Genomic DNA, 57,671 nt, shown 5'->3' with positions numbered 1-57,671 from the left:
CTTTGGGGAGCGCTTGTAATAAGTCGTTTAAGAGTTCGTGTTTATCTTCAATACCGGCGGATAAGCGCAACAAATCAGGCGGGCAGGGTGTGCCTTGACCTTCAACGCTCGCACGGTGCTCGATTAAACTCTCAACGCCGCCGAGCGAGGTGGCGCGTTTCCATAACTTGGTGTTGGCGGCTAAATGAACCGCTGCTTTCTCGCCGCCTTTAACGCGAATGGAGAGCATGCCGCCATAACCGCCGTGCATTTGTTTTCTGGCCGTTTCATGGCCGCTAAAGCTCGGTAAACCGGGGTAAAGAACCTCGACGATTTGTGGGTGCTGCTGCAGTTGTTCAGCTAAGAACATGGCATTGGTGCACGCTTCGCGTACCCGTAAATGCATAGTGCGCATACCACGCAGCAGTTGCGCCGCGTCATGGGGGCTGGGTACCGCACCGCCTTGGGCTCGCACTGCGCGAATCCGTTGCCAATAGTCGTTGTCCGTTTTACAAATCAGGGTGCCGGCGATCACGTCTGAATGGCCATTTAGATATTTGGTGGCCGAGTGCATCACAATATCAGCACCTAAGGTGAGTGGTTGCGTCAGCAGTGGCGTTGCGCAGGTTGAGTCTACGGCGAGATATGCACCCGCTTGATGGGCAAGTTCACTGATAGCGGCAATATCACTGATGGTCCACATTGGATTGCCCGGAGTCTCCAACCAAACCAATTTGGTTTTATTGGTTTGAATTGCTTTTGACACCTGCTGTAAGTCGGTCATATCAACAAACTCAACATTCAAGCCCCAGTCCGTTGCAAAGTTAAGCAACCAATTACGCAATGACCAATACATGACAACGGGCGCAAGTACATGGTCACCAGGTTTTAAACCTAAGAATACGGCTGTCGCTGCAGCCATGCCTGAACCAAACAATAAAGCCTGGTCACCTTGCTCGAGTTGACATAAAAGCTGCTCTACGGGCTTATAGGTTGGGTTGTCGGCACGCGAGTACACGTTGCCACTTGGGTAGGTGTTGTCGGCACCGCGAATATACGTGGTGGCAACATGAATGGGTAGTACGACACCTTGCGTTTCGTGATCAATTTTACCCAACGCTTGGGCAAGGGCAGTTTGCTGGCTGTAATTGTAGGTTTTATTGGCCATATTGAGCTCTAAATGTGGTTAATAATGCTGATAGTATACGCCGAATTAGAAACAAAAAACGCACCCGAAGGTGCGTTTTTTTTATGCATTCTTGCATGCATTCATAGAACCATTAGTCGTGGTTATGATTGCCATCTGTATGCACGTGGCCGTGGTCTAATTCAGCCGGATCAGCATCACGAACTTCTACAACTTCTACGTCAAAGTTCAGAGTAGTGCCTGCTAATGGGTGATTACCGTCTACGGTTACTTCGTCGTCGCTCACGTCAACGATCATCACAGACTGTTCACCAGCGTCAGTACTTGCACGGAACTGCATGCCAACGGCTACTTCGTTGTCGCCGAACAGCGTACGTGGAACGGTTTGAATAAGGCCGTCATGACGATCGCCATAGGCGTCAGCTGGTTGAATTTCAGCTTCAAATTTGTCGCCAGTTGCTTTTCCATCAAGTGCGTTTTCCAAGCCTTTGATCAACATGCCACGACCAAAAATGAACTGTAGTGGTTGACCTTCTTTTGATTGATCCAGTACTTGGCCTTCAGTGGTTTTCACGGTGTAGTGAATTCCAACGACTTTGTCCTGGCTAATAGTTTGACTCATGATTCATCCAAGTTATAAGGCAGTGGGTAAATTTCCAAAAGACTCGCGTCATCATTCTTGATTCGTAGCTTCGTGTCTGCCTCTATGTCGCTCGGCAGCACCGCCAGTAAATCAAGTTGATTGTCAGTACGGCTCACTGCGTTAATTACCGTACCGGCACGTCGCCAGTTTTCACCAAGTTGCTGTTCAACGGTAGCACCCGCATCAACAGCTTTACCTTGGCCAACCAAACGAAACATTGCCCGCTTCTGCTTGCCCAGATATTTCATCCGAGCGATGGTCTCTTGGCCGATATAACACCCCTTGGTAAAACTGATGCCATGGAACGCCTGAACGTTCAGCATCTGGGGCACATACTCCAATAGTGTACCTGAAACTAAGGTGGGGCGACCACGCTCAATTTCAAGGGCATTCCAGTAATCCATATCAGAATTAGTCGGAAAGTTATCACGTTTCGTGACCAGAATGTACTGATCAGGATGGTTTCCCAAGGTTAGCACCACGCCGTCACTGATTGATGTAACCGCTTGTTGGTGTTCAACATCAAGCGGCTGGTCAATCCATTCGGCAAGGCGCGCTGGGGCCGCGGTACCAAATATTCCAAACAGCGAATATATGTTTGTCGCATCAATGATTTCAGTTTGGCTAAATACGCCGTATTTTTGTAACTGGGCTAAGCTAGCCGCTATCGCGTCTTTGTGGGTAATCAATAACACACTGTCAGCACAGCGAGTAACGAACAAGGTACTCATAGCCTTGCCTTTGTTGTCACAGTGCGCACCATACTGCCACTGGTTATCCGCAAGCTGCTTGAGGTCGCAGGTCAGTTGCCCCTGCAAAAAATCATCAGTTTGTGGGCCAGTTAGGCTGATTACACCGTAATCCTTTAAGGAAACCGTTACGTATTCTGGCGGAGCTTTGGTAAACTCTGTATCTAACACAATAAACCTCGTTTTCTCATCGATATCGAAATAGATGGGGATGATATTTCATTATACAAGCCGTTTTGTCTTGTACTCGCTATTTTTGTTAAGAAAAAAGGATTCGCATGGAAAAGTTGCAACAAGATGCCGATACGCTAAAAAACAAGAACCGTTTGCGTTGGGCTTGCCGCCGCGGCATGTTAGAGCTTGATGTTTTGTTCATGCCGTTCGTAGAAGAGGCGTACGATGACCTTGATGCTCAGCAACAAGAAGCCTTTCGCCGCTTGTTAACCTGTGACGACCCGGATTTGTTTGCTTGGTTTATGGGGCATCAGAAGTGCGAAGACCCTGAGTTAGCAGCAATGGTGGCGTACATTTTAAGTCGCGTTAAGGTTTAAATGCTCTGGCAATTGGCTGTCACGCCATGGCGTTGGCTGCCTATGCCAACGTGCGTGTGGGGTATCGACTGTGACACTGGCGAATGGTTGCAACTTGCCGACTTAGATCAACAACGTTGGTATGTGCAGCCACTCAGTTGGGTCACCCCTTGGGGCGCTTTGATTATTCTGCATGCCCCCAACAAGCCAAGGCGTTGGGTATGGTTACAACGCAGTTGGCTTGGTGATGCTGCTTTTCGAAGGTTAGCTCGGTTTTTGTTGCGCTGGCGCCAGTATGGTCGGCTGCGCCTCAGGGAGTAAATCAGGGTGGTCGAGATTGTAGTGCAGCCCACGGCTCTCTTTGCGTTCCATGGCGCTGCGAACAATTAACTCCGCTACTTGCACCAAATTACGCAGCTCCAGTAAATTATTGCTGACCTTGAAATTGCTGTAATAGTCGTGAATTTCTTGCTGTAACAGCTCTATACGGCGCAATGCACGCTGTAACCGTTTGTCAGTACGCACAATTCCTACATAATCCCACATAAATAAGCGCAGCTCGTGCCAATTGTGCTGAATAATGACTTCTTCATCCGAATCGTTCACCTGACTTTCATCCCAAGCGGGCAGGTCAGTGCGCAGTGGTTTGTCGTGCAACTGTTCAATAATGTCTTTTGCGGCAGAACGTGCAAACACCAAACACTCAAGTAGTGAATTGCTCGCCATTCGGTTTGCGCCATGCAGACCCGTGTAGGCCACTTCACCGATGGCATAGAGGTTGGCGATATCGGTGCGCGCCTGCAAATCAGTTTTCACCCCGCCACAGGTGTAGTGCGCTGCAGGCACCACAGGCATTGGCTCACGGCTGATATCAATACCTAAACTTAAGCACTTATCATAAATATTTGGAAAATGTTCTTGAATGAAAGCTTTCGGTTTATGAGAAATATCCAAGAACATACAGTCTGCGCCAAGCCGTTTCATTTCATAGTCGATAGCGCGGGCAACCACGTCGCGCGGGGCAAGCTCCGCCGCAGGGTGAAAGTCAGGCATAAAACGCGAGCCATCAGGGCGGCGTAAATAGGCACCTTCACCGCGTAAAGCTTCGGTTAGCAGAAATGATTGTGCGTTAGGGTGAAACAAGCAAGTTGGATGAAACTGATTGAATTCCATGTTGGCAACGCGGCAGCCAGCGCGCCATGCCATGGCGATACCGTCACCGCTGGCAACGTCGGGATTGCTGGTGTATTGATAAACCTTGCTGGCACCGCCTGTACACAGTGCAACGAAGCGTGCAGCAACCGTTTCAACCTGCTGCGTAACACGATTCCAAATATACGCGCCGTAACAATGTCGATCACCACCTAAGTGTTTGTTGGTAATTAAATCAACAGCATTGACACGTTCGATGATGGTAATATTTGGATGCAATTTGGTTTGTTCAACTAATGTTGTTTGCACAGCGCGCCCGGTGGCATCCGCTGCATGCAGAATGCGACGGTGACTGTGGCCACCTTCCTGGTTGAGGTGAAACTGGCCATCGTCAACGCGATCGAAGCCCACGCCAATATCAATAAGCCATTGTAGACTCTCTTTGGCATGCCCTGTAGTGAATTCCACAGCGGCTAAGTCACATAATCCCGCACCGGCAACTAAAGTGTCCTCAACATGGCTTTCAATGCTATCATTCTCATCGAAAACAGCCGCAATGCCACCTTGCGCATAATAGGTCGAACCTTCTGTAAGGGGACCTTTAGAAAGCACGGTGACTTGTGCGTGGTCAGCCAATTGCAAAGCTAGGGTTAAACCTGCTGCACCGCTGCCGATAATTAAAACATCGCATTGATAATGAGACATATGTTCCATAAAGTATGTGGGATAAATTTGCGTGACAACACGTTACTACAGGGTGTTATCCCGCTGAATTGCCAAAGGAATAGAAGCGATTTTACTCTTTTGAATTTTTTTTGCGAACTTTTTACGAACACTTAGGTCATACTTTGCAAGTACGCAACGGGCCTAAAATCTGGCGTAGCTAGGGGTTGAGGAGAACGGGCTCGGATGAGCGAACACGAAACAGATAAAGCCCTGGTGGAAAGAGTACAACAGGGAGATCAGCGAGCCTTTGACTTGTTGGTGAAAAAACATCAACACAAAGTGATGAGTCTGATATCGCGCTACGTTAAACAACAAGCAGATGTGCCGGACGTAGCCCAGGAAACATTTATAAAAGCTTATCGCGCGTTGGCAAATTTTCGCGGCGATAGCGCGTTTTACACATGGTTGTACCGTATCGCAGTAAACACTGCAAAGAACTACTTAGTGGCACAAGGGCGTAAGCCTCCAGCCAATGATGTAGATGCGGATGAGGCAGAATACTATGAAGGCAGCGGCGCACTAAAAGACAGTGCTTCTCCAGAGAGTATGCTGTTAACGGATGAGATTCGTGACGTTGTTATGCGAACCATCGAAGATTTACCCGAAGATTTACGCCGTGCAATAACACTGCGAGAAATGGACGGGTTGGGCTATGAAGAAATAGCCATCGAAATGGATTGCCCTATTGGTACAGTGCGCTCACGTATTTTTCGGGCTCGCGAAGCGATAGATCAACAATTACGACCGTTATTAGAGCGCTAAACTGAATTTGAGGAAGCTATATGTCTGATCGTTGCAAACAACATGCTTCAGCACTACTGGATAATCACTTTGGTGATTCAGGTGCTGATTCGGAACGTCCATTTGATGCTGATTTGTCAGCGTTATTGGATGATCAGCATGCACAAGCTGCATGGCAACGCTATGCCTTAGTCGGCCATATTATGCGCGGTGACGCACAAGCCAATCAACAGATTGACATCAGTGCGCAAGTGGCCGCGCAAATCGCGCAGGAACAAAACGTGGTGGTGCAACCGTCACTAAGTGGCGGAGGTGCGATGTCACGCGCTGCAAGCCGTTGGTTGAAGCCTGCTGGTAGTATTGCTATTGCTGCAAGTGTGGCGTTGGTTGCGGTAGTATCGGTGCAACAGCCGGTGGTTGTTGATGAGCAGCAAACAACGCAAAGCGTTACCTCGCCTGCATTGATTACTAATCCGTTTGGTGGACGTAACCCGGTAAGTTACAATACGGTGATTGAACAGCAACAAGCGCCTTCAGAAGCTGAAGTTGCGCAACAACGTCAGTTGCTTTATTCATACATGCTGGATCATCAACGTCAATTGCAGTTATCGCTGCAAGAAGACAAAGAAGAGCAACAGCAAATTGAGAGCTCAACCGTCGAGAAGTTACCAGAACAGAATGACTAAATATGTTGTCGCGATTGCGCTGTGGTTTGTAGCAATCGCTCCATTAGGTGCCGTAGCACAATCCGATGAGCGTGCAGAGAGTGTTGAGCGCGCAGCCAATGCCGGACAAGTTTGGTTTGACCGCATGGCGAAAGCGCTTCGTAGTCTCAACTTTGAAGCCACTTTAGTGCAATCACAAGGGCAGCGCATCCAGCCATTAGTGTGGCTACACGGCAGTTACGACCACAACACCGATATTGAATTACTTATCTATTTAAATGGCGCCGACACGCGGGCTTTGCGTATTGGTGATCAAACCTACTACTACTCACAAGCGGGCGGCAGTTATACACTGCAGTCAGACGTAACCTTTGGTTTAATCCCGCCGGCATTCTACAAACCCTTTACCCAAATTAACGCGCAATACCAAGTGATTGCGAGCGGTGGTATGCGGGTGACAGGTCGTAATGCGCAGTATTTACGTTTAATTAGTCGCGATGACAACCGTTATCACTACGACCTATGGGTTGATCGTGAGTCGGGTATGTTATTGAAACTGCAAATGATGACACCGCAAGGTGAAATTCTGGAGCAGTTGCAGGTTACGTCGATTGCATTTTCGGAAGTACTGCCTGAACAGTTGACTGAAGTCAGCGATATTCAACGCCCACCGAAACTCTATGATTTACAGCAGTTAACTGAGCTGCAGTTTGCTTTACGACCACAATGGTTACCGGCGGGATTCGAGCTGCGCCGTGCGCATCATCGTAAGCTGCACGATACGCCGTTGCCAACAGATTATTTTTTATACAGTGATGGGTTGACTGAAGTGTCAATCTACGTGACCGATCAACGTACCCAAGCTTTACCTAATCTGGCATTGCAGGGGCCTGAATCAATCGTTAATGCCCACGTGAATGGATTTGCAGTAACCGTGGTCGGTAAAATGCCGGCAGATACTTTACGCCGCATTGGTGAAAGCATGACGGTTACGGCCACTCAAGGTAATCCGCAGTGATACGCGAAGTTGCAGAAGTTATAGCTATCGATAACGATGAGTTGGTGGTTTCTACCCAGCTTAAGTCCGGGTGCGGAAGTTGTGTGCAACAATCAACTTGCGGCGCTGGTATCATTTCCAAAGCATTTTCTGATCGCCGCGCAGAGTTTCGCGTGCGTAAGCCGGCGGGACAGTTCGTGCCGGGCCAACAGATTGAATTGTTATTACCTGACCAAGCTTTAACGCGCTTTTCGCTCATGGTGTATGGCTTGCCGCTGATGGCGCTGTTGTTAGTCGCTATTGGTCTCACCAATATGACAACTTTAAGCGAGGGGTGGGTGATTATAAGTGCCTTTACCGGCTTTGGATTTAGCTTCTACGCATTGAAGCGTTGGTTGCATCACCGTGATGTGCAGGTTACTCAATTGTTACGCGTGCAACAAATCGACTAATTTCACCCGAAATTCTTTGTTCCCTGCCTCATAAATCAGTATGATCAGCGGTTAATTCTCTATTCCATTTGTTTTTGCGGGGGCATTAATGCCAGAAAAGGCGTTTAAGCAAGCAAATATACGCAATTTTTCAGTAATTGCGCACATCGACCACGGTAAGTCGACTCTTTCTGATCGTTTAATTCAAGATTGTGGCGGTTTAACCGACCGTGAAATGGCTGAGCAGGTGCTCGATTCCATGGATCTCGAGCGCGAGCGTGGTATTACCATCAAAGCACAAAGCGTAACGCTGCACTATACGGCGAAAGATGGTGAAACCTATCAACTTAACTTTATCGATACGCCAGGGCACGTTGACTTTTCTTATGAAGTTTCGCGTAGCTTAGCGGGTTGTGAAGGGGCGCTATTGGTTGTCGATGCGGCGCAGGGTGTTGAAGCGCAAACGCTAGCGAACTGCTATACCGCGATGGAAATGAACTTGGAAGTGGTTCCGGTTCTGAACAAAATTGACTTGCCGCAAGCTGATCCGATGCGAGTGGCGGAAGAAATTGAAGACATTGTTGGTATTGAAGCCATTGATGCAGTGCAGTGTTCCGCGAAAACGGGTGTCGGTATTACCGAAGTACTCGAGCGTATAGTGACGCAAATTCCACCGCCGCAAGGTGAAGCAGACGCGCCATTACAAGCACTTATTATTGATTCTTGGTTCGACAATTACCAAGGTGTTGTGAGCCTCGTACGGGTGAAAAATGGTGTATTACGCGCTGGCGACAAAATGAAAGTGATGTCGACAGGGCAAACCTACCAAATCGACAAAGTCGGTTTCTTCTCGCCCAAGCCAACTGAAACCGGCATTTTGCGCTGTGGTGAAGTAGGCTTCGTGATTGCTGGAATTAAAGAAATTTTGGGTGCACCTGTTGGTGATACGCTGACTTTAGCGAAACAGCCGGCTTCAGAGCCGTTACCAGGCTTTAAAAAAGTAAAGCCACAGGTATACGCGGGTATGTTCCCAATTTCGTCAGACGACTATGAGAACTTTCGCGATGCGCTAGCCAAGCTGTCGCTGAACGATGCTTCGCTATTTTATGAGCCAGAAAATTCGGCCGCGCTGGGCTTCGGCTTCCGCGTCGGATTCTTAGGCATGCTGCATATGGAAATTATCCAAGAGCGGTTAGAACGCGAATACGATATCGACCTGATTACCACCGCACCAACAGTGGTTTACAAGGTTGTGACGAAAGATGGTAAAGAACACAAAGTAGATAACCCTGCTAACTTGCCAGCGGTAAATGATATTGAAACCATTTACGAGCCAGTGGTGGAAGCGAATATTTTAGTGCCGCAGCAATATTTAGGTAACGTGATTACCTTGTGTGTTGATAAGCGCGGTGTACAAACAAAAATGACCTATCATGGCAATCAAGTTGCAGTAACTTATGAACTGCCGATGGCTGAAGTGGTCATGGACTTTTTTGACCGTTTGAAATCAACCAGCCGGGGTTACGCTTCGTTAGACTACAACTTTAAACGCTTCCAAGAGGCCGATATGGTTCGCGTTGACGTCTTGATCAACGGTGAGAAAGTGGATGCATTGGCGATGATTACCCACCGTGATCATTCGCAAGGCCGCGGCCGTGATTTAGTTGATAAAATGCGTGAGCTTATTCCACGTCAGATGTTTGATATTGCGATTCAAGCAGTGATTGGTACACACGTTATTGCGCGTGCTACGGTGAAACAGTTGCGTAAAAACGTAACCGCGAAATGTTATGGCGGTGACGTAAGCCGTAAGAAAAAGCTGTTGCAGAAGCAAAAAGAAGGTAAGAAACGCATGAAGCAGCTTGGTAACGTAGAAGTACCGCAAGAAGCATTTCTTGCCGTGCTGAAGGTTGGCAAGTAACGGATATTTTTGGTGCGCTAGGGACATAACCTCAGATGGCAAACTTTTATTCAATCTTATTGACGCTGGTAACCATAGCTGCGGGCTTGGTTTGGCTGTACGACGCAAAGTTCAAAAAGCCGACACGGCTAACCCGTATTGCGGAAGAAGAACAACGCTTACAGCAGCAGCTTGATGACGAAGCGCGTGAGCGTTTGGCTCCACAGGGGCGTGTGGCTGAGTTCGCGCAGTCAGTATTTCCCATTTTGTTTGTTATTCTCATTGTCCGGTCGTTCTTTTATGAGCCATTTCGCATACCGTCAGCATCGATGATGCCGACTATGCTGGCTGGCGATTTTATCTTGGTGCAAAAATACAGTTACAGCATTCGTGATCCGCTGTTTCGCACTGAATTATTTGCAACAGGCACGCCAGAGCGCGGCGAAATCGCGGTGTTTAAGTATCCAGTTAACCCGCAAGTTGATTTCATTAAGCGGATTATTGGCACACCGGGTGACCGCATTATCTATCGAAATAAGACGCTGTATTTAGAACCGGCTTGTGTTAAACAGTCGGCGGAATGTCCGCAATTACAAGTCATTGAGCGCGATGTTCGCCCGCAAGATGAAGTTTACTTTAGTCGTTCAACGCCATTAGTGCGTTACCGTGAGCAAATTGGCACGGTGGAGCATGATATTTTGATTGACCCAACAATTGCACCACGTACAGCTTACTTCTATCAGCAAGCTGGAACGGCTCCAGATGAATGGATTGTGCCGGAAGGGCATTATTTCTTTATGGGAGATAATCGCGACAACTCCGAGGACAGTCGTTACTGGGGCTTTGTGCCGCAAGATAACCTGGTGGGTCGCGCTACTTTTATTTGGATGAGCTTTGAAATGAATCGTGACGCCAGCAGTTGGTTACCACAATGGGTGCCAACGGCAGTTCGTTGGAATCGTCTTGGCAGCGTGGAGTAATTAGTGAGTTTACCGAAACCACCCATTGCACAGCTTGAACGATCATTTGGTTATACCTTTAAAGACCGTGAGCGCCTGCTACAGGCACTTACGCATCGCAGTGCGGCAGCTCAGCATAACGAGCGCCTGGAGTTTCTTGGCGACTCGGTGTTGGGCATTATTATCAGTGAAGCGCTCTACGAACGATTTCCCGAAATTGACGAAGGTGACCTGAGTCGGATGCGGGCCACGTTAGTCTGTGGCCGAAGCTTAGCTAAACTCGCTCAGCGCTTTGAACTGGGCAAATTTTTAGTACTTGGGCCAGGCGAAATGAAGAGCGGCGGGAACCGTCGTGAATCCATACTTGCTGATGGTGTCGAGGCACTATTGGGTGCGATGTACCTCGAGAGTGATTTAGTGACTTGCCGCGCGGTGGTGCTAAACTGGTATGCAGACCAGTTAGCAGCAATTAAACCAGGCGCAGGCCATAAAGACCCAAAAACGCGGTTGCAGGAATACCTGCAAGGCCGCCAACGTGCATTACCGCTTTATGAGGTTGTCGCAACCCAAGGGCAGGCACACAATCAGAAATTTACCGTAAGTTGCCAAGTAGAAGGCCTTGCTGAGCCCATTTTAGGTGCTGGCACCAGCCGGCGTAAAGCCGAGCAGCAGGCTGCAATGGAAGCATTAGCGCAACTTATGCAACAGGAAAAATAAGCATGATGGTATCGGAACAGAATTCACAATCAGCATTTGTCGCCATAGTAGGGCGCCCAAACGTGGGTAAGTCAACGTTGCTGAACCGTATTCTTGGTCAAAAAATTAGTATTACCTCAAGCAAACCGCAAACCACCCGGCATCGCATTTTAGGAATTGAAACCGAAGGCGATCGCCAAATTGTTTACGTGGACACTCCAGGGCTACATCAGGACGAAAAACGTGCGATAAACCGCCTAATGAACCGCGCTGCGTCGAGCTCGCTAAGTGGTGTAGAGGTCGTACTGTTTGTGGTTGAAGCAGGCAAATGGGCCAGCGACGATGAAATGGTACTCACCAAACTCAAAAAAACCGAGCGCCCAGTGGTGTTGGTGGTTAACAAAATCGACCAGATAAAAGATAAAGCTGAATTGTTGCCGTACTTGCAAAAATTATCCGAAAAACACAAGTTTGCGGAAATTATTCCATTATCTGCAGAGACCGGCGCGCACGTAGAGGCATTGCGTGAGCTGGTGCATAACTACGCGAAACCGGGTGCTCACCATTATCCGGAAGATTATGTTACTGACCGTTCATTGCGGTTTATGACAGCTGAAATTATCCGTGAAAAACTCATGCGCTTTACCGGTGATGAGCTGCCTTATAGCACCACAGTTGAGATTGAACAATTTCAAACAGCGCCTTCAGGCACCACGCACATTCACGCGCTGATTTTGGTTGAGCGCGATACGCAAAAACGCATGGTGATTGGCGCCGGTGGCAGTAAATTAAAAACTATTGGTACCGAAGCGCGTCGTGACATAGAGCCGTTAGTTGGCGGTAAAGTTCACCTCAAGCTATGGGTGAAAGTTAAATCTGGCTGGGCAGATGACGAACGTGCGTTACGCAGCTTAGGGTACGGCGAGGAATAAATGATGGAACCGGCGTTCGTTTTGCATCGCTGGCCCTATCAAGACAGCAGCTTGTTGGTGGAGCTATTCACCGCAGAACACGGTCGCTATCGTGTAATCGCCAAAGGTGCGAAGCGACCTAAAAACCCATGGCGAAGTATTTTACAGCCATTTACGCCACTGCAAATAAGCAGCCGTGGCCGCCACGAGTTGCAAACCCTGGTGGCTGCCGAAGCAAGTGGAAACGCACTTGATCTGGGCGGAACAGCTCTTTACAGCGGTTTTTACCTGAATGAATTGATACAACGCCTGACCACACCGTATCATGCGGTAGAAGGGCTATTTGACGACTACCAACATACCCTGAGCTTATTGACTCAAGTTGACCATGTCGAACCTATATTGCGGCGCTTTGAGTGGCAGCTGTTGTGCCATTTAGGGCATGGATTTGATTGGCATATTGATAATCAACAACAACCCATTTTGCCCGCACAAGCGTATCAATTTATTCCTGAAGATGGATTTATGCCCATTGCTGGCATGACTCAATCGGCAGGGGTGCAGTTGAGTGGCCAAGACTTGATACGCCTCGGCGCATTTGAGCTATCCGATCAACGCTTGCTAAAATTATTTAAGCGACTTATGCGCGCTGCTTTGCAGCCTTACTTGGGGGATAAACCCTTGCGTAGTCGTCAACTCTTTGTTCAATTTAAGGAACTGCCATGACGCATTCAGCTGGAGTCGCGGCCATTTTACTTGGCGTGAATATTGATCATGTTGCAACTGTACGCAATGCTCGCGGCGTCAGTTATCCTGATCCGGTTACTGCAGCAGCCATTGCAGAGCAAGCTGGGGCCGACGGTATTACGGTGCATTTGCGCGAAGATCGTCGTCATATTACCGATCGGGACGTGGAGATTCTGGCCCAAACAATTCAGACCCGGATGAACCTTGAAATGGCGGTAACCCCTGAGATGCTCGCCATTGCAACCCGCATTAAGCCTACGTATTGTTGTTTGGTGCCAGAGAAACGCGAAGAATTAACCACAGAAGGCGGTCTTGATGTGGCCGGTCAGCAGGACAAAATTACCGCTGCTGTGGCCCAGTTGGCGGAAAGTAATATTGCTACGAGCTTATTTATTGATGCCGATAAACGACAAATTGATGCAGCCGTTGCCTGTGGCGCGCCGATTATTGAGTTGCACACTGGACACTATGCTGAACAGCACGACGAAAGCGCACAACAACAAGCGTTAGCGCAACTCAGATCGGCAGCTGAATATGCGCAAGCTGCCGGTTTGCAGGTTAATGCCGGACACGGTTTGCATTATCACAACACTGCCGCGATTGCCGCGATTCCCCAGCTTTTGGAGCTAAATATTGGGCATGCGATTATCGCCCGTGCAGTATTGGTTGGTTTAGACCAAGCGGTACGCGATATTAAGGCGATTATGCAACAGGCTCGGGCACATGGCTCAGATATATAAACCGCAACCGCGCCAGGTTAAGGCTGAAGCACTCAAGCAACAATTAGTGGTTGGGCTTGACCATCAAGGCCGTGGCGTGGTTCGTACGCCCAAGGGTGCACGTTTCGTTGGTGGTGCATTACCGGGTGAAGTTATCAGTTTAATGCCTCGTGGTAAGTATGAGGCCGAACTGATTGACATAACTGAAGCAAGCTCTGAGCGGGTAATGCCGCCATGCGCCTATTATGCAAGTTGTGGCGGTTGTGATCTCCAACATTTAGAGTTGCATGCGCAACGTCGTCATAAGCAGCAGGTTGTCGAGCAGATGCTGCAGAAGTTCGCACAACTGTCGCCTGAGCAATGGCTTGAGCCGTTAACAGACAATGCTTGGAATTATCGTCGTCGCGCGCGGTTGGCCGTGCACTATGATCGCAAGCGTCAGCAATTAAAATTAGGCTTCCGCGCGGCGAAAAGTAAGCAGATTGTCGCAATTAATGATTGTTTAACCCTAACCAAATCATTAAATGATTTACTGAAACCATTGCGTACATTGCTGCCAAAATTGAGTCTGGTACGCCAATTAGGTCATGTTGAACTGATTGATTTAAACCCTAAACCTATTGTTTTACTGCGTGTCGAAACAGCACCTGTTGAAGCCGATACGCAAGCGTTGCAGCTTTTTGCTGAACAATACAGCGTGGCCATTTGGTTGGCCACCGAGCATAGCGTAAAGCCTCTAAATGCGCACGACGCAACGGTGAGTTATCAAACCCTTGGCGCGGCGTTGCACTGTAAACCGAATGACTTTCTGCAAACGCACCAGCAATTGAGTGAGAAAATGGTTGCCCAGGCATTAAGTTGGCTTGCGATAGAGCCACAGGACACCATTCTCGAGTTGTATGCGGGCAGTGGTAATTTTACCATTCCGATGGCGCTGCAAGGGGCTCAGGTTACTGCAGTAGAAGGGGTTCACTCAATGGTCGAACAGTTAGCGGAAAATGCCAAGCGCTACGCCGTGAAGGTTAACGCTGTGTGCGCCAATTTAGAGCAACCGTGGCCGCAGCAAGGCTGGGCTGGCAGTAAGTTTGATCAACCATTCACAAAAGTATTATTAGACCCTGCGCGAGCCGGCGCGCCGCACGCAATTGGCGAAGTTGCCAAGCGGCAGCCGCAACGCATTGTGTATGTATCTTGTGCGCCTGATACATTGGCGCGTGACGCCAATGTGTTAAAACAAAATGGATATCAGTTAAAACGAGCGCAAGTCATTGACATGTTTCCGCAGACCCATCACATTGAGGTAATCACACTTTTCGAAAGGGAGTAACACGGTGGTTTGGGTAAGAAGTACGCACGTTGATAAACCACATCAACAGGGCGACTGGCTAGCAGAATTGGACTCGGATGCACGACGCGAGCAATTGCGCGAGCATGCGGAGCGCCTTAAAGCGCTATGCCAACAAGCCAAACAACCGCACTTACTGCTAAAAGGCGAAGAAATGGTCGAGATTCTCATCGGCCTGAATCTCGATCAAGAATCCTTGATTGCCGCATTGTATAGCCCAGCGTTTGAAGCCCAGTTATTTGATACGGAACAAGCATTGGCGTGGGGCGGTAACAGCTTACCTATTTTACTTGAAGCCGTGCAGCAAATGCAGACCATCAGCGCACTGCAGCACTTTCAGCACGGCAAACCTAGTTTGATTCAAATTGATAATGTGCGACGCATGTTGCTGGCCATGGTCACCGATGTGCGTGCGGTATTAATTAAGTTGGCTGAACGCATTTGTTTTTTGCGCGAAGTTAAAGCGCTCGATGAAGAGACACGGGTACTAGCAGCCAAAGAATGTCATGAAATTTATGCCCCGCTAGCGAACCGCCTTGGCATTGGTCAGCTCAAATGGGAGTTGGAAGACCTCGCATTTCGTTATCTACACCCATCTACCTACAAGGCAATTGCGGCGCAGTTACATGAGCGACGCATTGACCGCGAAAGTTATATTCAGGAATTTGTACAAGGGTTACAGCAAGCACTCGACGCTGAGGGTGTAAAGGCTACTGTTTATGGGCGGCCTAAGCACATTTATTCCATTTGGCGAAAAATGCAGAAGAAGCATTTAAGTTTTGAAGAACTGTTTGATATTCGCGCCGTGCGCATCATTACTGAGTCATTAAAAGACTGCTACGGTGCGCTGGGTGTGGTGCATAGCATGTGGCGACATATTGCATCAGAGTTTGACGACTACATTGCGACGCCAAAAGCCAATGGCTATCAGTCGATTCATTCCGTAGTGCTTGGGCCTGATGATAAGTACGTTGAAATTCAAATTCGCACACAAGCGATGCATGATGATGCTGAACTTGGTGTTGCTGCACATTGGATGTACAAAGAAGGCGGCGCGGCCGGGAAAGGCACTGGTTTTGAAGAAAAAATTGCCTGGTTGCGCAAATTGTTGGCTTGGCATGATGATATGGCTGGCAACGATGGCCTTGTTGACGAAATTCGCTCGCAAGTATTTGAAGACAGGGTGTATGTATTTACCCCTAAAGGCGAAGTAATTGATTTGCCAAATGGCGCGACGCCACTGGATTTTGCCTATTACATTCACTCCCAAGTTGGTCATCGTTGTGTCGGCGCCAAGGTTGACGGGCACATTGTACCTTTCACGTACCATTTAAAAAACGGCGAACGGGTCGATATTTTAACGCAGAAGAGCGCGCAACCAAGGCGTGATTGGCTGAACCCAGCCAATGGGTATTTGCAAACATCACGCGCCCGCAGCAAGGTTGTAACTTACTTTAAAAAGCTTGATCGTGATAAAAACCTTAAAGCAGGAAAAGACATGCTTGAGGCTGAATTGAGTAAGTTAAATGTGCCATTAAGCCAAGCCGAAACAGTGCTGGAACGGTTTAACATGGTGCATTTAGATGATTTACTCGCAGCCATTGGTGCGGGTGATGTGCGTTTGCATCAGGTGGTTAATCAGCTAAGGCCCGCGGACGATAACGTGGCTGAGCGCATCGAGCGCATAACCGCGCGTAAGCCCAAACAGGCCGCGACAAAAGCTGGCAAACAAAGTGACGTTACCGTAGAAGGTATTGGTAACTTATTGGTACAGTTTGCTAAATGCTGCCAGCCTGTACCTGGCGATTCGATTTTAGGTTTTGTCACGCAAGGGCGCGGGGTATCGGTGCACCGCAGCGATTGCGAGCAACTAACGCACCTATTGGAGCAACACCCCGAAAGGGCGCTTGCGGTAAGTTGGAGCCAAACGAAACGAGGCAATTACCGGGTCAACTTGCGCATTGAAGCGGATGATCGGAACGGACTTTTACACGATATAACCAGTGTGCTGGCGAACGAAAAAGCCAATGTCGCGCAGCTTGATTCGCATTCAGATGCGGCCACACGGCAAGCTCGCGTCGCTGTTGGTTTAATTATTGCTGATACCGAAAACTTACAACGCCTGTTGAATCGGCTCACCCAAATCAAAGGCGTTCATAACGTGGTACGAACAACACAATGACAACAACAAATAATCTCTCTGGTGTGGCTGCTCTGCTTGAAGTCATGCGCCGACTTCGAGATCCGAGTGGCGGATGCCCGTGGGATCTGAAACAGACCATGACTAGCCTCATTCCTTATACCATTGAGGAAGCGTACGAGGTTGCGGCGGCGATTACTGAAGGCGACGTGGCGGATATTAAAGATGAACTTGGCGACTTACTGTTTCAAGTGGTCTTTTATGCCCAATTAAGTGAAGAGTCCGCTCAGTTTAGCTTCGATGATGTGGCGCAGCAGACAGCAGACAAGCTTATTCGGCGGCATCCGCACGTTTTTGGCGACAGTACCACGCAAACTGATGAAGAGATAAAAGCGCAGTGGGAACAAATTAAAGCAGAGGAACGTGCTAATAAAGGCGGCCAGGATAGTGTTTTTCACGGTATTCCAGATAATTTGCCGAGTATTTTAATGGCGTTGAAGTTACAAAAGCGCGCGGCTAATGTTGGTTTTGACTGGGACACTATTGCACCGGTTTTGGCGAAAATACGCGAAGAAATTGAAGAAGTAGAAGCCGAGCTTGCGTGCAAAGAGCGTGATCAGCAGGCGCTTGAAGCAGAAATTGGTGATGTGTTATTTGCCGTCGTGAATCTTGCGCGACATGCGCAAGTGAACCCGGAACATGCCTTGCGGCGCACCAACCTGAAGTTCAAGCAGCGCTTTCAAGCCATAGAAAAGCGTCTCAATATAAGTAAGCAACGGCCGGAAGACTTGAGTTTAGAAGAGCTTGAAGCACATTGGCAGGCAGTGAAATCTGAGTCGTCGTGATTTAATCAATTCAGATTACTGTGATTTTAAATTGTCGGATTGGGTGGCTTCGGGTATACTATTTCCCCGTCTTGAAGCAATTCCCTTTTAACCTGACGACTTAGGTTTCGCATGACAACTAATTATATTTTCGTCACCGGCGGTGTTGTATCCTCGCTGGGCAAAGGCATTGCTGCAGCTTCACTGGCGGCAATTCTTGAAGCTCGTGGCCTTCAGGTCACGATTCTAAAACTCGACCCTTATATTAACGTCGATCCAGGTACCATGAGTCCAACTCAGCACGGTGAAGTTTTCGTGACTGAAGATGGTGCTGAAACCGATCTGGACTTAGGTCACTACGAGCGCTTTATTCGCACGCGTATGACCAAGAAAAATAACTTTACTGCAGGCCGTGTCTACGAAGATATTATTCGTCGCGAACGTCGTGGTGAGTTTTTAGGCGCAACCATCCAGGTTATTCCACACATCACCAACGAAATTAAACGCCGTATTATTGATGGTAGCGAAGGCTATGATATCGCAATCATTGAGATTGGCGGAACTGTGGGTGATATTGAGTCACAACCGTTCTTAGAAGCAATTCGTCAATTGGCAACCGAGGTAGGGCGCGACCGTACCTTGTTTATGCACTTAACTTTAGTACCGTTCTTGGGTGCTGCAGGCGAAGTTAAAACGAAGCCTACGCAACACTCAGTGAAAGAACTGCGCTCTATCGGGATTCAACCTGATGTGCTGGTGTGCCGTTCAGATCGCGCTTTACCGGCCAACGAACGCTCTAAAATTGCGTTGTTTACCAACGTTGAAGAGAAAGCTGTTATTGGCTTAAAAGACGTTGATAGCATTTACAAGATTCCGGCGATTTTGAAATCGCAGGGGCTTGATGAGTTGGTTGTTCATCGTTTCCGTATGGACCGTCCGCAAGCTGATTTAGCTGAGTGGGAACAAGTTCTTTATCAAGAATCCAATCCAAGCGGTGAAGTGACCATTGGCTTTGTCGGTAAATACATTGAACTACCCGACGCTTATAAATCGGTCAACGAGGCCTTAGCCCATGCCGGGTTGAAAAACCGCTTAACCGTTAATATTCGCTATATTGACGCGCAAGATGTCGAAACCAAAGGGGTTGCAAAGTTAGCTGATGTTGACGCTATTATTGTACCTGGTGGCTTCGGTGAACGTGGCATTCTTGGTAAAATCATGGCGGCACAATATGCCCGTGAAAATGACATTCCTTATTTAGGCATTTGTTTAGGTATGCAAATTGCGTTGATTGAATATGCACGCAATGTAGCTGGTTTAACCACGGCAAATAGTACTGAATTTGATGTCAACGCCGAGCACCCGGTGGTTGGTTTGATCACAGAGTGGATGGATGCCAAGGGTCAGAAAGAGTTACGTGATGGCAGTTCAGATCTTGGCGGCACGATGCGCCTTGGCGCTCAACCATGTAACCTTGTGAAAGGCACTAAAGCGCACACTCTTTATGGCAGCGATGTGATTGAAGAGCGTCACCGTCATCGCTACGAAGTAAACGGCAATTATGTTGAGCAATTGGAGAAGGCTGGCCTGAAAATTTCTGGCTGGTCACACGATAATCGTTTGGTCGAAATTATCGAAATTCCAAAACATCCGTGGTTTGTCGCGGCGCAATTCCACCCGGAATTCACTTCGACACCTCGTGATGGGCATCCATTGTTCCGTGGCTTTATCGAAGCTGCAGGTATTTATCAGAAGAAGCGTCGCGCCTAAGTGCCGCGTGTTTTAACAGGAGCAATTTAAACTCATGGCAGCAATCAGTAAAATTGTAGCTCGAGAAATTATGGACTCACGCGGAAACCCGACGGTTGAGGCCGATGTGCATTTGGATAACGGCCATTGGGGCCGTGCAGCAGCACCAAGTGGTGCATCTACCGGTTCGCGTGAAGCTTTAGAATTGCGTGATGGTGATGCCAGCCGTTATCTCGGTAAAGGTGTCGAGAAAGCCGTCGCAAATATTCATAATTTGATTGCGCCGGCATTAACCGGTATTGATGCGACCAACCAAGTACATGTTGATCAAATCATGCTTGATCTTGACGGTACTGAAAACAAAGAGAAGCTGGGCGCCAACGCAATTTTGGCAGTTTCTTTGGCAGCGGCTAAGGCTGCAGCAAGCAGCAAAGGTATGCCGCTGTATGCGCATATTGCAGAAATTAATGGCACGCCAGGACAGTTCAGCATGCCTTTACCGATGATGAATATTCTTAATGGTGGCGAGCACGCGGATAATAACGTCGACATCCAAGAGTTCATGATTCAACCGGTTGGTGCAAGTAGCTTCCGTGAAGGATTACGTATGGGCGCGGAAATATTTCATGCGCTCAAAAAAGTTCTTCAGGCGCGCGGTTTAAGCACTGCAGTTGGCGATGAAGGTGGGTTTGCACCGAATTTAGCCAGCAATGAAGAAGCGTTAGCAGTGATTGTTGAGGCTGTTGATAAAGCCGGTTACCGCATGGAGCACGATGTTACCTTAGCGCTTGATTGTGCCGCATCTGAATTCTACCGCGACGGTAAGTACCATTTAGCTGGCGAAGGAAAGTCTTTTGACGCTGCGGGTTTCGCGGAGTATCTCGATGGTTTGTGCCAAAGATATCCGATTATCTCGATTGAAGATGGCCTTGATGAACGTGATTGGGCTGGCTGGAAAGTTTTGACCGATCGTCTTGGTGATCGGGTACAACTGGTCGGTGACGATTTGTTTGTAACCAACACTAAAATCCTGAAGCGTGGAATTGACGAAGGGATCGGCAATTCAATTCTGATTAAGTTTAATCAGATTGGTAGCTTGTCAGAAACTTTGGCGGCGATTCGCATGGCCAACGAAGCCGGTTTCACCGCTGTTATTTCGCATCGCTCAGGTGAAACTGAAGATGCGACGATTGCTGATTTAGCTGTGGGTACTGCGGCGGGACAGATCAAAACCGGCTCGTTATGCCGTTCTGATCGGGTCGCGAAATATAACCAGTTGCTGCGCATTGAAGCCGAACTGAATGGCAAAGCGCCATATCGAGGTCGTGCTGAAGTGAATGCGAAGCAGAGCTAACAGAAAAAGGTCACTGCAGTGACTCAGCAGGGTGATATTTTCCAGCAACTCACACCAACCACAACGGTTGGTGTGGGTTCTGGCGCCTTTGCGGAATTGTGTACAGCACTCTATGAGCGCGAATTAAAACAACTTGCCCAGCAAGAACAGATTTCAATTTCCTTACTGCAACGTCGCTTACAAAGCGTTCCATACTATGTTCAAAATGCAGCGCGTGGCATGCTTGAAAGTGACGCCCCATATACACTTGATGTACAAAACGCCAGTTGGCAAACCCCGCAAAAGAAACACTTAACGGTCAGTTCTACCCAAGCCAGTAAGTTACAACGTTGGCTGTCGCGTTCGGCGCGTTTAGGCGATACCGTTCCAATCTTCGATTTACAGTCAGCTATTCAGCAAGTGCGGCTTGATTCAATTGATCGCATCGATAAGGCGCAACATCGTGTGCACTGCAACATGCACGGTTGGTTTAATTTCGAAGGTAAATGCCTTGAGACAGGTAGCGATCAACTGTGGCTATTGCGGCCTGATGCAACCAACTTAGCACCAGCATTTTGTGGCCATCAGTGGAGCCACAAAGGGCGTATTGATCCGCGCACCCTGACGCTACGAGAAGTGTTACTGGCTACAACAGTCGACTTCTAATTGGTCTGTGGTTACCGAAAGGCACTGAAAAACGCAACGCCGCCAGCAATGATCACAAGCAATAAACTCAACTTACGAAACAGCTGTTCTGACAAACGATTGCTGATGCGATGGCCAAGCCACGCCCCGGAAATTGCACCAATCAACAAGCATACTAAAATCGGTACATGCTCAAGCTGATACCGCTGTTGCACGGTGAAAGACACGATATTGGTTAAGGCCAAAACCCAGAAAAAAAGCGTTAATGTGGCGCGAAAGGCAATCCGGTCAAGACCATTTCCAGTTAAAAACAAAACTACGGGGGGGCCACCCAAGGTTAGGGCACCGTTACTGAACCCAGCTAAAAGACCTGTAACCGATTGCAGTTTTGGGGTGCTTTTATGGCGTAACTGAACGCCAAACCAAAACAGTAATGCCACGGCTATCACCATAATTGCCATACCCATTTGCAGCCAGTCGAGGCGTAAATAAGCCAATAAGTAATTGCCACACAAGGTGCCGAGCACGCCGCTTATTAGCAAAGGGCGCCAATGTTTGATATGCAGCGAGTGGCGCAACATCCAGGCCAGGTAGGTAGCCATGACAAAATTCACCACTGAAAGCGTTGGTGTAATAACGCTAAGTGGCAGAAGTAGGGTTAACAAGGGAACAGCAATGAGCCCGGAGCCAAAACCGGTAATGCCTTGCAGGCAAGCGCCAATGAAAATAATTGAGATAATTAAGAAATAATCCATTGTAACTCGCGACGTTGATTTATCGTTGGGCTTTGCGGCAAAGGTCGATATACTAGCAGAACCGCAGCAATTATTTATAATAACGAACAACAGCATGTGGGGACAGCTATGCGATTACTAAAATTGGTATTTATCGTTGCGTTAATCGCACTGCAATATCGTCTATGGGTGGGGAAGAATAGCCTACCGGATTATTGGCACCTGCAGTCCGACGTTCAACGCCAAGCTGAAACCAACACTCGCCTGAAACAACGAAACCAAGTTCTTGTTGCGGACATCGCCGACTTACGCGACGGTCAGGTTGCTCTTGAGGAGCGCGCACGCAACGAATTAGGTTTGATTAAGCGAGATGAAACTTTTTTCCGCTTAGTTCCAATAAAACAACAAGCTAACTAAAAGAGCCTATGCAAAATGTAGCTGGTGTTGCTGCAGTTATCCCCGCTGCAGGAGTGGGTAGCCGTATGGGGCTATCTGAACCCAAACAATACCTTCAATTAGCCGGACAAACAGTGCTTGAGCACAGTGTTGCAGCAGTGATATCCGATGCCAGAGTTCAGGCTGTCTATATTGCGATTGCTGCGGATGACCAACGGGTGACTTCGCTTAACTTCAACAGCCATTGCGACATTCACTTTGTGCAAGGCGGAAGCAGTCGCGCGGCATCGGTTTTAGCTGGTGTAAAACAAGCACAAATGGATGGTTTCACTACAGTTGTGGTGCACGATGCAGCGCGCCCTTGTTTGCAGCCAGACGAGTTGAGCGCGGTAATTAGTGCCGGGTTGTCGAATGCCGATGGCGCTATCTTGGCGCTACCCTTGGCGGATACTGTAAAACGAGCTCGCCGTGATGATTCCGAAGTATTGAAGCGCATTGCGACCACTGTCGCGCGCGATAATTTGTGGCGGGCTTTAACGCCTCAGGTGTTTGGCGCGGAACGGCTCTGCCAAGCGTTAGAGCAATTAGGCGTCGATAACCCGTTGATAACCGATGAGGCATCAGCCATTGAGCTGTTAGGCGGCCATCCGCTGTTGGTGCCTGGACGGCAAACTAATATAAAAATTACTCAGCCAGGCGATGAACAGCTTGCCGCTTTGTATTTAACCACGTTATTTAAGGAGCCAACATGCGTATAGGTCATGGCTACGATGTACATAAATTCGGTGGTGAGGGTCCGCTCACGCTTGGTGGCATCCACGTACCTTATACACAAGGCTTGGTTGCGCATTCAGATGGCGACGTTATCTTGCATGCGGTCGCAGATGCACTGCTGGGTGCCGTTGCACTGGGTGACATTGGCCAACACTTCCCAGATACCGATGCGCAATACGCAGGTGCCGATAGCGGTCAATTATTACAACATGTTTATAAATTAGTGCAGCAGCAAGGGTTTGTACTGGGTAACCTAGATATTACCGTGGTTGCCCAGGCGCCAAAGCTTGCTGACTACATCCCTGCAATGCGTGCGCGTATTGCACAACTATTGGTTGCAGAAATAGGAAGTATTAATGTGAAAGCCACAACGACAGAAAAACTTGGATTTGTTGGGCGTAAAGAGGGCATTGCGTGCCACGCAGTGGTTCTCGTTATGCCGGTGCCTGCACGTGATTGATGCTTATTTACATGGCCAACCCACGTGCCAAGGGCAATTTAAAGCATCGCCGGAAGACTTCGAAGTCACTGAACTGCTTGACCTTCCAACGAGTGAACCGAATGAACAAAAGGGTGAGCACCAGTGGTTGTGGGTGGAAAAGAAGGGCGCAAATACCGCCTTTGTTGCAAGCCAGCTTGCTAATTTTGCCGGGGTTAAAGAACGCGATGTTAGCTATTCCGGATTAAAAGACCGACATGCAGTAACCTTTCAGTGGTTTTCTGTGCAGTTACCCGGGCAAGACCTACTGGACTGGCAGCAGCTTGACCATCCTGAATTCTCTGTGTTGCATGCAGCACTGCAACCACGCAAGTTAAAAACCGGAACGCATCGTGCAAACAAGTTTGTTCTGCGGATTAGAGATATTGATAGCCAAGCATCATTCGAAGCGCGTTGGCATGAAATTGTTCGCTTGGGTGTACCGAATTACTTTGGCGCACAACGTTTTGGCCACGGTGGACAAAATATTGAACAAGCGAAGCGCTGGTTTGCTGGTGAGTTAAAGCGTCGGCCGAGTCGTCATCAGAGCGGCTTATACCTCTCCGCAGCCCGCTCGTTATTGTTTAATCGAATTGTTAGCGCCCGTATTGCTGCAAACCGCATGACGCCGGAAGTTGGCGATGCCATGATGCTGCGCGGCAGCCAATCATTTTTTGTGGTTGAAACGGTTGATGAAACATTGCTTCAACGCTTTAACAGTGGTGATATCATGTTAACGGCGCCAATGCCTGGCAGCGGACGTTGGTCAACCAACGCTGCGATTGGACAATTTGAACAAGATATTTGCAATGCTGAACCAGAATTGATGGCGGGCCTATTGAAGCAGCGGGTTGATGCGTCTCGCCGCGCAATTTTGTTGCACTTAGAACAGCCGAAAATAAGCTGGTTAGGTGACGACTGCGCTCAAATTGAATTTGCACTTCCACGTGGTAGCTATGCGACAAGTGTACTGCGTGAATTAATACAAGGTAATGAAACTCATGATGAAGTTATTAGTCAGCAATGACGATGGTGTGCATGCCCCCGGCATTGAGGCACTTTACGAGCGTTTGAAAGATATCGCACAAGTGCGTGTTATTGCCCCTGATCGCAACTGCAGCGGTGCAAGCAACTCGTTGACACTGCATAATCCATTGCGTATGCAACGCTTGCCGAATGGTTTTTATTCGTTAAATGGCACGCCAACCGATTGTGTGCATTTAGGCACCAACTCACCGCTGGCGGATGATGTAGACTTGGTGGTATCAGGTATTAACGACGGCCCGAACATGGGTGACGACGTGCTTTACTCAGGTACTGTTGCAGCAGCAATGGAAGGCCGCTTTATGGGACTACCAGCAATAGCTGTTTCGATGGGGTCACGTAGCGATAGTTATTATGATACAGCGGCCTTAGTCGTCGCCAATATAGTGAATCGAATGGCTGATCAGCCACTTCGATTAGATACCATCTTGAATATAAATGTGCCCGCAGTGCCGTTTGATGAGCTTAAGGGCTACAAAGTAACCCGTCTGGGTCGCCGTCATCGCGCCGATACCATGGTACAAAGTAAAGACCCATTTGGCCGTGATATTTTTTGGTACGGTCCTATTGGCGGGCATCAGGACGATGCAGAAGGAACGGATTTTCATGCGGTGCGCGAAGGGTATGTGTCAATTACGCCATTAAGCTTGGACATGACGGCGCGCAGTCATCAAGATACTTTGTCTAACTGGTTAACGAAAACAACAACATGATCCAGAATTTTCAGGGGATGGCACGTAAGCTTGCCGATAAACTGCGTGCCGAGGGTATTTCCAATAGTGCAGTACTTGAGGTTATTCGTTCTACGCCAAGGCATTTATTTATGCCTGAGTCATTGGCTCATAAGGCTTACGAGAATACCGCGTTACCAATTGGCCAGGGCCAAACTATCTCACAACCATTAATGGTTGCTTCGATGACGCAATTATTAATGCAACACCACTGTAAAAAAGTGTTAGAAATAGGTACAGGCAGTGGCTATCAGACAGCAATTTTGGCACAGTTAGTGGACCATGTGTTTTCAGTTGAACGTATTGCTGAATTGCAGTATCAAGCGAAACGGCGCTTGAAAAAACTAGATTTGCACAATGTATCAATGCGTCATGGTGATGGCTGGCAAGGTTGGAAATCGAAAGGGCCATTTGATGGAATCATTGTCACGGCCGCCGCCAGTGCTATGCCGATGGCGCTTATGGAACAACTTACCGATGGTGGTGTTATGGTGATTCCAGTTGGAACGACCAAACAACGCTTGATTGTGGTACGCCGTTTCGGTGATGAGTTTGAACAAAAGGAGTTGGGTGAAGTGAAATTTGTGCCGCTGGTGCCTGGAGCGCCAATATGAAAGTTTTTGGCTGGTTGTACGACAAAGTTCTAAGCTGGTCGCAACATCGCCGTGCTCCTGCCATTTTAGCCGGTTTGAGTTTTTCTGAGTCGGTTGTCTTTCCCATCCCACCTGATGTTATGTTAGCGCCAATGGCGATGACTCAACCTGAGAAAGCTTGGCGGTTTGCGCTGATCACCACATTAGCTTCAGTGTTAGGCGGTATTGCTGGTTATTGGTTAGGTTACTTCTTATTTGATCCGGTGGTGTTGCCATTAGTGGAGTGGGCTGGATATCAAGACAAGTTGATTCGCGTCACAAGCTGGTTTCAAGATTATGGGTTTTGGATAATCTTTATTGCCGGATTTTCACCACTGCCGTACAAGTTGTTTACGGTTAGTGGTGGCATGCTCGGTGTTGCATTTATTCCGTTTGTCCTGGGCTCGATAATAAGTCGCGGATTACGTTTTTTCCTCGTGGCTTGGTTATTAAAAACCGGTGGTCCTAAAATGGCGGTACATCTGAGAACGTATATCGATCGTATCGGTTGGGGGATGGTCATTTTGATCATCATAGCTTATGTGTGGACGCGTTAATTACGTTCTTTTAGTTGCCACACTTTGTTGTGTGGGTCTATCTGGTTGTGCCCAACGTACAGAGCCAGCACCGGTTACACGTCTGTATAAAGGTAAAAGCATTCATGACTTTGAGCGTGCTAGCTTAGCAGCTGAAAGTTATACGGTAGAGCCAGGCGATACCCTCTATTCAATTGCTTTCAGAGCCAATGAGGATATTCGTACAGTCGCTCAGTGGAATGGTCTTGCCCCCCCCTATACTATTGTTCCTGGTCAAGAAATTCGATTGTCGGGAACATCAAAATCCACTGTAGAAACCGTTGCGTCACCTGCCAAGAAAGAGTATCGTAAATCACAGAATTCACAAAATAAAAGCAAACCTGTAACAGTAAAGCAACAGACGCGCGCTACGGTTCAAACTAAACCAATTAAACAACCGAGCGTTGTTAACCGAAATGAACCGCCACTGCCGGCCAGTAAAGATATTCAGTGGCAATGGCCTTCATCTGGGCGAGTAATACGCGAGTTCTCAACGGCAGAGGCGGGTAGCAAAGGGCTTGATATTGCTGGAGCAAAGGGTGATTCTGTGGTTGCTGCAGCAGCAGGGAAAGTGGTTTATGCGGGTAATGCGTTGAAGGGATATGGCCAGTTAATCATTTTGAAACATAACGATGACTATATTACTGCATACGCGCATAATGAGAAATTGCTGGTTAACGAACAGCAGTGGGTAAACAAAGGCGATGAAATAGCAACAATGGGCGACACTGATGCAGAACGTGTGAAATTGCACTTTCAAGTAAGATTTCGCGGTAAATCAGTTAATCCAAAGCATTATTTGCCCCGGGGAACGCAATGAGTCGAGATCAAGACGAGATTGAAGATATTGATGAGCAAGAAATGCTATCAATGGAACAATCAGCACCAGAAGATAGTGACGAAGCCTTCGAAGAAATTTTGGCGAATCGGGTTCATTATCAAAAGAAAATGGATGCAACTCAGCTCTATCTAAGTGAGATTGGCTACTCGCCGCTACTTACAGCAGAGGAAGAAGTACACTTTTCGCGCCTGGCATTAAAGGGCGATGCAAAAGCTCGTGCGCGAATGATTGAGAGTAACTTACGCCTCGTAGTTAAAATAGCGCGACGCTATACCAACAGGGGCCTGGCACTGTTAGATTTAGTTGAAGAGGGCAATTTGGGCCTCATTCGCGCGGTGGAGAAGTTTGATCCTGAGCGTGGCTTTCGTTTTTCAACCTATGCAACGTGGTGGATTCGTCAAACCATAGAGCGGGCCATTATGAACCAGACCCGCACAATTAGGTTGCCTATACACGTCGTCAAAGAGCTCAACAGTTACTTGCGCGCGGCCCGTGAGCTGGCTCACAAACTTGACCATGAACCCACAGCTGAAGACATTGCGGAAAAACTCGATGTTTCAGTGGCTGATGTAACTCGTATGTTGCGTCTAAATGAACGTGTAACTTCCGTTGATACTCCAATGGGGGGTAACGACAACGATAAGTCATTAGTCGATATGCTTACGGACGACAATGATTACGGGCCTGAAGGTGACATGCAGGAAGAAGATGTGCGTGAGCACATTATGGTCTGGTTGGAAAACTTAAATGAGAAACAACGCGAAGTACTGGCGCGTCGGTTTGGTTTGCTCGGCTATGAACCTGCCACTTTAGAAGATGTTGGCCGCGAAATTGGTTTGACCCGTGAGCGCGTAAGACAGATTCAGGTAGAAGCCTTACGCCGGTTACGAGATATGTTGCGTCAGCAAGGTTTAAGTCTAGACGCCTTATTTCACCGCGATTAGTCAAACAGCTTTAAATTGCTTTACGAATGCGAGATAACTTAGCTGTCATCTCGCATTTTTTGTTGCCATTGAGCTAGCCAGCTTAATGCTTCAAGCGGCGTTAGTTCGTTCACGTTAAGCTGTTCCAGTGCCTGTTCGAGTGCGCTGGGGTTTGCTTCAAGCAAATCGGCTTGTTGAGGAGCGGCAGATTGCTGGCTTGATTGTAAAGTTGATAGATCAGCGACACCATGATGCTCACGCTCAAGTTGCTGCAAGTAGTGCTTAGCCTGCTGCAGCACGCGTTGCGGCAAACCGGCAAGCTGTGCGACTTGTACACCAAAACTGCGACTCGCAGCGCCAACTTTTACCTTATGTTGAAAGGCAATAGTGTCACCGTGTTCGGTTGCTTCCACGTGCACGTTAATTGCACCGTCTTGCTGCCCAATCGTTTGCGTGAGTTCGAAATAATGGGTTGCGAATAACGTTAACGAACGATTTTTATGCAGTAGGGCTTCGGCGCAGGCCCAAGCTAAGGCTAAGCCATCGTACGTTGAGGTACCACGACCGATTTCGTCCATAAGAACCAAGCTTTTATCGGTCGCGTTATGCAGTATATCTGCTGCTTCTGTCATTTCGACCATGAAGGTTGAGCGCCCTGAAGCAAGATCATCTGATGCCCCAATTCGGGTGAAAATTCTATCCACCGGACCAAAGACTGCGTGGCTTGCTGGTACAAAGCTGCCGCAATGCGCCATAATGGTCAACAGTGCGGTTTGCCGCATGTAGGTCGACTTGCCCCCCATGTTAGGGCCAGTAATTAATAACAAGCGTTGTATTGGTGAAAGCGTAACGTCGTTGGCAATAAAAGGTTCTTGCTGCAGGCGTTCAATAACCGGATGACGTGCATCGGTCAATTCAATATGCACTGCGTCGATCAACTCAGGGCGACGGTAATCATAGGTAATTGCTTGTTCAGCAAAGCTGCGTAGTACATCGATTTCCGCGAGCGCTTTGGCGGTTTGCTGCAAGGCAACAAGTTGTTCGGCAAGCTGTTCAATCAAGTTATCATAAAGCCATTTTTCACGAGCTAGAGCGCGGCTCTGGCTTTGTAACACTTGGTCTTCATAGGTTTTAAGCTCCGGAATAATATAGCGTTCCGCATTTTTTAAGGTCTGGCGACGCTGATAATCAGCCGGAATTTGTTGGCTGGCCGCTCGACTCGCCTCTAAGTAGTAACCGTGTACTTTGTTATAGCCTATTTTTAATGTGCTGATTCCCGTGCGTTGGCGTTCACGCGTTTCGATGTGCTGTAAAAAGTCGGTGGCACCTGCAGCGAGTTGACGTTGTTCATCGAGTTCGTCGTCAAAGCCATCACGAATAACCCCTCCATCACGAATTAAAACAGGCGGTTGTTCGATAATGGCTTGTTCGAGCAAGTCAGCCAAATCCGGAAAAGGCTCAATTGTTGCACGCCATGTTTCCAGTGCGGGTGTTTTTAGTAACTCACGTACCGCTGGAAGGGCCTGCAATGCACTGCGTAAACGGGCTAAATCACGGGGGCGAGCGCTGCGCAAACCGATGCGCGTAAGTATCCGCTCGATATCGCCAACCTGGCGCAGTTGTTGATGCAATTCAGCATAATCAGTTTGTTGCAGCGCTGCCACGGCATCGAAGCGGCGGTTAAGCACCTGCTGTTGTCGCAGTGGTCGTTGCAGCCAACGTTGAAGGAGGCGGCTGCCCATGGCGGTGCTGGTTTTATCAAGTACATCAAATAAAGAGGTTTTATTACCGCTCAGTGAACGCACCAATTCTAAATTTCGGCGTGAAGCTGCATCAAGCATGATGGCATCATCGCGTTTTTCAGCCACGATTGAATTGATGTGGGGCAGCGCTGCCAGTTGAGTGGCCCTTACATAATTCAACACCGCTCCGGCGGCACCGATAGCTTGCTGTAAGTGGCCAATACCGAAGCCATCGAGATGAGCCACTTGAAACTGGCGCTGCAACAGCTGTTGGGCGCTGCTGGTATCGAATTCCCATTCGGGGCGTCGGCGGCAACAGGCGCAATTTAATTCGGTTTCACTAAACTGCCAGGTTTCCGGATATAGAACTTCAGCTGGTTGCAACCGTTCTAATTCTGCCCGGAGTTGCTCGCGCGTATCAGCTTCAAGCACGGTAAAGCGGCCACTCGCCATATCCAGGCATGCGATACCAAACTGTTGACCGGGGTGAATAGCCACCAATAAATTTTCATGATCAGCGGGTAATAATGCTTCGTCGGTTAGTGTTCCCGGTGTCAGCACGCGAACAACTTTACGTTCTACCGGCCCTTTACTGGTCGCTGGGTCGCCAATTTGCTCGCAAATAGCAACAGATTCACCCAATTGCAGCAATCGCGCCAAATAATTTTCGGCCGCATGATAGGGTACGCCAGCCATGGGTATAGGGTTCCCATTACTACTGCCGCGTGCGGTTAATGAAATGTCTAATAAGTCAGCAGCACGTTTGGCATCGTCGTAAAAGAGTTCGTAAAAATCTCCCATACGATAGAATAACAATGTGTCAGCATGGTCTGCTTTAATACGCAGATATTGCTGCATCATGGGTGTATGTGCTGAAACTTCGAGTGAGTTATTTAGTGCGTTCGACATGCCTGTTATTATCCGTATAGAGTCGATATACCGCGTATCAAGGAATAAGCAAATGGTATCACAAACACGTCACGATTTAGCAGTAGATTTAGGCCGCTGGTTGCAGCAACGCAACTGGAAAATCGCCACAGCAGAATCCTGCACGGGTGGCGGAATCGGTTATGCTATCAGTTCGATTCCGGGTAGCTCAGCTTGGTTTGCCGGTGGCTTTATTACCTATAGCAATACCTTGAAGCATCATCTGTTGGATGTGCCAAACTTTGTGCTTGCGCAGCACGGCGCGGTATCGGCTGAAACTGCTGAGGCGATGGCACGTGGCGCATTAGCTAACAGTGGTGTTGATGTGGCTATTGCTGTTACCGGTGTGGCAGGGCCTGAAGGTGGTACGGTTGAGAAGCCAGTAGGATTAGTCTGGTTTGGCTTAGCGTGGGAAAACCACTGTATAACGTGGCATCAATTATTTGATGGAAGTAGAGCACAAGTTCGTAAGGCCACTATTTACGAGGCGTTACGGAGTTTTGAAAAAATTACTTGATACTGTATAAATTTACAGTAAACTTAGTTACAACATGACCAACAAGACGGACATTATCATGAGCAACGATAAACAAAAAGCACTCGACGCAGCATTAGGCCAGATTGAACGTCAATTCGGTAAGGGTTCAATTATGCGCTTGGGCGATAACCAAGCGATGGACATTGATTCAGTCTCTACCGGTTCACTTACCCTCGATATTGCATTAGGTATTGGTGGGCTTCCATTTGGCCGTGTGGTTGAAATATACGGCCCAGAGTCGAGTGGTAAAACAACATTAACGTTGCAAGTTATTGCCGAAGCGCAGAAGAAAGGTAAAACCTGTGCGTTCGTGGATGCTGAGCATGCACTTGACCCAATTTATGCCGAGAAACTAGGCGTAAACGTTGACGAACTTCTTGTTTCACAGCCGGATACCGGCGAACAGGCGCTTGAAATTTGCGACATGCTCGTACGTTCAAATGCTGTTGACGTGGTGATTGTTGACTCGGTTGCTGCATTAACACCAAGAGCTGAAATTGAAGGCGAAATGGGCGACAGCCATGTTGGTTTGCAGGCGCGACTCATGTCGCAAGCACTACGAAAACTGACTGCCAACATTAAGAAATCAAATAGCTTGTGTATTTTTATCAACCAAATACGCATGAAAATTGGCGTAATGTTTGGTAACCCAGAAACCACAACCGGTGGTAACGCGTTGAAGTTTTATTCGTCAGTACGTTTGGACATCCGCCGTATCGGTGCTGTGAAAGAAGGTGACGAGGTTGTCGGTAATGAAACCCGCGTTAAAGTTGTGAAAAACAAAGTGGCACCACCATTTAAGCAAGCGGAATTCCAAATCATGTACGGCTCGGGTATCTCGAAAGAGGGTGAGTTGATTGATCTTGGTGTTAAGCAGAAAATTGTTGATAAAGCTGGTGCTTGGTATAGCTACAAAGGTGACAAAATCGGTCAAGGCAAAGCAAACGCCATGAAATATATGATTGATAATCCATCTGTGGCTGCAGATATTGAAAAACAAATTCGTGAGCAACTGCTTGCGAAGCCGGTTAAAACAGGCAAAGCAGGGCGCGAAGCTGCCGCAGCTGAAGCTGCAGCAATTGCTGCGAGCAAAGATGATGCTATGATGGATGATGATCTTATTTAAGCTTTCATCTTTTAGAAATATCAGGACGTTGTAACCATGAGTAAATATGTTCAAGTCTCATTAGCTCTTGGCTCAGGAGCTGCACGAGGGTGGTCACACATTGGTGTGATTAAAGCCCTTCAAGACATGGGTATTGAAGTTAACATGGTCGCAGGCACTTCAATCGGCTCCCTTGTGGGGGCCGGTTTTGCTTCTGGCCGACTCGATGACCTTGAGAAGTGGGTTCGTGATATGGGCCGCTGGGAAGTGTTTAACCTCTTAGATTTTGGCTTCAGTCATGGCGGCATCATTCAAGGTGAAAAGGTTTTCGGGCATGCCCGCGACTTATTTGGCGCTATAAATATCGAAGACATGCCAATTACTTACGGCGCTGTCGCGACTGACTTATTTACCGGGCGTGAAATTTGGTTGCGTAAAGGCGACGTTTATCAGGCTTCGCGCGCATCTTGTTCAATGCCAGGCTTATTAGCGCCGGCAGGCGTTGATGGGCGTTGGTTAGTGGATGGCGGCTTAGTAAACCCCGTGCCGGTTTCATTGTGCCGGGCATTAGGTGCTGATTTTGTGATTGCGGTAAACCTTAACTCGCAGCTTACGACAACAGCAGTTGAGGCACGCAGCAAGTATCTGGCGCCGGGTCATGATCGACAAACCGAACCACAGGCCGATTTGCATGGTCATATAACCCCAGCTAACACAGAGTCAAGCGAAGGCTATGACCCGAGCGAAGAGGCTGATGAGGGCTTCTTTAAGAGCTTTCTTTCTACCAGCCAACAGTACTGGGATTCAATGAAAGAGAAGTTTAATGGTCAATCTTACAAAGCTCCAGGAATGCTTGGAGTAATGGCCGGGTCTATCGATATCATGCAAGAACGTATAACCAAGGCACGGTTGGCAGGCGATCCGCCAGATATACTTATCCAGCCGAAGTTGGGCCATATTAGCCTAATGGAGTTTGAGCGTGGTAGCGAAGCCATTGATGTCGGCTACGAGACAACAATGCGAATGAAGGACTTTATTTTATCGGAACTTCAGCTATTCGCGGAACGGCGTGGTTAATAACGAATAACGAAAAAGGGCACCGAACGGTGCCCTTTTTTATGCAGTTTTCGTATTACTGCTGATGGATGACTTTTTCCATCTCGTCAAACGTATCTTGTAAGGCTTGATTAGGCTCAGCCGTCATACGGCTGAAAACAACCACAGCCAGTGTGCTAACAATAAAGCCTGGAATGATTTCGTAGACGATGGTACTGAGCGTTGCACCGCCTTCCAATACCGGTGCATATATCCAGAATAATACTGTCGCCGCACCTGTCACCATACCGGCTAATGCGCCGTGACGGTTCATACGTTTCCAGAATAGACTTAGGATAATCACCGGACCAAACGCGGCACCGAAACCTGCCCAAGCGTTAGCAACCAAACCTAAAATTGTATTGTCTGGGTCCCAAGCTAAATAAATAGCGACTAAGGACACCAGCAATACCGACAGGCGACCAACAGTTACCAGTTCTTTATCACTTGCGTCACGACGTAAGAAAGCCTTATAGAAGTCTTCAGTCAGTGAACTTGAAGTAACCAATAGCTGCGATGAAATGGTGCTCATAATGGCTGCTAGTATGGCCGCTAATAAGAAACCTGAAATTAACGGATGAAACAGGAACTGCGAGAAAATAATGAAGATTGTTTCTGCATCATTTAACTGCATTTTAGTCTCTGCGACATAAGCAATACCCACAAAACCGGTAACCATGGCGCCAATAATTGAGAAGAACATCCAAACGATACCGATACGGCGTGCTTTTGGAACATCTTTTATTGAACGAATTGCCATGAAACGCACGATGATGTGTGGCTGGCCGAAATAGCCTAAACCCCATGCCAGTAGGGAGATAACCCCCAAGAATGACAATTGATTTAACATTGGGTCGGCTATGGATGCGTCACGGAAAAACTGGAGAAAATCTGGGTTCAACGTTTCAACCGTGTTAGTGACTTGTCCGATACCACCGAGGTCGAAAATAGCGACGATGGGCACCAAGACTAAGGCAACAAACATGATGCAACCTTGTACAAAGTCGGTCATGGATACTGCTAAAAAGCCTCCAAATAGGGTATAGGCACAAACAACACCCGCTGTGACCCACAAGCCGAGGCTGTAATCTAAACCAAATGCTGAACTGGCAAACAGCTTGCCACCGGCAACTAAGCTAGCTGAGGTGTACAAGGTGAAAAAGATGATAATAACTACTGAAGAAAACACACGAAGCATGCGTGCTTTGTCGTCAAAGCGGTTAGCAAAGTAGTCTGGAATTGTAATTGAGTCATTGGCGACTTCAGTATATGTACGCAACCTTGGGGCTACAATAATGTAGTTGAGGTAGGCGCCGACCAACAAGCCCACAGCTATCCACAGTTGTGACACACCCGAAACATAAATAGCGCCGGGTAGACCCATTAACATCCAACCGCTCATGTCTGACGCGCCGGCGGAAAGCGCCGTTACGCCAGGGCCAAGTTTACGGCCGCCGAGCATGTAGCCAGAAATATCTGAAGTTGATTTTTTGTAGGCGTATAAACCGATGCCAAGCATCGCGATAAAATAGAGTGCTAGCGAAACGAGCGTACCTGTTTCCAAAGCATTACTCCTGTGTTGTTGTGTGTTTAAGCGCTTTATTAAGTTGTTCCGATTGCAGCAACATTTTAGTCAATTGCTGTTTCGGGTTTGTAAGTAGCGCCTGTGTTGAGTCAAACTCGATCATTTTACCACGATGCATTATTAATATCTTGTCAGCAACGTGCTTCACAATCTCCGGTGAATGTGAGGCGAAAATGAACGAAATACCCATATCTTCTTGAAGATCGAGGATCAAGTTAATGATTTGAGCTCTAATCGATGGGTCCAGTGCAGCGAAGGCTTCATCTGCCACAATAATTTGCGGTTCAAGGATAATGGCCCGTGCAATACATACCCGTTGTTGTTGACCGCTGGACAACATGTGTGGGTAAAAATCAAAATGGTCTGGCAATAAACCAACTTTCTGTAACGTGACGTAAACGTGTTCTTGTTGTTCTGCAGCGCTCCATTTGGTGTTAAAGAGAAGCGATTCTAACAATTGTTTACCAATGGTTAACTGCGGGTTTAACGAGCGTAAGCTGTCTTGAAATATCATACGAATTTCACGACAACGCTGTTGATGATTGTTAGGGTCTAACAATTCGCCATTTAAGAAAATTTCGCCTGAACTTGGAACCTCAGCACCCGAAATCAACTTGGCAATAGTCGATTTACCTGAGCCGGTTTCACCCATTATGGCAATGGTTTCACCACGTTTCACGCTAAAGCTAATCGGCTCAAGCGCGCACACACGCTGCGGTGTAAGCCAGCCATTTTTATAGCTGTAGTATTTGCTTATATTTCTTACTTCCAGCAAATCAGTCATGGGTTTCCACCTCGATAAGCGGGAAGTGACACGCAAACTGATGTTGTTTGACCTTGCTTAAGCGTGGCTGATGAATGCAGGCACGGCGCGATTTGGGGCAACGTGGACCAAGACGACAACCGATAGGCATATGCTGCAATGTTGGAATGGCGCCAGTTAACGTTGGTAAACGGGTTTTGGGTACCAGTTCTTTATTAAAGAAACTCATTTGCAACATGGCATCGGTATACGGGTGAAACGGCTCGGTCATAATTTTTTCAGTGGGGCCAGTTTCCATCAACTGCCCGCAATAAACCAGACTCATGCGCTGGCTTTCAGGAATCACAGAGGTTAAATCTTGGGTGATCATTAATATGCTCATGCCCTGACTTGCGCTAAGTTTTGCCAGCAAACGATAAATTTGGTTGCGGGTGTTTGGCTCCATCGCCGTGGTTGGCTCGTCGGCTATCAGAAGTTTGGGATTGTGAGCAATTGCCATTGCAATGCTAACTTTTTGCGCCACACCTTCTGACAGTTGATGCGGATAGCTATTCATGACTTTTTCAGCATCTTTGATGCCAACCCGATGCAATAAGCGTTCAGCGCGCACGGTACGATTGGCCTTGCGACGCAGATATATGCCTTTTAATTCGCTTTGCGGAATGGTTTCTCGCAACTGATTGCCAAGTTTTGTATTGGGGTCGAGGTAGCTTCCTGGGTTTTGAAAAATCATGGCCATATCGCGGCCTGTGATCATCCGTCGTTGCACAGGGTTTAATGCGAGTAAATCATAATGGCGCCACCAGAGGCGATCGGCGGTGATTTTCCAACGTGGGTTGATAAAGCCCATAATGGCTTTCGCCAGCAAACTTTTACCGGAGCCTGACTCACCAACGAGCGTATGAATTTCGCCTTCAGCGAGCTGCAAACTCAGCTTATCCAGCACTTTGACAGTACCAGCGCTGGTTTCTAGCTCGATGGTGAGATTGCGAATATCAAGAATATTACTCATGTGCCCCGTACCCGTTCTTGGATGGCAGCTCGTAAACTATCACCGAGCACGTTAATCGAGAGCACCGTTAAAAACAAGGCTAAGCCTGGCAAAATCATGGTCCATGGAACGAGATATACTTGATCTAGGCTGCGCGCCAACATGGTGCCCCACTCAGGGGCAGGGGCTTGCACGCCAAGCCCGAGGAAGCCCAGCGCAGCGATATCTAAAATTGCCGTTGAGAGTGCAAAGGTAACTTGCATAACAACCACAGTCGTAATATTCGGGAATATGACACGCGTTAATAAATACCAACGTGAGCAGCCATTCAGTTTGGACGCTATCACGTACTCTTTGTTGCGCTCTTCATAAAAAGCGTTGTGCACGCTGTGAATGAACTGCGGTATTAATACCAAGGTAATGGCAATCATAACGTTGTGTAGCGCAGGCCCTAATATCGCAATAATTACCAAGGCTAACAGCAAAGATGGTATCGACAGTACAACGTCGAGTAGATGGTTCAGCGTTGAGGATTGCACACCACGGCTCATACCTGCCCATGCACCAATGGTTATGCCAATTAGTGCAGCGACAGCGGTCGCCATAAGCGGGTAGCCAAGACTGTAAACCGCGCCAGCTAAAACCCGTGAGAGTAGGTCGCGGCCTAAGTCGTCGGTGCCGAATAAGAATCTAATTTGCCCTTCGTCATGCCATGCTGGGGGTTGCGAGATAACATCAGTAAACTGAGCATCAGGGCTATAGGGCGCAACCAAGGGCGATAAAATCATCGCCAGCAACATAAAGCTAAATATGTATATGGCGGCCACCGCAAATGGGTTGGTACTCATGTGCAGCCACAATGAGCGTAGCGGTGAAGGCTCTCGATACTGGTAATAAATACTGCGGTTATTTGGCATCGATTTCCTTCCTAATGTGCGGGTAGCGCCAGGCATGCACTAAATCAACCATGACATTGACCAATAGAATGATGGAAGCAAGTACCAGTAAGCCACCTTGGATAACCGGGAAATCACGTTCATAGATACTTTTTACCAGCCAGCTGCCGAGGCCTGGCCAGTTAAATATCACCTCAGTGATAATAATGTTGGTCATTAACACACTAAATTGCAGCCCCAGCTGACGCACCACGGGTTGCATTGCATTGGGCAATGTATGCCGAAACATAATGGTGCTGTCGCTTAAACCGCGTGCTCGCGCCGCTTTAATGAAGTTTTGTTGCAATACATCAAGCACGGCGTTGCGCATAATTCGAATCAGCATGGTGAGCGGCATTATCGATAGCACGATTACGGGCACCCATAAGTGATTAAGGGCATCAGTGAAAGCTGCTATTCGATAATCAGAGTCACTCAACCAGATATCGATGAGAATGGAGCCTGTATTAATATCGATGGCATACAGCGGATCGATTTGACCGGATATTGGGCTCCAACCAAGCTTTACAGCAAATAATAAAATGAACAGCTGTGCCAGCCAAAAAACTGGAATCGAATAGGCGCTTAAGCTTAGCCCCATAATGAGTCGGTCCAGTTTGCCACGTTGCTGTATGGCGGCATACACGCCGAGTGGAATACCCAACACAATCGCTAACAACATCGCCAGTAGGCCTAACTCAAGCGTTGCGCCAAGCAATGGTTTGATTTCGGCAAAAACTGGTTGCTCGGTTACCATCGAGGCGCCCCAGTCGCCTTGCAGCAAATGCGCCATAAAGCTGAAATATTGGCTGAGCAGGCTGCCGTCAAAACCACGCGCTACCAGTGCTTGCTGGTAGGCGAGTGTATCGCTGAACTTGATACCTGTCATGTTGGTGAGTGGGTCACCCGGGTACCAATAATTAAGCGCAAAAATTAACAGCGTTAGTAGCCACAGCGTGACCAACAGCAACACCATGCGGCGTAAACTATAGCGGAACATCGTTCACCCTCCGTGCATAACGGAAGTTGATGCCACCATACGGCGGCAATTCGACGCCTTCGATATCAGCTCGGTGCGCCTGAAAACGCAGCGAGTTCGCGATAGGCACTAACGGTGCATGCTGCATTACCATATCTTCAACGAACTGATATAAATGTTTACGCTGATCAAGATCACTTTCAGCAATAGCATCCACCAACAGTTGGTCAAACTCAGGGTTACACCACAACGCGCGGTTATTCCCGCTGCGCGCAGCCGCACAACTTAAAATAGGCCGGAAGAAATTATCGGGGTCGGCATTGTCAGCAACCCAGCCAATTAATACGCTATCGTGCTCACCGGCCACAAGGCGTTGACGGAATGTATTCCATTCGTAGCTGACGATGTTGACCTGCACTCCAACTTGAGCGAGGTCGGACTGCATCAGTTCGGCCATACGGTGCGCATTTGGGTTGTAAGCGCGTTGCACAGGCATGGCCCAAATTGACATGCTGAAACCATTTGGATATCCAGCCTGCTCTAATAGAGCACGCGCTTTTGCTGGGTCGTACGGGTAGGTTTGTTGCACTGGGCTATAGGCCCATGAAGTTTCTGGCAGCATACCCGTCGCCAACCGCGCATTGCCGTTATAAATGGTTTGAATTATTGCAGGACGGTTAATTGCGTGTGCTAATGCTTGCCGTACCAGCACATTATCAAATGGTGGTTGCTGTGTATTAAATGCCCAAAACGAGATGTTTGGGCTGACTGAGCTGCCAACTTTTATTTCAGCGTCATGATCCAATTTCGACAGTTCATTAATAAGCGGATAAGGAATAACGTCGCATTCGCCAGTTAACAACTTAAGCATGCGTTTATTGGCGTTCGGCGTAATCACATAAACCAAGCGTTTAATTTCCGGCTGTTCACGCCAGTAATCTTCATGGGCGTGATACCGGATGATGAAGTCTTTGCGAAATAATTCAAACTCAAAGGGTCCGGTGCCCACAGGGAAGCGGTCGATTTGCTCGGGCGTTTTCTGATGCAGCAGTTGCGTAGCATATTGTTCGGATAGAATTACCGCAAAGTCGGTGGCTAAATTGGCCAAGAATGAGCTATCAGAGCGTTTAAGGTGGAAATCAACAGTGTAGTCGTCCACCCGCTCGACCCTTTCAATAAGGTTGATAAGACCACTGGAGCGGAAAAATGGGTAACGACCGCCATTTACGTCATGATAGGGGTGCTTTTTATCTAACCAGCGTTCAAAGCTGAAGATAACATCCTTGGCGTTAAAGCTTCGTGACGGAGTGAACCAGTCAGTAGTATGAAATTGCACGTTTTCGCGCAAGTCAAAACGGTATCGCGTACCTTTATCGAATGCTTGCCAGCCGCGCGCTAATGCTGGAACGAATTGTTGCAGTTTAGCGTCGTAGTCGAGCAGTCGGTCATAAAGTTGTGCTGAGGTTGCATCAACGGTTGTGCCTGAGGTACCAAGTTGAGGGTTGAAGCTTTCAGGGTTACCTTCGGAGCAATACACCAACCCGTCATGGTGAACGTCGCTCGCTTCGTCTATGGGGCCGCAGGCGACAATAAAAAGCGCACTACCAGCCACCATCATCTTGTTTAGCATTTAGCCTTGCCCCTCAAGCAGTTGATATTTTTTCAAATAGCCACGTAGCTGATGATAGGTTAAGCCAAGGATTTCTGCTGTTTTCTTTTGGTTAAATTGTGCGTATTGCAATGCTCGTTGCAGCACATCTACTTCAAATTCAGCAGTGATTTCTTTAAAGTCGATACCGCCATTTTCAAAATCAACACAAATTCCTACAGCCTGTGTTGAACTTGGTGCTGCCGACGACTGGTTGTCGCCCGAAACGGCTGAAGCAGTTGGTGTGGTAGGTGGGGCTGCACTGGTATTGCCATTCATTGGTGACTTGTGAGCCTCACGATGCGCTGCAGGAGCAGGGCGGTAAGGGCTATGAAACGGATCGATCACAACGTCGCTAACCGGGATATGGCCACTACCAATGCGATAAACGGAGCGTTCGACGACGTTTTTCAGCTCCCGTACGTTCCCTGGCCAGTGGTAGTCGAGGAGTGTTTTACGGGCACTTTCAGTAAACCCACTAAAGAGTTCATAGTTGAGCTCACGCGCCATTTGAATCGCAAAATGCTCAGCTAATACCAGTATGTCATCAAGGCGTTCGCGTAGCGGAGGTAATGTAATTACGTCAAAGGCGAGGCGGTCCAGCAAATCGGCACGGAACTTACCAGCCTCTGCAAGGCTAGGTAAGTCTTCATTGGTTGCTGCGATTAAACGTGTATCAACCCGCACAGTTTTGGTGCCACCAACGCGTTCAAATTCACCATATTCAATAACGCGAAGAATTTTTTCTTGAACTAAAGCAGAGGTATTTGCAAGCTCGTCCAAAAATAAAGTGCCATTGTCAGCACGCTCAAAACGACCTTCATGACGTTTCTGTGCACCGGTAAAAGCGCCGGCTTCATGGCCGAACAACTCACTTTCGAGCAGGCTTTCACTTAAGGCCGCGCAATTTAATTTGATGTAATTTTGTTCCCAGCGTTTTGAAAGGAAGTGCAACCGCGCCGCGATGAGTTCTTTACCGGTACCACGCTCACCAATAATTAGAACAGGTTTATCTAAAGGGGCAATTTGCGAAACTTGCTCGAGAACAGAGAGAAAACTATTTGCTTGCCCGATTAAATTATCGGCTTCGCGAAAGCGACTCATGGTTGGCACCACGCTGTTATTATCGTCATTGGTGAATTTGACTAATTATTAGTGTATTTCATAACCGCTGCGCGTCAAACTGTTTTTTAACAAAACCATAAAAAACCTTATAAATAAGCTGGTTGCACGAGTTTTCAAAAGTTGGCACGGTACATGCAAGGTATTTCAGCGAACTTAATTCAAATTTTAATTGACGCTTTATGAGGACACGAACATGGGTATCTTTACACGTTTTACAGATATCGTAAATTCAAACATCAACGCACTGTTGGATAAGGCGGAAGATCCAGAAAAAATGGTTCGTCTAATTATCCAGGAAATGGAAGACACGTTGGTAGAAGTACGTTCTACATCAGCACGCCTGATTGCAGAGAAGAAAGACACAGAGCGCCAACTTGCTCGCTTCGACAAAGAAGTAGCGGAGTGGGACGCGAAAGCTGAACTGGCGCTGAGCAAAGATCGTGACGACTTAGCTCGCATGGCTTTAGTTGAGAAACAGAAAGCCACAGCGAATGCTGAAAGCTTAAAATCAGATGTGGCACGTATTGATGAACATCTGAATCGTTTAGGCGAGGAAGTTGGTCAGTTGCAAGAAAAATTAGCCGACGCCAAAGCACGTCAGAAAACCATTATCATGCGCCAACGTGCTGTTAGCAGCCGTTTGGAAGTGAAAAAGACCATTGATAGTGGAAAAATTGATGATGCAATGTTGCGCTTCGAGCGATTCGAGTCAAAGATTGATGATCTAGAGTCGCAAGTGGAAGCTTATGACCTAGGCAAGAAAACCTTGCGTGATGAATTTGCTCAACTCGAAACTGATGACAAAATCAGCGACGAACTTGAAGCGATGAAAGCACGCGTTAAAAAAGATAAAACAGACAACAAAGCGTAATTTATTGTTGCCAACCGGTGTGGGTGTTTGCGGACACCCACGGCCTTTGAACAACGAGAGACGAGAAACACATGGATATTTTAGTCCCAATGATTGGCGCTCCGATAATTCTTTTTATGATCTTTGTAGCACCAATATGGATCATTATGCATTACCGTAGCCAACGCAAAATCGGTCAAGGTTTGAGCCAAGAAGAGTTGTTGCAATTGCAAGAGCTTGCTCACCAGGCGGAGCGTATGCGTGACCGCATCAAAACCTTAGAATCAATTCTTGATGCCGATTCACCGAAATGGAGGGAGCGCGCATGAGTAACGATTGCAAAGAACGCAAAACCTTAACGCGTGATAAGGCCAACGGCAAGATTGCCGGCGTATGCGCGGGTATTGCAGCCTATTTTAATATTGAAGTTTGGTTGGTGCGCATTATTGCGGTCACGGCTTTAATTTTCAGTTCAAGTTTCGTCTTAGTCATCTATGTTGCTATGTGGTTTATTCTTGACGAAAAAAAGCCTCAACCGGTAAGCCATACGCATCACAACCTTGGTGTTAAGACGAAAGTTTGGCAAGCCGGCGAGCCACCACAGCGCGCATTTCAGGAAATTACACAGGAATTTAATGAGCTGGAACGTTCGCTGCAAAAGATGGAACGTTATGTAACATCCAATGCATATCAGATCGATCGCGAACTGGATCGTTTGTAACAGATTTAACACAGCGCACACATGAATACCGGATAATGGTCTTGCCCAAGAACACCGTGAGTAGCCCGCTGATAGGTTTGCCCTGCAGCGGGTTTTTTTATGCAGGTGGAAAATTTCCGTTACAGCAAAATATGATCGACATCAAAGTTCACTGTTGCGTTCATTCGGGGCTGAATGCACTCTGTTGGCCTACAACAAGGAGATTTTCTGCCAATGCGCACTAATAACAAAGACAAAACGCAATGGCGGCCAGCGACGCTGACCATTCACGGTGGTAAACGCCGGGATGAGCACGGCGCTTTGGTTGCGCCTCTTTATCAAACTGCGACATTTTCTTTTGAAAATACGGCGCAAGGCTCAGCGCGTTTCGCGGGCGAAGAACCAGGGTACATTTACAGCAGGCTTGGCAACCCGACGGTTACTGAACTTGAACAGCGGGTTGCAGCACTCGAGGAATTCCCGGCGGCGGCAGCAACGGCAACAGGCATGGGCGCTGTTTCAGCGAGTATGCTGGCCTTTCTGCAACACGGCGACCACGTATTGGTTTCCGATGCCATTTATGGTTGTAGTTTTGCGCTGTTCTCACATTTATTTACGCGTTTCGGCATTGCGGTCGACTTTGTTGATATGGCGGACCTTGAACAAACCCGCGCAGCAATGCGAGATACAACGAAGCTTGTATTTTTAGAATCCCCAGTTAATCCGCACTTAAAAGTAATCGATATTCAAGCAATTGCCGACATTGCGCATGAACGCGAGGCGCGCTTAGTGGTGGATAACACCTTCATGACGCCGCTGTTGCAGCAACCAGGCAAGCATGGCGCTGATCTTGTTTTGCACAGTGCCACTAAATACCTGAATGGGCACGGTGATGTTGTCGCTGGTATTGTTTGCGGCAGCGAAGAAGATATTGAGTTAATCAAGCTCACGACACTCAAGGATATGGGGGCGACCATGAGCCCGCATGACGCATGGCTCATTTTGCGTGGTTTAAAAACGCTGGATGTTCGCATGGAACGTCATTGCGCGAATGCAGTCAAAGTAGCAGAGTATTTGCGTGAGCAGCCTATGGTGAAATCGATTTATTTCCCGGGCTTCAGTGATCACCCAGCACAAGCGTTAATGGGTACGCAGATGCATGGCGCTGGTGCTGTGATTGCATTTGAATTGCATGGCGATATACACACAGCACAACAGCTACTGGATAGCTTGCAATTGATAACAATTGCCGTGAGCTTAGGTGATGCTGAAACGTTAATTCAGCATCCTGCGTCGATGACGCACTCGCCCTACACACCAGAGGCACGTGCCGCTGCGGGAATTAGCGAAACACTTATTCGTATTTCGGTTGGTTTAGAAGCCACCGACGACATTATCGCTGATTTGGAACAAGCGTTTGCCGCTTGTGCAAATAGCCAAACACAAACAACAGGGGAACAAGTCCGCTATGGGTAAACAAAGCAACTATGTTTCAAGACAGCCCGACGAGAATGGTATTATTGCCTGGAGTGACGAGGATAATGCCGTGTGGCACGATCTTGTTGAGCGCCAGCTTAAACATATTCCAGGAAAAGCCTGCGACGAATACATGCACGGCCTTGACCTTTTAGGTTTGCCGCTAGACCGCGTTCCGCAGTTGCACGAAGTAAATGAAGTGCTGCAAGCGACAACCGGTTGGCAAGTTGCTCAAGTTCCGGCGTTGATTCCGTTTGACGAGTTTTTCCGGTTGTTAGCGAATAAACAATTTCCGGTTGCCACCTTTATTCGTACGCGTGAAGAATTTGATTACTTGCAAGAACCTGATATTTTTCATGAGATATTTGGGCATTGTCCATTGTTGACAAACCCAGCGTTCGCACATTTCACGCACCAGTATGGCAAGCTCGGTTTAAATGCCACACCAAAAGAGCGCGTTTATTTAGCGCGCTTGTATTGGTTTACGGTAGAATTTGGCTTGTTAAAAACTGCCGACGGCCTACGTATTTATGGTGGCGGAATTTTATCGTCGCCAGGTGAAACCGAATATGCAATCAATAGTGATAAACCTGAACGTAAGCCTTTAGTGCCACTCGATGCGCTACGTACACCTTATCGGATTGATATCATGCAACCGATTTATTACACCATTGGTAGTACTGAAGAATTATTTGAAATTGCTGATTTAGATATTATGGCGTTGGTTCGTGAAGCGATGGAGTTAGGTTTGTTTGAACCGAAATTTCCACCAAAGCCGAAAACTGACGCTGCTTAACCCTGATTGATGTGAATAGAGGATTCGAATGTCTGATTTAAAACAACAAAAATGTGAAGCGTGTAATGCTGAAGCGCCAAAAGTTACTGATGCGGAACTTGCGGAGCTAATTCGTGAAATTCCAGATTGGACGCCGGTGGTACGCGATGGCGTGATGCAGTTAGAACGTGAGTTTAAGTTTAAAAACTTCAAACTAGCGCTCGCATTCACCAATAAAGTAGGTGACATTGCTGAAGCTGAATTTCATCACCCTACCTTGGTGACCGAGTGGGGCAAAGTGACTGTAACGTGGTGGACGCATGCCATTAACGGTTTGCACAAAAACGATTTTATTATGGCAGCCCGTACAGACGGCGTATTAAATCAAGATTAATACTGCTCGGACGACTTAAAAAAGCCCTCGAGGATACTTATCCCGAGGGCTTTTTTTGTGTATATTAAAGTTTACAAAATACTTATCAGAAGTTGTGCTTATGCGTTTGGAAATAACCTGCGACGACCGTCTTGGTATTGCGCAAGATGTATTACAAATACTCCGCGATCATGAAATCGATCTACGTGGCATTGAGGTGGATCCCAAAGGGAAAATCTTTCTGAATTTTCCTGAACTGGAATTTAAAGATTTTCAGCATTTAATGCCGGAAATTCGCAGAATACCGAACGTAAAAGACGTAAAAACAATTGCTTACATGCCTTCTGAGCGCGAGCATTTCGAATTTAAGCTGTTACTGAGTAAACTTCCTGACCCCATACTTTCTGTCGACAGCAAAGGTGTGATTGATATCGCCAACGATGCGGCACATCAGGTATTGAGTGACAACCGCACCGACTTAGTGGGCACATCGATAAGCTTATGGCTGTCGGGTTTTTCGGTGCAGCGTTGGTTGGAAAAGCAACCGACCGAACCAACCGTGGAACAAATTAGTGCCGGTGGTGCAAAATATTTTGCGGACTTACTGCCAGTATGGGTTGCTGATGAAACCGGTAAAAACAGTTTTGCTGGGGCCGTTATTACCTGTAAACCACAGCCATTAGTGGAACAGTGGCAGCGCGGTATCAATCATGATGCGTTCACACAAATATTAGGTGAGCACGCCAGTATTAAACGCCTATTGAAAGAAGCTGCACGCATGGCAGAACTCAATGTGCCACTGCTTATTCAAGGTGAAACGGGTGTCGGTAAAGAACTGTTGGCACGCGCATGCCACCAAGCCAGCCACCGCGCAGATAAACCGTTTCTAGCGATTAATTGTGCTGCATTACCCGATAACGTCGCTGAAAGTGAATTATTTGGCCACGGCAAAGGCAGTTTGGGCCCATATACTGAAGCTAAAAAAGGAATTTTTGAGCAAGCGAATGGCGGCACGGTGTTGCTCGATGCGGTTGGTGAGATGTCCAACGGCTTGCAAGCCAAGCTGCTGCGCTTTATCCAAGATGGTCGTTTTCGCCGCATTGGTGAGGAAGAGGAAGTGACGGTTGATGTCCGCATTATATGTTCCGCCCAAGATGATTTAATTGAGCGGGTTGAAGCGGGCAGTTTCCGTGAAGATTTGTTTTACCGGTTGAATGTGCTGACCTTACAGGTGCCGCCATTACGCGATCGCAAGTCAGATATCGCCATTTTGGCTGAACACTTTACCGTTCAGGCCTGTCAGCGGCTGGGCCGCAGCTTGATGTTATTGACGCGAGGTTGTCGCGAAGCATTGCAGCGGTATCAGTGGCCAGGTAATGTCCGCCAGCTAGAAAACGTGCTATTTCGTTCAATATCCATGTCTGAGGGCGACACACTGGATGTTGATGATATCTATCTGCCAGGCGCTGATACCCTGCAAGAGAATGTTGCGATTGACCTCGAAGAAGGCAGCTTGGATGAAACTGTGAAGAAGTTCGAGGCAACCATCTTGCGTCGTTTATATCCGAGTTATCCAAGCACACGCCAGTTAGCCAAAAAGCTCGGTTTGTCGCACACGGCGGTAGCCAATAAATTACGTGACTATGGTATTGGGAAAACGCGGAAGAAATAAGATGTTCGTTAATCGTTAATCGTTATTGGTTGTTGTTTTTGAATTAACGAAGAGCGAAGCGTTCGACTAACGAATAACGAATAACGAATAACGAATAACGACTAACGTCGTTGTATTCTTTTCTTTACGCCTTTACCACACTTGTATTGAAAAGCTGACACGCAGAGCCTGCAAACCTGCCTATTATTGATCTGTATCAAATACTTTACATATTGTTGGTTTTCCAACCACCGCGCTAATGTTCGAGTGCGCCTAGCGCTGTCCCCGCTAAATGCGCATAGTAGAGTGGATAAATTCTTTAAACGCGTCCAAAAATTCGAACAACGCGTTCACGCAAATGAATAACGAGGAAACTATGACTGATATTAATTATAACCCGCTACAAACCGACGGTTTCGAGTTTGTTGAATATACGGCGCCTGATGCTGCAGGTATTGCTGCGCTGAAAGACTTGTTTACCAAGTTAGGTTTTACTGAAGTTGCGAAGCATAAATCGAAAGAAGCATGGCTGTATAAGCAAAATGACATCAACTTTATTATCAATTCAGAAGTTGGTGGCCAAGCTGAAGATTTCGCCAAAATACATGGCCCGAGCGTATGTGGCATGGCTTGGCGTGTAAAAGACGCGAAACATGCTCTTGAGCATGCTGTTGCGAATGGCGCAAAACCATTTCAGCGCAATATTGCTGAAGGTGAAGAGGAGTTCCCTGCGGTCTATGGTATCGGCGAAAGCGTGCTTTATTTCGTTGATAGCTCTATTTACGCAACCGATTTTAACTTCTATGAGAATTGGGAAGCGAAGATGAAAGATCATGCAGCAGGTCTGTATGAAGTTGATCACCTTACGCACAACGTATTCCGTGGCAACATGGACACCTGGGCTGGCTTCTACGAGCGTATCGGTAACTTCCGTGAAATTCGCTACTTTGACATCGAAGGCAAGCTAACTGGACTACTCAGCCGCGCAATGACCGCGCCGTGTGGCAAGATTCGTATTCCAATTAATGAATCACACGATGATAAATCACAAATCGAAGAATATTTGCGTGAGTATAAAGGCGAAGGCATCCAGCATATTGCGTTAACTTCAGACGATATCTATAAAACAGTGCGCGACTTACGCAAGATTGGTATGGACTTTATGCCAACACCAGACACGTACTATGACAAAGTGAATGAGCGTGTTGAAGGTCATGAAGAAGACCTTGAGAAATTGCGTGAGTTACAAATTTTGATTGATGGCGCGCCAATGAAAGACGGCATTTTGTTGCAGATATTTACCCAAACGGTGATTGGCCCTGTGTTCTTCGAAATCATTCAGCGCAAAGGTAACGAAGGCTTTGGCGAAGGTAACTTTAAAGCACTGTTTGAATCCATTGAAGAAGATCAAATCCGCCGTGGGGTATTGAGCGATGCGTAAATGGATTAGCTTTCCGAAACAAGTTGGTGTGGCCTCAAAGCAGGCTCATGCTGACTTTCCGGAGCAAGCGATCTATGAACGTGAAGTAGGGCGTAGTGGTTTCTTTGGGCCCGCTACGCACTTTCATCATCGCCATGCTCCAACAGGTTGGAGTAACTGGGAAGGCGACTTGCGACCACGCAATTTCGACTTCAACAAATTAACCAATGTGGCAACCGAGTCTCCGTGGCAAGTACCCATGCTGCTGCATAATGCGAATTGCAAATTTCGCATTTGGCATTGTCAGCGCGCCATGGACTATTTGGTGCGCAATGCGGACGGTGACGAACTGCTGTTTATTCACGAAGGCCGCGGTGAGCTGTATTGTGACTACGGGCATATAACGCTAGAGAAAGGTGATTATTTCTCAATTCCGCGTTCAACCTCGTGGCGATTAGAGCCAATTGAGCCAATGCACATTGTCATGATTGAAGCGACAAATAGCGCGTATCAACTGCCTGAGAAAGGCTTGGTTGGTAATCACGCTATTTTTGATCCAGCTTGTCTTGATACGCCAGATATAGATGACGCGTTTAAAGCGCAATACAGTGAAGAAAGCTGGCAGGTGCAGGTAAAACGTCATGGCGAAGTTTCAGTCATTACGTATCCGTTTAACCCATTGGATGCTATAGGCTGGCACGGTGATTTAGCCCCGGTTCGTATCAATTGGCGCGATATTCGTCCATTGATGAGCCATCGTTACCATTTACCGCCTTCGGCACACACCACCTTTGTCGCCGACGGTTTTGTGGTCTGTACCTTTGTGCCGCGCCCGATTGAATCAGATCCGGGTGCACTCAAAGTGCCTTTCTATCATAACAATGACGACTACGACGAAGTGCTGTTCTATCACGAAGGTGACTTCTTCAGCCGTGATAACATTGATAAAGGTATGGTAACCTTTCACCCAGCTGGGTTTACGCACGGGCCACATCCGAAAGCATTTCAAGCAGGGCAAGAGTACCGCAAGAAGTTTACGGATGAAGTGGCAGTAATGCTCGATACCCGCCATGCCCTCACCATGGGTGATGTGTGCGCAAGTGTCGAAAACCCTGATTATGTGAATAGCTGGAAAGCCACAGACGACAATAAGGCATAACTAACTATGAAGTTTGCGACTTATCGAAATGGAATGCGCGACGGTCAGCTGATGCTGGTTAGTCGCGATTTGAAGAAAGCAGTAGCTGTGCCGGCATTAGCCGCCACGTTGCAAGAAGTTCTTGATGATTGGGATGGCGTAGCGCCTGAACTTGAAAAAGTGTATCAAGCGCTTAATAACGGTGAACTCAGTGATGCACAGGATTTCGATGAAAGCTTGTGTGAATCACCGCTACCGCGCGCCTACCAGTGGGCGGATGGCAGTGCGTATGTGAACCATGTCGAATTGGTTCGCCGTGCGCGTAATGCCGAAATGCCACCAAGCTTCTGGACTGATCCGTTGATGTATCAAGGCGGCTCAGATGATTTTCTGGGTCCAAAAGATGACATTGAAATGGCTGACACCGCTTGGGGTATCGATTTTGAAGGCGAAATTGCTGTTATTACAGATGATGTGCCTATGGGAATTGAGCCTGCACAGGCCGGAGAATACATCCGTTTATTGATGTTGGTTAATGACGTGTCATTACGCGGATTAATCCCAAATGAATTAGGCAAGGGCTTTGGCTTTTTCCAGTCTAAACCGTCTTCAGCGTTCTCGCCGGTAGCCGTTACTCCAGATGAGTTGGGTGATAAATGGCGCGATAACAAGGTGCATTTGCCATTGTTGAGCTACTATAACGGTAAGCCATTTGGTAAACCCAATGCCGGTGAAGATATGACCTTCGACTTTGCACAATTAGTTGCGCATGCCGCAAGAACTCGTCATTTAGGTGCTGGTGCCGTGATTGGCTCAGGTACGGTGTCGAATAAACAAGGCACGGATCATGGCAGCGCGATTGAAGAAGGTGGAGTAGGTTATAGCTGTATTGCTGAAGTTCGAATGATTGAAACTATTCGCGACGGCAAACCAAGTACTGGGTTTATGCAATTTGGTGACACCATCAAAATTGAAATGACGGACGCGAGTAACCACAGTATTTTCGGCAGCATTGATCAAAAAGTGGTTCAGTACACACCGTCTGACGATTAATCGCGGAGTCAACTCTATGGAACTCTATGGCTACTGGCGCTCGAGCGCCAGTTACCGAGCGCGTATCGCGCTCAACTATAAGCAGTTAGATTATAACTACATTCCCGTTCATTTAATTAAAGAAGGTGGCGAGCAACATAAGCTTTCATATCGCCAGCTAAATCCGAATGGTTTAGTGCCAACGTTGGTGGATGGAACGGTTATTTTGCATCAGTCGCTAGCGATTATTGAATACTTGGAAGAAAAACACCCTAAGCCTTCGTTATTGCCTGGCAATGCACAAAAACGCGGTGCAATCCGCGCGTTATCACTGGATATTGCAAGTGAACTGCAGCCTTTGATTAATTTGCGGGTTCAGCAATACCTCGTGCGTGAACTTGGTGCAGACGATGCGGCAAAACAAGCATGGTTACAGCACTGGTTTAAGCAAAGTTTCACGGCATTGGAACGGAATTTTGAAGAAGTATCCGGCACTTACTGTGTTGGTGAGGACTTTTCAATGGCGGATGTGTGTCTTGTTCCACAGGTGTACAGTGCTGAACGTTTTGGCATTGCGTTGGACGATTATCCGTTGCTTCGTGGTATTTATGCGCGCTTAATTGAGTTGCCTTGGGTTGCTGCTGCACACCCCAATAAACAGCCTGACGCCGAAAGCTAACCGCAATAACCAAGAGTTTCATCGCAACAAGTAAATGCCCAGCTCGTAAGTTGCTGGGCATTTTGGTTTAATGGCCTAATATTGCTAGGCTAACAAGGACCCAAAATAATGAAAACAAAAGTAGCAATTGCTATTGCCGCGGCGTTAATGAGCGCTTCATGCGCGATGACCGATGCCTCCACGTCACAAACCGCTAGCAAACCACCGGCGGTTCTAACAACAGCAGAGAACACTCAAGCAGTTGCTGGACAAGCGTTGACACTGAACCAGATCATGGCGGACCAAGACTGGGTAGCACGTTCACCAGAAAGTGCCTACTGGATGCTTGATGGCAGTGGGGTACTGTTCCAACAAAAACGCGAAGGTTCGCAACTTCGTGACTGGTATCATCAGCCAGTTGGCAAAGATGCGCACCAAGTGCCGCTCGATAAACTCCACAATTATGCCTACAACAATGGTGTGTATAATAGCGACAAGTCACTGTTAGCCTATACCTTTGAAGGCAATATCTTTGTTCGTGATATCGCTAATAAGCAAACCCGCCAGTTAACACGTGACGAAGCGCGCCAGTCGCAATTGCTATTTTTAACTGATGGACGTCTTGCGTATCGCGAAGGTAATGACTTTTTTGTGGTGGAACCGAGCACCGGATTAACCCAACAAATTGCTGCTTTAGAAACGGCCGATGCGCCAAAGGCGAATAGCGAGCCTAAAGACTTCGTGGCGCGTGAGCAGTTGGATTTAATCGAGTTTGTGCAAGTTGAGCGGAAAAATAAAGCTGATCAATTTGAACAGCAACAGGCACTGCAGAGCAACAATGAGTCTCTCGCACCGAAACCATTTTACTTGGGGCAGGGTAAAGAGGTGGTTGCAGCGAGCTTATCGCCAGCCGGCGACAAGCTGATTGTAGCAATTAGTGAGCCGCAAAAGTGGCGCGCTGATGGCGATATCATGCCAAATTATGTAACTGACGATGGCCGTGTTGCTGCACAACCTGTGCGCTCTCGTGTTGCTGATGCAAAACCGGTTGAGCATGAAGTACTGGTGCTCGATTTAAGTACCGGCGAACAGACCACGTTAACTTACAACACATTACCAGGTTGGAATGATGATGTTCTTGCTGATGTGCGTCGTGAGAATTATGCCGCGCAAGGCAAAACCTATAAGTCAGAACAAAAGCCTCGTCCAATAACATTATTGCAAGACTGGGGCTGGCGTGAGGGTGCAATTCGTTGGACGGATGACGGTGAGCACGCAGCTTTAATGCTGGAAGCTTGGGACAATAAAGATCGTTGGATTGCGAGTATTGATTTCGCTGGAAAGCGTCTGGTAAACCAAGACCGCCTGCATGACGAAGCTTGGATTAACTATACCCATAACGAATTTGGCTTTTTACCGAACAGCGCGACGTTGTGGTTCCAGTCAGAAGCCGATGGCTATTCGCACCTTTATGTAAAACCACTTAATGGCAGCACCAAGCAACTCACCAGCGGCAAATTTGTCACCGAAGACCCGACTGTGAGTGGAAACGGCGAATTCATTTATTTCAGTGCCAATAAACCGCACCCGGGAAATTATGAAATTTATCGCGTTCGCACCGATAATGCTGCGCTTGAGCAACTGACTAAGCTTGGTGGCATTAACAACTATGAGCTTAGCCCACAAGAAGACCAGTTGTTGATAAAACATTCTACTGCGCTGCAACCTGAAGAATTGTACGTACAAACAATCGGTACGGATACCGCGCTGCGTTTAACGCACACTGCGACAGATACGTTCATGGCGTATGATTGGGTAGCCCCAGAGATTGTGCCTATCGCGTCAAGCCATGTTGCTGACCCGATATACACGCGTGTCTATTACCCGAAAGACTATGATCCGAACCGTGCTGAGAAATATCCGGCTGTGGTGTTTATTCATGGTGCAGGCTACTTACAAAATGCTCATGCCGGCTGGTCGGGATATCAGCGCGAGTTTATGTTCCATACGTTCTTAACCGAACAAGGCTATGTGGTACTTGACCTTGATTATCGTGGGTCTAAAGGTTATGGCCGTGACTGGCGTACCGCTATTTATCGTCAGATGGGCACGCCTGAAGTTGAAGACTTAATTGATGTAGTGAAGTGGGCGGGTGAGAACACGCACGTTGATACCAATCGTATGGGTACCTATGGTGGTTCGTACGGTGGTTTCTTAACCTTTATGGCGCTGTTTAATGAACCTGGTCTATTTAAAGCTGGTTCAGCGTTGCGGCCAGTAAGTGATTGGGCTCACTACAACACGGGCTATACGTCAAACATCTTGAATTTGCCTGATGATGATCCGATTGCATACCGCCGTAGTTCACCAATTTACTTTACCGAGGGGTTAGAAGATGCGCTGTTGATCAACTCACCGATGGTTGATGACAACGTGTTCTTCCAAGACAGTGTGCGGGTTGTTCAGCGTTTAATCGAACATGAAAAAGAAGACTTTGAAACGGCTATCTTCCCAGTTGAGCCGCACGGCTTCCGTCAGCCTTCAAGTTGGTTAGATGAGTACCGCCGTATATTTAAATTGTTTGAAGAAAACCTGAAGTAACATTTGCTTGTTTCAGATATAAAAAATCCCAGCATGAGCTGGGATTTTTTTTACTACCTGTTAACCCTTATTGGGTTTTAGTCATTTCAGCAAAAGTGACTGAGCGCGCTTCGGCAAAGCTCGCTACGCGTGAGTCTTTGCTAAACTGCAGTCGTACATTACTGTCGGCCACATTAAGCGGCGTGAAGTCGTCTGTACGTACAACGGCACTAGCTTTGGTCATTGCTGCGGTGGTGGTTTTACCGCGCACATGAATCGCTTTTGCTGGTTCGGCAGCCTTCGCAGGCTTAGGCTTCTCAGCCGTTTCGGTTGCTGCAACTTCAGCGGCTTCGGGTTCAGTTGTTGGCGTTGGAGCTGCAGTAGGTGCCGGTTCTTCAGTAGCCGGTTTGGTTGCTTCTGTTTCCGCTACATCAGCATTTTCAGGCTTAGCGAGCTCTGCTTTTGTAACTTCTTCTTTTGCAACTTCAGGCTCAGGAGCAGCCGTTGGAGCAACGGTAACTTCAGGTTCAGCTGAAATGGCTTCCGGTGCCGTTGTTTCTTCGGCTTTTACTGGCTCGGCTTTCGCTTCATCCGCTTTAACGTCATCCGTTTTAGCTTCCGCATCACCATTTTCTTGCTCTGCTTTACGACGCTGACCAGCAGCACGTTGATGGCGTGGTGAACGACGGCTGCGATTGCGGCTGCGATCGTTTGCTTCCGCTTCGGTTGCATCCGCTTCTGGCGCTGCGTCTGCTGCAGGCTTGGTTTCAGGTTCTTGTTCAACAGCTTTATCTACTACTGGAGTAGCTGCCGCTGTTGGCTTGGCTTCGTCAGTAGTTGCTTGGGACTGTTGCTGCGATGCTTTTGCTTCTGCAGCAGCATCAACTTGTGCACTTGTTTGTGGTGCCGCATCACTGTGCTCGGTACCAACACGTACAGATTGATCCAATTTACGACGTTGACGGCGAACTTTAGGCTTCGCTGGTTTACGTTCTTCGTTGGCGGCTTCTGGCGCAGTGGCTTCTGCCGTTTTCGCTACAGCACTTGTATCTTGTTGATCAGTTGCTGGTTTGTTGCGGTTACGACCACCACGACTGCGACGACCACCACGCTCATTGCGTTGCTCTTTGTTGTCGTCTTTTGCAGGCTTGTTATCAGCTGGCTTAGCCGATGCATCAACCGTTGTGCCTTCTTTCTCCGCGTCACGGTTACGATTGCGGTTGTTACCACGGCGACGATTGTTGTTACCACCACGGTTGTTACGGCGCTGATTGTTTCCATTCGGGCGCTGTTGCGGCGACTTCTTGTCTTTCGTCGACGCATCGTCTTCACTACTAAAGAGCGCGCTTAACCATTTACCTAGACGAGTGAATAGCCCAGGGCCGGTAGCTTTCTGTGCAGCAGGTTTGTCTGGTGCAGCGGTTGGCGCTGGAGCAGCCGGCGCTTGTAAGCCTTTTAATGCGGGCTCTTCAAAGCTTGGCTTGTCTTTATTGAGCACAATCTCGGTGGTGGTGTCTTCCGGCTTCTCAATTAAGGTGAAGCTGTTGGCTTCATCTAGCTCATCACTACGTAAACGTTTCACGTCAAAATGAGGCGTTTCTAAGTGTTGGTTTGGTATGACCAACACTGATACATCATGACGTTTTTCAATATCAAAAATTGATTGGCGTTTTTCGTTCAACAAATAGGTTGCAACAGTAACAGGTACTTGTGCTTGTATTTGAATGGTGTTGTCTTTTAACGCTTCTTCTTCAATTAAGCGCAAAATTGACAGTGCCAGCGATTCTGCTGAACGAATGGTGCCGTGGCCGGTACAACGTGGGCACACGTGGTTTGACGCTTCACCAAGTGATGGGCGCAGACGTTGACGGGACATTTCTAACAGACCAAAACGTGAAATGCGTGCGCATTGAATGCGAGCGCGATCTTGTTTCAAGCTGTCACGTAAACGGTTTTCAACTTCTCGCTGGTGGCGAGCAGGTGTCATATCAATGAAATCGATAACAACCAAGCCGCCAACATCGCGCAGGCGCAATTGGCGTGCAATTTCTTCTGCTGCTTCTAAGTTGGTTTGGAAGGCCGTTTCTTCAATGTCACCGCCTTTGGTAGCGCGGGCAGAGTTAATATCAATTGAAGTTAATGCTTCAGTTGGGTCAATAACGATTGAACCGCCTGATGGCAAACGTACTTCGCGTTGGAATGCAGATTCAATCTGGCTTTCAACTTGGTAATGATTAAATAATGGAACGTCACCCTGATAAATTTTTACGCGATTAACGAAATCAGGACGAATTAACGTGACGTGTTCACGTACTTGCTCAAAAATCTTCGGGTTATCAATAAGTACTTCGCCAATGTCACGGCGTAGATAATCACGAATAGCACGAAACACCACATTGCTTTCTTGATGAATTAAGAACGGAGCAGGGCGCGAGTTTGCTGCTTTTTCGATGGCTTCCCAGTGGTGCAATAAAACGTTTAAGTCCCACTCAAGTTCTTCTTGTGATTTACCAACACCTGCGGTGCGCACGATTAAACCCATGGTGTTTGGCAGATTTAATGCGTCTAGCGTTGCTTTTAATTCACTACGTTCTTCGCCTTCAATACGGCGTGAAATGCCGCCTGCGCGTGGGTTATTTGGCATAAGCACCAAATAGCTACCAGCAAGCGAAATAAAGGTAGTTAAGGCTGCGCCTTTTTGGCCGCGCTCTTCTTTATCGATTTGAACA

Annotated in this window: 56 protein-coding genes (2 of these 56 running past the window's edge); 42 read left to right on the top strand and 14 right to left on the bottom strand. The window is 47.7% G+C overall.

The window, feature by feature from the left end:
• The 3 genes from EGC76_RS03605 to ygfZ all read right to left on the bottom strand — a co-directional run.
• Window positions 1-1,147: the 5' portion of a trans-sulfuration enzyme family protein gene (locus EGC76_RS03605; protein WP_128351652.1), read on the bottom strand. It extends 5 nt beyond the left edge of the window; 1,147 of the gene's 1,152 nt are visible here — the first part of the coding sequence; it begins with the start codon at window positions 1,145-1,147; its stop codon lies beyond the left edge, outside the window.
• 112 nt (window positions 1,148-1,259) lie between these two features.
• Window positions 1,260-1,748, bottom strand: coding sequence for an FKBP-type peptidyl-prolyl cis-trans isomerase (locus EGC76_RS03600; protein WP_128351651.1), 489 nt, complete (start codon window positions 1,746-1,748; stop codon window positions 1,260-1,262).
• A complete protein-coding gene (gene ygfZ, locus EGC76_RS03595; protein ID WP_246013888.1) occupies window positions 1,745-2,689 on the bottom strand; it encodes a tRNA-modifying protein YgfZ in 945 nt (314 codons plus the stop codon). Before ygfZ ends, EGC76_RS03600 begins: the two co-directional genes overlap by 4 nt.
• 107 nt (window positions 2,690-2,796) lie before the next feature.
• Here ygfZ and EGC76_RS03590 point away from each other — a divergent pair, with 107 nt between their 5' ends.
• Both EGC76_RS03590 and EGC76_RS03585 read left to right on the top strand, forming a co-directional pair.
• A complete protein-coding gene (locus EGC76_RS03590) occupies window positions 2,797-3,069 on the top strand; it encodes an FAD assembly factor SdhE (RefSeq protein WP_128351649.1) in 273 nt (90 codons plus the stop codon).
• A complete protein-coding gene (locus tag EGC76_RS03585; RefSeq protein ID WP_128351648.1) occupies window positions 3,070-3,369 on the top strand; it encodes a YgfX family protein in 300 nt (99 codons plus the stop codon).
• On the opposite strand, the gene nadB is transcribed toward EGC76_RS03585, so the two are convergent.
• Complete coding sequence (gene nadB / locus EGC76_RS03580; protein WP_128351647.1) at window positions 3,313-4,914, bottom strand: L-aspartate oxidase; 1,602 nt, start codon at window positions 4,912-4,914, stop codon at window positions 3,313-3,315. The two genes, EGC76_RS03585 and nadB, sit on opposite strands and share 57 nt — an antisense overlap.
• A 195-nt stretch (window positions 4,915-5,109) precedes the next feature.
• On the opposite strand from nadB, the gene rpoE reads away from it, so the two are divergent.
• The 16 genes from rpoE to EGC76_RS03500 all read left to right on the top strand — a co-directional run bounded on the left by rpoE (window position 5,110) and on the right by EGC76_RS03500 (window position 21,749).
• A complete protein-coding gene (gene rpoE, locus EGC76_RS03575) occupies window positions 5,110-5,688 on the top strand; it encodes an RNA polymerase sigma factor RpoE (protein ID WP_128351646.1) in 579 nt (192 codons plus the stop codon).
• A 20-nt stretch (window positions 5,689-5,708) separates the two neighbouring features.
• Window positions 5,709-6,353, top strand: a complete 645-nt coding sequence (locus EGC76_RS03570) for a sigma-E factor negative regulatory protein (RefSeq protein ID WP_128351645.1) — start codon at window positions 5,709-5,711, stop codon at window positions 6,351-6,353.
• Window positions 6,346-7,350 (top strand): MucB/RseB C-terminal domain-containing protein, encoded by a 1,005-nt coding sequence (locus tag EGC76_RS03565; RefSeq protein WP_128351644.1) that lies wholly within the window; start codon window positions 6,346-6,348, stop codon window positions 7,348-7,350. The genes EGC76_RS03570 and EGC76_RS03565 overlap by 8 nt, the downstream gene beginning before the upstream one ends.
• Window positions 7,347-7,781, top strand: coding sequence for a SoxR reducing system RseC family protein (locus tag EGC76_RS03560; protein ID WP_246013887.1), 435 nt, complete (start codon window positions 7,347-7,349; stop codon window positions 7,779-7,781). The genes EGC76_RS03565 and EGC76_RS03560 overlap by 4 nt, the downstream gene beginning before the upstream one ends.
• 88 nt (window positions 7,782-7,869) lie before the next feature.
• The gene (gene lepA, locus EGC76_RS03555; RefSeq protein ID WP_128351643.1) at window positions 7,870-9,681 is read left to right on the top strand and encodes a translation elongation factor 4; all 1,812 of its coding nucleotides are present in this window, start codon (window positions 7,870-7,872) and stop codon (window positions 9,679-9,681) included.
• A gap of 35 nt (window positions 9,682-9,716) precedes the next feature.
• On the top strand, window positions 9,717-10,640 hold the full coding sequence (lepB, locus tag EGC76_RS03550; RefSeq protein WP_128351642.1) for a signal peptidase I: 924 nt from the start codon (window positions 9,717-9,719) through the stop codon (window positions 10,638-10,640).
• 3 nt (window positions 10,641-10,643) lie between these two features.
• Entirely contained in the window at window positions 10,644-11,336 is a 693-nt protein-coding gene (rnc, locus tag EGC76_RS03545; RefSeq protein ID WP_128351641.1) for a ribonuclease III, read from the top strand.
• A gap of 2 nt (window positions 11,337-11,338) precedes the next feature.
• Entirely contained in the window at window positions 11,339-12,247 is a 909-nt protein-coding gene (gene era / locus EGC76_RS03540) for a GTPase Era (RefSeq protein WP_246013886.1), read from the top strand.
• Window positions 12,248-12,952, top strand: coding sequence for a DNA repair protein RecO (gene recO / locus EGC76_RS03535; RefSeq protein WP_128351640.1), 705 nt, complete (start codon window positions 12,248-12,250; stop codon window positions 12,950-12,952).
• Complete coding sequence (gene pdxJ / locus EGC76_RS03530; RefSeq protein WP_128351639.1) at window positions 12,949-13,713, top strand: pyridoxine 5'-phosphate synthase; 765 nt, start codon at window positions 12,949-12,951, stop codon at window positions 13,711-13,713. Before recO ends, pdxJ begins: the two co-directional genes overlap by 4 nt.
• The gene (gene rlmD, locus EGC76_RS03525; RefSeq protein WP_128351638.1) at window positions 13,697-15,019 is read left to right on the top strand and encodes a 23S rRNA (uracil(1939)-C(5))-methyltransferase RlmD; all 1,323 of its coding nucleotides are present in this window, start codon (window positions 13,697-13,699) and stop codon (window positions 15,017-15,019) included. Before pdxJ ends, rlmD begins: the two co-directional genes overlap by 17 nt.
• 4 nt (window positions 15,020-15,023) lie before the next feature.
• Complete coding sequence (gene relA / locus EGC76_RS03520) at window positions 15,024-17,219, top strand: GTP diphosphokinase (protein ID WP_128351637.1); 2,196 nt, start codon at window positions 15,024-15,026, stop codon at window positions 17,217-17,219.
• Window positions 17,216-18,022, top strand: coding sequence for a nucleoside triphosphate pyrophosphohydrolase (gene mazG, locus EGC76_RS03515; RefSeq protein WP_128351636.1), 807 nt, complete (start codon window positions 17,216-17,218; stop codon window positions 18,020-18,022). Before relA ends, mazG begins: the two co-directional genes overlap by 4 nt.
• Before the next feature lie 111 nt (window positions 18,023-18,133).
• Window positions 18,134-19,771 carry a CTP synthase gene (locus tag EGC76_RS03510; RefSeq protein WP_128351635.1) on the top strand — a complete coding sequence of 546 codons (1,638 nt, stop codon included), beginning with the start codon at window positions 18,134-18,136 and terminating at the stop codon, window positions 19,769-19,771.
• Between the two features lie 34 nt (window positions 19,772-19,805).
• A complete protein-coding gene (eno, locus tag EGC76_RS03505; RefSeq protein ID WP_128351634.1) occupies window positions 19,806-21,104 on the top strand; it encodes a phosphopyruvate hydratase in 1,299 nt (432 codons plus the stop codon).
• Window positions 21,105-21,122: 18 nt separating this feature from the next.
• On the top strand, window positions 21,123-21,749 hold the full coding sequence (locus EGC76_RS03500) for a hypothetical protein (RefSeq protein ID WP_128351633.1): 627 nt from the start codon (window positions 21,123-21,125) through the stop codon (window positions 21,747-21,749).
• An 11-nt stretch (window positions 21,750-21,760) separates the two neighbouring features.
• Here EGC76_RS03500 and EGC76_RS03495 read toward each other — a convergent pair whose 3' ends face one another.
• Window positions 21,761-22,483, bottom strand: coding sequence for a sulfite exporter TauE/SafE family protein (locus EGC76_RS03495; RefSeq protein WP_164876786.1), 723 nt, complete (start codon window positions 22,481-22,483; stop codon window positions 21,761-21,763).
• 108 nt (window positions 22,484-22,591) lie between these two features.
• Here EGC76_RS03495 and ftsB point away from each other — a divergent pair, with 108 nt between their 5' ends.
• Genes ftsB through rpoS form a run of 9 tightly spaced genes read left to right on the top strand, consistent with a single transcriptional unit; the run spans window position 22,592 to window position 28,877 of the window.
• Entirely contained in the window at window positions 22,592-22,879 is a 288-nt protein-coding gene (gene ftsB, locus EGC76_RS03490) for a cell division protein FtsB (RefSeq protein ID WP_128351631.1), read from the top strand.
• An 8-nt stretch (window positions 22,880-22,887) separates the two neighbouring features.
• The gene (gene ispD / locus EGC76_RS03485) at window positions 22,888-23,616 is read left to right on the top strand and encodes a 2-C-methyl-D-erythritol 4-phosphate cytidylyltransferase (RefSeq protein WP_128351630.1); all 729 of its coding nucleotides are present in this window, start codon (window positions 22,888-22,890) and stop codon (window positions 23,614-23,616) included.
• Window positions 23,607-24,092 (top strand): 2-C-methyl-D-erythritol 2,4-cyclodiphosphate synthase, encoded by a 486-nt coding sequence (gene ispF, locus EGC76_RS03480; RefSeq protein WP_128351629.1) that lies wholly within the window; start codon window positions 23,607-23,609, stop codon window positions 24,090-24,092. Before ispD ends, ispF begins: the two co-directional genes overlap by 10 nt.
• Window positions 24,085-25,137, top strand: coding sequence for a tRNA pseudouridine(13) synthase TruD (gene truD, locus EGC76_RS03475; RefSeq protein ID WP_164876785.1), 1,053 nt, complete (start codon window positions 24,085-24,087; stop codon window positions 25,135-25,137). Before ispF ends, truD begins: the two co-directional genes overlap by 8 nt.
• A complete protein-coding gene (gene surE, locus EGC76_RS03470; protein WP_128351627.1) occupies window positions 25,112-25,867 on the top strand; it encodes a 5'/3'-nucleotidase SurE in 756 nt (251 codons plus the stop codon). Before truD ends, surE begins: the two co-directional genes overlap by 26 nt.
• Entirely contained in the window at window positions 25,864-26,499 is a 636-nt protein-coding gene (locus tag EGC76_RS03465; RefSeq protein ID WP_128351626.1) for a protein-L-isoaspartate(D-aspartate) O-methyltransferase, read from the top strand. Before surE ends, EGC76_RS03465 begins: the two co-directional genes overlap by 4 nt.
• Complete coding sequence (locus tag EGC76_RS03460; protein WP_128351625.1) at window positions 26,496-27,074, top strand: YqaA family protein; 579 nt, start codon at window positions 26,496-26,498, stop codon at window positions 27,072-27,074. The genes EGC76_RS03465 and EGC76_RS03460 overlap by 4 nt, the downstream gene beginning before the upstream one ends.
• A 31-nt stretch (window positions 27,075-27,105) precedes the next feature.
• Complete coding sequence (locus tag EGC76_RS03455) at window positions 27,106-27,912, top strand: peptidoglycan DD-metalloendopeptidase family protein (protein ID WP_246013885.1); 807 nt, start codon at window positions 27,106-27,108, stop codon at window positions 27,910-27,912.
• On the top strand, window positions 27,909-28,877 hold the full coding sequence (rpoS, locus tag EGC76_RS03450) for an RNA polymerase sigma factor RpoS (RefSeq protein WP_128351623.1): 969 nt from the start codon (window positions 27,909-27,911) through the stop codon (window positions 28,875-28,877). Before EGC76_RS03455 ends, rpoS begins: the two co-directional genes overlap by 4 nt.
• A gap of 38 nt (window positions 28,878-28,915) precedes the next feature.
• On the opposite strand, the gene mutS is transcribed toward rpoS, so the two are convergent.
• Window positions 28,916-31,507, bottom strand: coding sequence for a DNA mismatch repair protein MutS (mutS, locus tag EGC76_RS03445; RefSeq protein ID WP_128351622.1), 2,592 nt, complete (start codon window positions 31,505-31,507; stop codon window positions 28,916-28,918).
• Window positions 31,508-31,559: 52 nt separating this feature from the next.
• On the opposite strand from mutS, the gene EGC76_RS03440 reads away from it, so the two are divergent.
• From EGC76_RS03440 to EGC76_RS03430, 3 genes are read left to right on the top strand one after another with little or no spacing between them, the layout of a single operon-like run.
• A complete protein-coding gene (locus tag EGC76_RS03440) occupies window positions 31,560-32,042 on the top strand; it encodes a CinA family protein (protein ID WP_128351621.1) in 483 nt (160 codons plus the stop codon).
• Window positions 32,043-32,100: 58 nt separating this feature from the next.
• Entirely contained in the window at window positions 32,101-33,189 is a 1,089-nt protein-coding gene (gene recA, locus EGC76_RS03435; RefSeq protein WP_128351620.1) for a recombinase RecA, read from the top strand.
• 36 nt (window positions 33,190-33,225) lie between these two features.
• Complete coding sequence (locus EGC76_RS03430; RefSeq protein ID WP_128351619.1) at window positions 33,226-34,245, top strand: patatin-like phospholipase family protein; 1,020 nt, start codon at window positions 33,226-33,228, stop codon at window positions 34,243-34,245.
• A gap of 55 nt (window positions 34,246-34,300) precedes the next feature.
• Here the strand turns inward: EGC76_RS03430 and putP are convergent, their stop codons facing one another.
• From putP to pspF, 7 genes are read right to left on the bottom strand one after another with little or no spacing between them, the layout of a single operon-like run.
• The gene (gene putP / locus EGC76_RS03425; protein WP_128351618.1) at window positions 34,301-35,827 is read right to left on the bottom strand and encodes a sodium/proline symporter PutP; all 1,527 of its coding nucleotides are present in this window, start codon (window positions 35,825-35,827) and stop codon (window positions 34,301-34,303) included.
• A gap of 4 nt (window positions 35,828-35,831) precedes the next feature.
• On the bottom strand, window positions 35,832-36,632 hold the full coding sequence (locus EGC76_RS03420) for an ATP-binding cassette domain-containing protein (protein ID WP_128351617.1): 801 nt from the start codon (window positions 36,630-36,632) through the stop codon (window positions 35,832-35,834).
• The gene (locus EGC76_RS03415) at window positions 36,625-37,623 is read right to left on the bottom strand and encodes an oligopeptide/dipeptide ABC transporter ATP-binding protein (RefSeq protein WP_128351616.1); all 999 of its coding nucleotides are present in this window, start codon (window positions 37,621-37,623) and stop codon (window positions 36,625-36,627) included. Before EGC76_RS03415 ends, EGC76_RS03420 begins: the two co-directional genes overlap by 8 nt.
• The gene (locus EGC76_RS03410) at window positions 37,620-38,519 is read right to left on the bottom strand and encodes an ABC transporter permease subunit (RefSeq protein WP_128351615.1); all 900 of its coding nucleotides are present in this window, start codon (window positions 38,517-38,519) and stop codon (window positions 37,620-37,622) included. The genes EGC76_RS03415 and EGC76_RS03410 overlap by 4 nt, the downstream gene beginning before the upstream one ends.
• A complete protein-coding gene (locus tag EGC76_RS03405) occupies window positions 38,509-39,537 on the bottom strand; it encodes an ABC transporter permease (RefSeq protein ID WP_128351614.1) in 1,029 nt (342 codons plus the stop codon). The genes EGC76_RS03410 and EGC76_RS03405 overlap by 11 nt, the downstream gene beginning before the upstream one ends.
• Complete coding sequence (locus tag EGC76_RS03400; RefSeq protein WP_128351613.1) at window positions 39,524-41,146, bottom strand: ABC transporter substrate-binding protein; 1,623 nt, start codon at window positions 41,144-41,146, stop codon at window positions 39,524-39,526. The genes EGC76_RS03405 and EGC76_RS03400 overlap by 14 nt, the downstream gene beginning before the upstream one ends.
• On the bottom strand, window positions 41,147-42,268 hold the full coding sequence (gene pspF, locus EGC76_RS03395; protein WP_128351612.1) for a phage shock protein operon transcriptional activator: 1,122 nt from the start codon (window positions 42,266-42,268) through the stop codon (window positions 41,147-41,149). It abuts the gene before it with no gap.
• Between the two features lie 214 nt (window positions 42,269-42,482).
• Between pspF and pspA the strand changes: the two genes are divergently transcribed.
• From pspA to EGC76_RS03335, 12 genes are all read left to right on the top strand, one after another.
• Entirely contained in the window at window positions 42,483-43,160 is a 678-nt protein-coding gene (gene pspA / locus EGC76_RS03390) for a phage shock protein PspA (protein ID WP_128351611.1), read from the top strand.
• Window positions 43,161-43,231: 71 nt separating this feature from the next.
• The gene (pspB, locus tag EGC76_RS03385; protein ID WP_128351610.1) at window positions 43,232-43,468 is read left to right on the top strand and encodes an envelope stress response membrane protein PspB; all 237 of its coding nucleotides are present in this window, start codon (window positions 43,232-43,234) and stop codon (window positions 43,466-43,468) included.
• Window positions 43,465-43,860, top strand: a complete 396-nt coding sequence (pspC, locus tag EGC76_RS03380; protein WP_128351609.1) for an envelope stress response membrane protein PspC — start codon at window positions 43,465-43,467, stop codon at window positions 43,858-43,860. The genes pspB and pspC overlap by 4 nt, the downstream gene beginning before the upstream one ends.
• A 213-nt stretch (window positions 43,861-44,073) precedes the next feature.
• Window positions 44,074-45,315 carry a methionine gamma-lyase gene (gene megL, locus EGC76_RS03375; RefSeq protein ID WP_128351608.1) on the top strand — a complete coding sequence of 414 codons (1,242 nt, stop codon included), beginning with the start codon at window positions 44,074-44,076 and terminating at the stop codon, window positions 45,313-45,315.
• Window positions 45,308-46,111, top strand: coding sequence for a phenylalanine 4-monooxygenase (gene phhA / locus EGC76_RS03370; protein ID WP_128351607.1), 804 nt, complete (start codon window positions 45,308-45,310; stop codon window positions 46,109-46,111). Before megL ends, phhA begins: the two co-directional genes overlap by 8 nt.
• Before the next feature lie 28 nt (window positions 46,112-46,139).
• Complete coding sequence (locus tag EGC76_RS03365; protein WP_128351606.1) at window positions 46,140-46,484, top strand: 4a-hydroxytetrahydrobiopterin dehydratase; 345 nt, start codon at window positions 46,140-46,142, stop codon at window positions 46,482-46,484.
• A 100-nt stretch (window positions 46,485-46,584) separates the two neighbouring features.
• Complete coding sequence (gene tyrR / locus EGC76_RS03360; protein WP_128351605.1) at window positions 46,585-48,135, top strand: transcriptional regulator TyrR; 1,551 nt, start codon at window positions 46,585-46,587, stop codon at window positions 48,133-48,135.
• Between the two features lie 355 nt (window positions 48,136-48,490).
• Window positions 48,491-49,555 (top strand): 4-hydroxyphenylpyruvate dioxygenase, encoded by a 1,065-nt coding sequence (hppD, locus tag EGC76_RS03355; protein WP_128351604.1) that lies wholly within the window; start codon window positions 48,491-48,493, stop codon window positions 49,553-49,555.
• Window positions 49,548-50,693 (top strand): homogentisate 1,2-dioxygenase, encoded by a 1,146-nt coding sequence (locus EGC76_RS03350; protein ID WP_128351603.1) that lies wholly within the window; start codon window positions 49,548-49,550, stop codon window positions 50,691-50,693. Before hppD ends, EGC76_RS03350 begins: the two co-directional genes overlap by 8 nt.
• A 6-nt stretch (window positions 50,694-50,699) precedes the next feature.
• The gene (locus EGC76_RS03345) at window positions 50,700-51,725 is read left to right on the top strand and encodes a fumarylacetoacetate hydrolase family protein (RefSeq protein WP_128351602.1); all 1,026 of its coding nucleotides are present in this window, start codon (window positions 50,700-50,702) and stop codon (window positions 51,723-51,725) included.
• Window positions 51,726-51,741: 16 nt separating this feature from the next.
• Window positions 51,742-52,383, top strand: coding sequence for a maleylacetoacetate isomerase (maiA, locus tag EGC76_RS03340; protein WP_128351601.1), 642 nt, complete (start codon window positions 51,742-51,744; stop codon window positions 52,381-52,383).
• Window positions 52,384-52,491: 108 nt separating this feature from the next.
• Window positions 52,492-54,963 carry a S9 family peptidase gene (locus EGC76_RS03335; RefSeq protein WP_181950944.1) on the top strand — a complete coding sequence of 824 codons (2,472 nt, stop codon included), beginning with the start codon at window positions 52,492-52,494 and terminating at the stop codon, window positions 54,961-54,963.
• A gap of 67 nt (window positions 54,964-55,030) precedes the next feature.
• Here EGC76_RS03335 and rne read toward each other — a convergent pair whose 3' ends face one another.
• Window positions 55,031-57,671 carry the 3' portion of a ribonuclease E gene (gene rne / locus EGC76_RS03330; RefSeq protein ID WP_128351599.1) on the bottom strand. It continues 302 nt past the right edge of the window, so the window shows 2,641 of its 2,943 coding nt (coding positions 303-2,943); its start codon lies off the right edge, out of view — the gene reads right to left on this strand; the stop codon is at window positions 55,031-55,033.

The sequence above is a fragment of the Pseudidiomarina gelatinasegens genome (assembly GCF_004025325.1).
GTDB classification, from domain to species: Bacteria; Pseudomonadota; Gammaproteobacteria; order Enterobacterales; family Alteromonadaceae; genus Pseudidiomarina; species Pseudidiomarina gelatinasegens.
The sequence above is the reverse complement of the archived record's forward strand: the minus strand, read 5'-3'. Positions and strand labels throughout refer to the sequence as shown.

What these genes read in the sequence shown, in the direction of transcription:
- EGC76_RS03600 (WP_128351651.1), bottom strand. Translation starts at nt 1,748, where the DNA reads ATGAGTCAAACTATTAGCCAGGACAAAGTCGTTGGAATTCACTACACC.
- EGC76_RS03590 (WP_128351649.1), top strand. Translation starts at nt 2,797, where the DNA reads ATGGAAAAGTTGCAACAAGATGCCGATACGCTAAAAAACAAGAACCGT.
- EGC76_RS03585 (WP_128351648.1), top strand. Translation starts at nt 3,070, where the DNA reads ATGCTCTGGCAATTGGCTGTCACGCCATGGCGTTGGCTGCCTATGCCA.
- nadB (WP_128351647.1), bottom strand. Translation starts at nt 4,914, where the DNA reads ATGGAACATATGTCTCATTATCAATGCGATGTTTTAATTATCGGCAGC.
- rpoE (WP_128351646.1), top strand. Translation starts at nt 5,110, where the DNA reads ATGAGCGAACACGAAACAGATAAAGCCCTGGTGGAAAGAGTACAACAG.
- EGC76_RS03570 (WP_128351645.1), top strand. Translation starts at nt 5,709, where the DNA reads ATGTCTGATCGTTGCAAACAACATGCTTCAGCACTACTGGATAATCAC.
- EGC76_RS03565 (WP_128351644.1), top strand. Translation starts at nt 6,346, where the DNA reads ATGACTAAATATGTTGTCGCGATTGCGCTGTGGTTTGTAGCAATCGCT.
- lepA (WP_128351643.1), top strand. Translation starts at nt 7,870, where the DNA reads ATGCCAGAAAAGGCGTTTAAGCAAGCAAATATACGCAATTTTTCAGTA.
- lepB (WP_128351642.1), top strand. Translation starts at nt 9,717, where the DNA reads ATGGCAAACTTTTATTCAATCTTATTGACGCTGGTAACCATAGCTGCG.
- era (WP_246013886.1), top strand. Translation starts at nt 11,339, where the DNA reads ATGATGGTATCGGAACAGAATTCACAATCAGCATTTGTCGCCATAGTA.
- recO (WP_128351640.1), top strand. Translation starts at nt 12,248, where the DNA reads ATGATGGAACCGGCGTTCGTTTTGCATCGCTGGCCCTATCAAGACAGC.
- pdxJ (WP_128351639.1), top strand. Translation starts at nt 12,949, where the DNA reads ATGACGCATTCAGCTGGAGTCGCGGCCATTTTACTTGGCGTGAATATT.
- rlmD (WP_128351638.1), top strand. Translation starts at nt 13,697, where the DNA reads ATGGCTCAGATATATAAACCGCAACCGCGCCAGGTTAAGGCTGAAGCA.
- mazG (WP_128351636.1), top strand. Translation starts at nt 17,216, where the DNA reads ATGACAACAACAAATAATCTCTCTGGTGTGGCTGCTCTGCTTGAAGTC.
- EGC76_RS03510 (WP_128351635.1), top strand. Translation starts at nt 18,134, where the DNA reads ATGACAACTAATTATATTTTCGTCACCGGCGGTGTTGTATCCTCGCTG.
- eno (WP_128351634.1), top strand. Translation starts at nt 19,806, where the DNA reads ATGGCAGCAATCAGTAAAATTGTAGCTCGAGAAATTATGGACTCACGC.
- EGC76_RS03495 (WP_164876786.1), bottom strand. Translation starts at nt 22,483, where the DNA reads ATGGATTATTTCTTAATTATCTCAATTATTTTCATTGGCGCTTGCCTG.
- ftsB (WP_128351631.1), top strand. Translation starts at nt 22,592, where the DNA reads ATGCGATTACTAAAATTGGTATTTATCGTTGCGTTAATCGCACTGCAA.
- ispD (WP_128351630.1), top strand. Translation starts at nt 22,888, where the DNA reads ATGCAAAATGTAGCTGGTGTTGCTGCAGTTATCCCCGCTGCAGGAGTG.
- ispF (WP_128351629.1), top strand. Translation starts at nt 23,607, where the DNA reads ATGCGTATAGGTCATGGCTACGATGTACATAAATTCGGTGGTGAGGGT.
- surE (WP_128351627.1), top strand. Translation starts at nt 25,112, where the DNA reads ATGATGAAGTTATTAGTCAGCAATGACGATGGTGTGCATGCCCCCGGC.
- EGC76_RS03465 (WP_128351626.1), top strand. Translation starts at nt 25,864, where the DNA reads ATGATCCAGAATTTTCAGGGGATGGCACGTAAGCTTGCCGATAAACTG.
- EGC76_RS03460 (WP_128351625.1), top strand. Translation starts at nt 26,496, where the DNA reads ATGAAAGTTTTTGGCTGGTTGTACGACAAAGTTCTAAGCTGGTCGCAA.
- rpoS (WP_128351623.1), top strand. Translation starts at nt 27,909, where the DNA reads ATGAGTCGAGATCAAGACGAGATTGAAGATATTGATGAGCAAGAAATG.
- mutS (WP_128351622.1), bottom strand. Translation starts at nt 31,507, where the DNA reads ATGTCGAACGCACTAAATAACTCACTCGAAGTTTCAGCACATACACCC.
- EGC76_RS03440 (WP_128351621.1), top strand. Translation starts at nt 31,560, where the DNA reads ATGGTATCACAAACACGTCACGATTTAGCAGTAGATTTAGGCCGCTGG.
- recA (WP_128351620.1), top strand. Translation starts at nt 32,101, where the DNA reads ATGAGCAACGATAAACAAAAAGCACTCGACGCAGCATTAGGCCAGATT.
- EGC76_RS03430 (WP_128351619.1), top strand. Translation starts at nt 33,226, where the DNA reads ATGAGTAAATATGTTCAAGTCTCATTAGCTCTTGGCTCAGGAGCTGCA.
- EGC76_RS03420 (WP_128351617.1), bottom strand. Translation starts at nt 36,632, where the DNA reads ATGACTGATTTGCTGGAAGTAAGAAATATAAGCAAATACTACAGCTAT.
- EGC76_RS03415 (WP_128351616.1), bottom strand. Translation starts at nt 37,623, where the DNA reads ATGAGTAATATTCTTGATATTCGCAATCTCACCATCGAGCTAGAAACC.
- EGC76_RS03410 (WP_128351615.1), bottom strand. Translation starts at nt 38,519, where the DNA reads ATGCCAAATAACCGCAGTATTTATTACCAGTATCGAGAGCCTTCACCG.
- EGC76_RS03405 (WP_128351614.1), bottom strand. Translation starts at nt 39,537, where the DNA reads ATGTTCCGCTATAGTTTACGCCGCATGGTGTTGCTGTTGGTCACGCTG.
- EGC76_RS03400 (WP_128351613.1), bottom strand. Translation starts at nt 41,146, where the DNA reads ATGCTAAACAAGATGATGGTGGCTGGTAGTGCGCTTTTTATTGTCGCC.
- pspF (WP_128351612.1), bottom strand. Translation starts at nt 42,268, where the DNA reads ATGAGTCGCTTTCGCGAAGCCGATAATTTAATCGGGCAAGCAAATAGT.
- pspA (WP_128351611.1), top strand. Translation starts at nt 42,483, where the DNA reads ATGGGTATCTTTACACGTTTTACAGATATCGTAAATTCAAACATCAAC.
- pspB (WP_128351610.1), top strand. Translation starts at nt 43,232, where the DNA reads ATGGATATTTTAGTCCCAATGATTGGCGCTCCGATAATTCTTTTTATG.
- pspC (WP_128351609.1), top strand. Translation starts at nt 43,465, where the DNA reads ATGAGTAACGATTGCAAAGAACGCAAAACCTTAACGCGTGATAAGGCC.
- megL (WP_128351608.1), top strand. Translation starts at nt 44,074, where the DNA reads ATGCGCACTAATAACAAAGACAAAACGCAATGGCGGCCAGCGACGCTG.
- phhA (WP_128351607.1), top strand. Translation starts at nt 45,308, where the DNA reads ATGGGTAAACAAAGCAACTATGTTTCAAGACAGCCCGACGAGAATGGT.
- EGC76_RS03365 (WP_128351606.1), top strand. Translation starts at nt 46,140, where the DNA reads ATGTCTGATTTAAAACAACAAAAATGTGAAGCGTGTAATGCTGAAGCG.
- tyrR (WP_128351605.1), top strand. Translation starts at nt 46,585, where the DNA reads ATGCGTTTGGAAATAACCTGCGACGACCGTCTTGGTATTGCGCAAGAT.
- hppD (WP_128351604.1), top strand. Translation starts at nt 48,491, where the DNA reads ATGACTGATATTAATTATAACCCGCTACAAACCGACGGTTTCGAGTTT.
- EGC76_RS03350 (WP_128351603.1), top strand. Translation starts at nt 49,548, where the DNA reads ATGCGTAAATGGATTAGCTTTCCGAAACAAGTTGGTGTGGCCTCAAAG.
- EGC76_RS03345 (WP_128351602.1), top strand. Translation starts at nt 50,700, where the DNA reads ATGAAGTTTGCGACTTATCGAAATGGAATGCGCGACGGTCAGCTGATG.
- maiA (WP_128351601.1), top strand. Translation starts at nt 51,742, where the DNA reads ATGGAACTCTATGGCTACTGGCGCTCGAGCGCCAGTTACCGAGCGCGT.
- EGC76_RS03335 (WP_181950944.1), top strand. Translation starts at nt 52,492, where the DNA reads ATGAAAACAAAAGTAGCAATTGCTATTGCCGCGGCGTTAATGAGCGCT.